Below are 57,671 nucleotides of genomic sequence, written 5' to 3'. Positions count from 1 at the left end.
AGTCATCCACCGCGCAACCGGTTGCATCGACCGTGCATTCGGTTGGGCCGTAGGTGTTGAAGAAGCGGCTGCCGGCAATCGACGGCAAGCGTTGCCATAGCTGTGCATCCACCGCATCGCCACCGAACAGCACGAAGCGCGGCAGGTACACCTCGCCACGGCGAACACCGTCGCTTTCAAGCAGGGCCTTGAGCTGTGCCGGGGTGCACTCGAAGGCTTCCAGACGGGTGTCGCGGAAGAACCCGGCCAGGGCCTCGGGGTCGTAGCGCACGTCTTCCGGGGTCAGGTACAGGCTGTGGCCGTCGAGCAGCAGGATCAGCTCGGCCACCGAGCTGTCGAAGGCGAACGAGTAGTTGAAGCTGGTGCGCATCGGCTGGTCGGTGTAGCGGCGATACAAGCCATGGATGCGCGCCCAGGCCAGGTTGACCACCGAGCCGTTGGTTACCAGGGTGCCCTTGGGCTTACCGGTCGAGCCGGAGGTGTACATGATGTAGGCCAGGTCTTGCGGGCCGGCGAGCGGGGCAGGGTTGCTGTCCGGCTGGTTGGCGAACAGCGCTGCGTCGCTGTCCAGGCGCAAGCGTGGCAGTTCGGCGCCCAGCTGTTCCAGCAGGCCTTGCTGGCCGAGGAACAGTGCCGGCTGCGCGTCTTCAAGCATGTACGCCAGGCGATCCACCGGGTAGGTCGGGTCCAGCGGTACATAAGCGCCGCCGGACTTGAGAATGCCCAGCAGGCCGACCAGCAGTTCCAGCGAACGCTCGACACACAGCGCCACCGGGCGGTTGGCACCGACACCACAGCTGCGCAGGTAATGCGCCACCTGGTTGGCGCGCCGATTCAGTTCGCCGTAGCTCAGGCTGCGGCCTTCGAAACACAGGGCGTCGCGTTCCGGGGTGCGCTCGGCCTGTTGTTCAAACAACTGGGCAAAGGTCAGGTGCGTCGGCACCTGCATCTCGGTGCGGTTCCACTCGACCACGGTGCGTTGCCACTCCGCGTCCATTAGCAGCGGCAAGGCGGCGACCGGGCGCTGTGGCTCGGCGAGCATGTGTTCGAGCAGATGCTCCAGGCGCGCGAGAGTCTGGCGGGCGCTGTCGGCGACGAACAGGTCGAGGGCGAACATCAGCTCTAGCTGGATCGGCGCATTGGCCGGGCACAGCACGTGCAAGTCCAAGTCGCATTCGGAGTGCCGCAGCGGCGTGTCCAGGGCTTCGAATTCCAGCCCGGGGAAGCGCAACCGCGACTCCATGGCCAGTTGCTGGGCGACCATCACCTGGTACAGCGGCGCATGGCTGAGGCTGCGCGGCAGTTGCAGGCTGTCGACCAATTGTTCGAACGGCAGGTCCTGATGCAGCAAGCCACTGCGCAGACGCTCGGCCACTTGTTTGACCAGGGCGGTGAAGTCGGCTTGCGGCTCGAAGTCGGCGCGGATCGCCAGGTTGTTCAGCAAGATACCCAGCAGACCTTCGGTGCCCGGTTGTTCCCGGTGGGTGACCGGGGTGCCGACCAGTACCGTGGCGTCGCCGCTCAAACGGTGCATCAGCACGGCAAAACCGGCGAACAGGACGGTGAACGGCGTGGTGCCGAGGCGACTGGCAAAGGCTTGCACTCGACCACTGAGGTCGGCGCTGAGTTCACGCTGCACGATCCCGGCGCGGTAACTTTGCACCGATGGCCGTGGATGATCGGTGGGCAAGGCCAGCAGCGGGCTGGAGTCGTTGTCGCGACGGTCCAGGGTGGTGGTCCAGTAATCGAGTTGGCGCTTGAGTTCGGCGCCTTGCAGGTGTTCGCGCTGCCAGAGGGCGAAGTCAGCGTATTGCAGTGGCAGGGCCGGCAGGGCGGCGGGCGCGCCGTTGCAACGGGCTTCATAACCCAGGGCCAGCTCGCGCAGGGCGATGGTGGCCGACCAGGCGTCCGAGACCAGGTGATGCAGGGCGATGCCGAGCACATGATCGTCCGGCGCCAGGCGCAGCAAGCGCGCCCGCAGCAACGGAGGGCAGGTCAGGTCGAACGGTTGCTCGAAGGTGTCTTGCAAGGCATTGAACTGCGCGCCGGCGCGGGCGGTGGCGGTCAGGCTCGACAAGTCTTCGAAGGGCAGCGCGATATCCAGGGTTGGGCTGATGCGCTGGCACGGCACACCGTCGATGCTGTGGATGCCGGTGCGCAGGATTTCGTGGCGCACCAGCAGGTCGTTCAGGCTGGCGTGCAGCGCCTGGACGTTGAGTTCACCCTTGAGGTGCAGGGCGAACGGGATGTTGAACAGGGTGGTGCCCGGCGTCAGTTGTTCGATGAACCACAGACGCTGTTGCGAGAACGACAGCGGTAGCAGCGGCGGACGAGGCTGGGCCTTGGGCACGCTGAGCGCGTTGGCGTGTGGTGCGGCGGCCTCGGCCTGGCGGGCGGCGATGGCTTCGGCCAGCAAGGCCACGGTCGGCTGTTCGAACAACACCCGCAACGGCAGGTCGAGCTTGAATTGGGTGCGCAGGCGGGCCACGATCTGGGTCGCCAGTAGTGAATGCCCACCGAGGGTGAAGAAGTTGTCTTCCACGCCTACTGTGTCGCGCCCCAGGACCTCGGCCCAGACAGACGCCACGCTGGTTTCCAGCGCGTTGCGCGGGGCGATGCTATGCTGGGTGTCGGCCTGCCAGTCCAGCTCACGGGCGGCGAGGGCCTTGCGATCGACCTTGCCGTTGTTGTTCAGGGGCAGCTTGTCCAGGCAGACGAAGGCCGCCGGCACCATGTACGGCGGCAGTTGCGCGCGCAGGTGCTCGCTCAGGCCGTCGCTGCCCAGGGCCTGGTCATGGGCCGCCCAGTACGCCACCAGCCAGGCTTCGCCGACGGTGTTTTCCCGCAGCAGGACTGCGGCTTCCCGCACGTTCGGGTGCTGCGCGAGACGGTGTTCGATTTCCGTCAGCTCGATCCGGTGCCCGCGCAGTTTGACCTGCTGGTCGCGGCGGCCGAGGTATTCGATCACCCCGTCTGCACGCCAGCGTCCCAGGTCACCGGTGCGGTACAGGCGACCTTCGAGTTGAGGATGGTCGATAAAGGCGTCAGCGGTGCGTTGCGGGTCGTGCAGATAGCCGCGGCCGACGCCGACGCCCCCGACACAAATTTCCCCGGCCACGCCAACCGGCACCGGGCGCAGGGCTTCGTCCAGCACATACAGGCGGTTGTTGGCGGTCGGCTGGCCGATGGGCATGTGACTGACTTCGGCCCCCGGTGCTTCGAAGATCGGCTGGAAGGCCACGTCGTCGGCGCATTCGGCCGGCCCGTAGGCGTTCATCAAGGCAATGTCGGGGAACCGGGCGAACCAGTCGCGGGCCACGGTCGGCGGCAGGGCTTCACCGGTGGGCAATACCCAGCGCAGGTCCGGCAGTTGCAAATCGCATGGGCACAGTGCGAGCAAGGTGCGCATCAGGCTCGGGACGATTTCCAGCACGTTCAGGCGCTCGCTGGCGAGCACTTGCAGCAGGCGTTGCGGGTCGTGGGCGACCTCATCCGGAAGAATGTGCACGGTGGCACCGAGCACCGGTGCGGCGAGGAACTGCCACACCGAAATGTCGAACGCCACCGAGGCGGTCTGGGGAATCCGGTCGGCGGCGCTGAGGCCCAGGGCCGGTACTTTGCCGAAGATGTTGTTGAGCATGCCGCGCTGTTCGATCATCACACCCTTCGGAGTGCCGGTCGAACCGGAGGTGAACAGCACGTAGGCCAGGCTGTCCGGACCGGCGAGCACCGGCAGAGGCGCGTCGTTGCCCGACGTCCAGCAGGCCTCGGCGAACAGCGCCTCAGGCCCCCGGTCGAGGTCGCTGAGCAGTTGATCGAGCAGGCCGCTGCAGGCTTCGCTCGCCACCAGCAGAGGCGCGCGGGACAGCCCGAGGATTTCCCGCAGGCGCTCGGGCGGGTGATTGACCTCAAGGGGCAGCATCGCTGCGCCCGCCTTGAACACGGCCAGCATCATGGTCAACAGCGCCAGGCCACGAGGGGCCACCAGCGCGACCAGTTGATCTGCACCGGCGCCGGCCTCGCGCAGGGCATGAGCCAGGCGCGTGGAACGCAGGTCCAGCTCGGCGTAGGTCAGTGACTCACCGGCGCAGATCGCGGCGACATGATCACCGCGCTGGGCGACCTGGGCGGCAAACAGCTCGGCGTAGCTTTGATCCAGCGGGAAATCGTGGCGGTTGAGTGCCCACTCGCCCAGCAACTGTTGGCGCTCCTCGGCGGCCAGCAGTTCGAAGCTGGCCAACGGCGCGTCGGGGGCGGCGAGCATGCTGCGCACCAGGCTGGCGATGTGGCCCAGCAGGCGCTGCACGGTGGCGGCCTCGAAACGTTCGCGGTCATACGACACGCGGATGCCCAGCTGTTCCCCCGGCAGGATCACCACGGTCAAGCCGTAGTGGGTGTGCACGCTGTGGTCCATGCCTTCGAGGCTGAACTGGAAGCCGCCTTCGAGGATCTGTTCGTCGATGGGGGCGTTTTCGAATACCAGGATGCTGTCGAACAGGGTCTCGCCCCGGGGGAAATCGCTCCAGCCCTGGATGTCGGTCAACGGCGTGTGCTCGAAGTCACGCATGTCGACGTTGAGCTTTTGCAGGTCGCCCAGCCAATTGCCGAGCGTGGCATTCGGGTCCACCGACACCCGCAGTGGCAGGGTGTTGATGAACAGGCCGATCATTTGCGCGACGCCGGTCAGGTCGGCCGGACGCCCGGCCACGGTGACGCCGAAGACCACGTCCTGTTGCCCGCTGTAGCGCGACAGCAGCAGTGACCAGACGCCCTGGAAAAACGTGTTCGGGGTGATCCGCCGATTGCGGCAGAACGCCGCCAGCGCCTGGGTTTCCTGCTCGTTCAGGTGAATCAGTTGATCGTCCACCAGCACCGCATCGGTGTAGCGGTCGCGGGTCACGCCGTTGTCCACGGTCAGTGGCGTGGGCGCGTTTAGACCTTGCAACTGGCTGCGCCAGAACTCCTCGGCCTTGCCCGCATCCTGGCGTTGCAGCCACTGGATGTAATCGCGAAACGGCCGAGGGCTTTTCAGCTCCGGCGTGCGGTCGTTGCACAGTGCTTCGTAGACTTTGAGGAAGTCCACAGTCACCAGGGAAATGCACCAGGCGTCCATCAGGATGTGGTGGAAGCTGCGAATGAATTCGTAGGACTCATCAGCCAGGCGCACCAGCCGGAAGCGAATCAGCGGTGGCTTGGACAGGTTGAAGCCGACTTTCTGCTCGTCTTCCAGCAGGGTGCGAATCCGCGCTTCCTGCTCATGGGGGGCGAGCCCGCGCAAATCGAGGGTGTCCAGCGGTACCTTGACCTGACGATGGATCACCTGCACCGGTTGCTTCTGGCTTTTCCACTGGAAACTGGCGCGCAGGGAAGGGTGCAGCGCTACCACCTGGCGCCACGATTCGAGGAACGCGCCTTCATCGATGGCCCCGCCGATGCGGTAGCGATCCTGCATCAGGTACACACCGGAGTCTTCGTGCAGCAGGGAGTGGAACAGCATCCCTTGTTGCAGCGGCGACAGCGGGTAAATGTCTTCGATCGGGTTACCGGTGGTTTTTTCGCTGGTCATTGAAAGGATCCTGCGTAAATAGGGGCGACGGTGATGGCGTGGTGACGAGAAGAACCGCTCACAGGTCGGCCTCGTCCAGTTCGGCCATCAGCGCTTGCATTTCGTCATCGGACAGGCCCGAGGCGCTGAATTCGGTGCTGTCGGCTTGCGGCTCGGCGGCGCTGGGATCCAGCGGTTGCGCGACCTCGGCCATGGCTGCGACGGTCTGGCGTTCGAACACTTGCTTGGCCGACAGTGCGATGCCTTGCTCATGGGCCTGGGCCACCACTTGCAGGCTCAGGATCGAGTCGCCGCCGATGGCGAAGAAGTTGTCGGTGACGCTCACTGTCGAGAGTTTCAAGACCTTGGCGACGATGGCTTGCAGGGTGGTTTCCATGGCGTTGCGCGGCGCCACGTGGGCGCTTTCGTCGAGCTGCTCCGGGTCGGGCAACTGGCGGGTGTCGAGTTTGCCGTTGGGCGTGCGCGGAAAGCTCGTCAGGGTCAGCACCAGGGCCGGCACCATGTACGACGGCAGACGCTCGCCGAGGAAACGCTTGATCGCCTCCGAGTCCGGTGCGTAGCCGTGGGCGGCCAGGACATAGGCGAGCAAGCGCTTGCCGGCGGCGTGTTCCTGGACAATCACGGCCGCTTCGCGCACGTCGCTGTGGCTGCACAACTGGCGTTCGATTTCGCCCAGTTCGATGCGGTAGCCGCGCACCTTGACCTGATGGTCCTTGCGCCCCAGGAATGCCAGGCGCCCGTCGGCCAGCCAGCACGCCAGGTCGCCGGTGCGGTAGGCGCGAGTGCCGTCGGCCAGGGTGACGAAGGCCTTGGCGGTTTCTTCGGGTTTGTGGCGATAGCCGCGGGCCAGGGTGGGGCCGGCGAGGACGATTTCACCCGGTTCGCCAATGCCGCAAGCCGTGTCGAATTCATTCAGCAGGCGCAGGTCCATGCCGGCGATCGGACGGCCGATGCTGACGTTCCGGCTTGGGTCCAGCACCTCATAGGTGGCCCAGACGGTGGCCTCAGTGGGGCCGTATTCGTTCACCAGATGTGCGTGTGGCAGGGTCTTGCTGTGTTGCGCGATCAGCGACGGCGGGCAAGCCTCACCCGCGACGATCCAGCAGGCGAGGCTGTCGGTTCCCCCGCTGCGCTGCAATTGATCGAGCAGGGCTTGGTACAGCGACGGCAGCGACAGTCCGTGGCTGACCTGGTGCTGGGCAATCAACTGCGCCAGGCGGGCCATCTCCAACTCTTCGCCTGGGGCGGGCAATACCAGGCGTCCGCCTTGGGCCAGGGTCCAGAAAATCCCGGCGACCGAACTGTCGAAGGCAAACGACGACAACAACAGGTAGGCGCGCACCGGAGTCTCATAGGCCGCCATGCGCACTTGGGTCGAGAAACTCAAGGCGCCGTGGCTGATTTCCACGGCTTTCGGCGCACCGGTAGAGCCGGAGGTGTAGATCAGGTAGGCGAGGTCGTTGGCGTCCGGCAAGGGCAGTGCCGGACAGTCGCCGAGGTCCTGTGTTGTCAGCTCATCCAGCACGAAGCGTTGCAGGTTGGCCGGCACGCTGTCGGCCAGTTCGGCGCTGACCACGATGTGGGCGATGGCACTGTCGGCGAGCATGTAGGCGCGGCGGTCGGCGGGGTAGGTCGGATCGACGGGCACGTAGGCGCCACCGGCTTTCAAGACGGCGAGCATGGCGACAATGGCTGCGTTGCTGCGGGCGAACAGGATGCCGACGGGCACCCCTGGACCGATGCCGGCGGCGACCAGTTGATGGGCCAGTTGCGTGGCGCATGCGTCGAGGCGGCTGTAGCTCAGGTCACCGTCCTGGTCGCTGAGGGCGATGGCGTTCGGTTGTTGGCGAACCTGACGGGCAATCAATTCCACCAGCGTCACCGGTTCGATGGAGGGTGCGCTCGCGCCGGCACCGATCAACTGCGATTGCAGCGCGCCACCCAGGGGCAATTGGGCCCAGCCCCGTTGCGGTTCGGCCAGGGCGCCGTGCAGCAGGTGCAGCCATTGTTCGGCGAGGCAGCCCACAGCGTCGGCGCTGAGGACATGGCGGTCGTAGACCACCTGCGCGTGCAGGCTGTCGGGCAACTGGCGGACGTTCAGGCAAGCCTTCAACGGGTTCATGACCGCACTGGCGTGGCGCTCCCGGGCATCGCCGGAGCGCCAGGCAAAAGCGTATCCGGCGTGGTGGTCGCCGGTGTAATAGTCTTGCCAGCCAATCAGCCGTTCCAGGGTGGCGGCCACTTGCGTGCTTTGCTCCAGCAGAGTCGCCTGGGCATCCAGTTCGATGCTCACGGGCAGGCACTGTTCGAACAGGCCCAGGGTGTTCTCCAGTTCCGCGCCGCGACTTTCATGGATCAGAGTGAGTGGCACCTGTTGCTGGCCGGCCAGTCGTCCCAGGACCGCTGCCCATGCCGCCAGCAGCAGTTCCGGGGTCAGGGCCGGGTGACGGGCGAGGTCGGCCGGCAGCGTCAGCTCCAGTCGGGTCGGCGCAAATCCACCATCGAGGGGCGATTCCAGCGGCAGCTGCAAGGTGGCCTGTTCGGTGTCGCCCGCAGGTTTCCAGAAGCTCACGCCCGGATGATCCGGTGCGTCTTCCACCAGGCTCCAGCGCCATTCGGCGTAATCGGCGTACTGCAGGGTTTCGGACAGGTCCGTGGCAGTGTCTTGCAGCAATGCAGCGGCCAGCCATTTCAGGCTGGCGAGGTCGAAGTGGCTGCTGGCCGCCGCGAGGTCCAGCACGCCTTGCTCATCGGACAGGCGCACCAGGGTCACCCACAGCGGGGTTGTCCAGTCACGGGGCTGGGTGGCGAGCTGAGCGAGCGCGGCGTCCTGATCGGCGCGGCTGTGCTGGCGCAGGTCCTGGAGGTTCACCGCCAGTGAGCCGGCTTCGTCAATCACCTGCACCGGGTGGCGCAGGCCTGGCACGGGCATCAGGTGTGTGCGCAGGATTTCGCTGCCGGCCACCAGTGCCTGCAGGCGGTTGTTCAGTGCATCGACGTCCAGCGGTTGTGACAGCGACCATTGCAAATGACAGCTGAACGGGTGCTGCGCTGCGCCGTGGGTGTGGGGGTAAACCGATGCCTGTTGCGGGGAAATACGAAAACCTTGAAGTCCGCTCATGTTCATCTCGACTGGAAAAGGGCTTGAGCCTGGATCACCGCACAGACGTCGGGGCTTGCTGGACTCGTGTCAGGCAAGCCGCCTGCGAACGGCGGGTGGACCCGTTGAATGTCAGACGGCAACGTCGCTCGACAGCAGGGCTTCAGCCATGCCGGTCATGATGGCGCGCTTGCCGGTAAAGGGTTCGCGACCGTGCACGGCGAGCATGTTGTCGATGAACAACACGTCCCCCTGCTGCCAACTGAAGCGCACCAGCGAGTCGAGGTAGGCCGCGCGTAGCGATTCCAGGACCTGCGGCTCGATCGGTTGGCCATCGCCGTAAAAGGTGTTGGTGGGCAGGTCGAGGTCGTTGAAGTTGCTTTGCAGCGAATCGCGGATTCGCTCGGGCAGGGTGCTGATGTGGAAGAACGTGGCGTGGTTGAACCAGACCTCTTCGCCGGTGCGCGGGTGGCGCACCACGGCCGGCCCGCGTTGGCGGGTGCGCAGGCGATTGTTGTCTTTCCATTCCACTTCGATGCCGACGCTGGCGCAGTAGGCTTCCACTTCGCGGCGGTCTTCGGACTGGAACACGCTCTGCCACGGCAGGCCGAAACCGTCGCCGTAGTTGCGAACGTACAGCACGCCTTTTTCCCGGAACCGCGCTTCGATCTGCGGGCTGATCCTGGCCTTTACGGCGCGGGTCGAGCCGATCGGTGTTTCACCGCCGGTCTCGGACGGCAGTTGGCAGTAGAAGAACAACCGCAGCGGGAAGCGCGGCGAGTAGGAGTGCTCGTTGTGGGGAAAAATCATCTGGTCGGCCGGGTAGTCGGTCGAGGTGTAGATGTTGCCGCCGACCCGTGTCCGGGGGGACGCGCGGAACATGTATTCCAGCGCTCCGGGGGAGAGGGCGGCGATCACCTGGTCGAACTGCTCGACAGACGCGACGTTGAAGCCGCGAAACAGCAGGGCGCCGTACTGCAGCAGTTTCTTTTCCAGCGACTCGCGTTCCCGGGCGGCCCAGGCGATCAGGTCAACGCCGCTGACCGCTGGTTCGATCACCAGGGGCAGCGCGTGGTCCGGACTGAGCAGGCGCTCGGTGACCAACTGTTGTTCCGAGACGTTCATGGCTTTGCGACGCACGGCGCCAAGGGCGCGTGGCGATGGGGGCACGATAGACATAACGGCATCCGACTCGGTTAAAGGGACAAGGAGCGACGTTTGGCTTGCATCATCTGGCTGCGACCGGCCAGCGCCTGGGACTGCTGTCGCTCCCGGGTAAAGGCCTGATCCCAGCTGTCGATGCGCTCGGCCAGTGCCGGCAACGGCTCGTCCAGCAGGCTGTGCATCTGCTCCAGCAGGCGCGTCCACAGGTGTTGCAGGCGCAAGGCACGGTCCCGGTCGAAGTATTCGCCGCGATACTTGAGGGTCGCGGCGAGGCCTTCGTCGCCGTGCACCAGGTCGAGCACCAGGTGGAAGTCCCCCGGTGCCTGGGCCACCTCCAGCGCGGACAACTGCGCGCCAGCGATGGCAGTCGGGGTCACCCGTGACGGTTGATAGTTGAGCTTGACCTGGAACAGCGGCGAGTGACCGGGGCGGCGCTGCGGCGCGAGTGCCGAGACCACCAGATCAAAAGGCAGGCCTTGATGGGCATAGGCCAGGCGCGACTCATCGCGAACCTGCTCAAGGAAACCGGCCAGGGTCGCTTCGCCGCGCAAGTCACAACGCAGGGTCAACTGGTTGACGAAGAAACCGATGACGTCGTTGTGCTCTGCCAGCGGTCGGCCGCTGACGTCGGTGCCCAACAGGAACTGCGGCTGGCCGCCCAGTTGCTTGAGGACCAGTTGGTAGCTGGCCAGCAACAACATGAACAACGTCATGCCTTGTTCGCGGGCCAGCGCTGCCAAGCGCTCACAGCCGGTCTGCGGCACGTTGAAGTCCAGGCTGTATTCGCCCGGGGCCTGGCCGCTGCCACCCAGTTCCAACGTTTGCGGCATGCCGGCCAGGTGTTCGCGCCAGAAGCCTTGCTCGGTGGCGATTCGCTGTTCGCTCCAGTGCAGGGCTTCCCATTGGGCGAAAGCCAGGTATTGCCCCGGCAGCGCGGCCTCCGCCGAACCCGCCAGTTCTGCCAACAATAGTTGCGCCGAGCGTCCGTCGAAGGCGATGTGGTGCAGCGTCAACAGCAGGTCATGCTGTTGGTCATGGCGGCTGAGTAACTGCGCTCGCAGCACTGGGCCGGCTTGCAGATCGACAGGGGTGGTGTGTTCTTGGGCCAGGCTTTCGTTCAACGTCTGCTGTTGCTGCGCTTGGTTCTGCTCACGCACATCATGATGGACCAGCGCTACAGCCGTGGCCGGCAACACCTGTTGTTGCGGGCCATCGACACTGTCGCGGTACACCGTGCGCAACACGCCGTGACGCTCGACCAGCGTGTTCAGGCGCAGGGCCAACGTCTCGATGTCCAGCGGACCTTGCAGGCGCAGGTGCAGTACCAGGTTGTGGCGGGTGTCGTCCGGGTTCAGTTGGCGCAGGAACCACAAGCGACGCTGGGCGAACGACTGATGCCCCTGACTGGGGTTGGTCTGCTCGGTGGGAGCATCGGCCGTTGGCGTTGGATCATTGAGGAAAGCGTGCAGGGCCAGCGCCCATTGCCCCAGGGTGGTTTCCCCGAACAGGCTTTGGGTATCGAGGTTCCAGCTCAGGTCCCTGTGCAGGCGCGCGGCAAAGTCGGCCACGCCGATGGAATCCAGGCCCTGGCCGATCAGGCTGAGGTCGAAGTCGGCGGAAAAATACGGGTTGACCGCGTGCAGCGTCTGTTCCAGCCATTGGCGGCAGGCGGCTTGGGCCTGTTGCGACGTTTCGGTCGCCAGGTTTTTGAGCTGGGCAAGGTCAAGGGGCTCGTCGTTCGAGGCCAGCGTTCCACCGCTCTGGGCGATGATGCTCAACGTGCCGGCGGCCAGTTGTTTGCGCGCACCTTGGCGGGCGATCTTGCCGCTGGTGGTCATCGGGATGGTGCCGGCTTGCACCAGCACAATCTGGTCAATGCCACAGTCGGCGGCTTCGCGCACAGCGCTTTGCATCGACGCGAACAGCGCCGGATGATGCGCCGGGTCGACGAACTTGCGCTGCGGCTCGGCGACAATCACCAGTTTCTCGCGGCCCAGTGCCGGGTCCATTTGCGCGAAGGCGGCGATGCGTCCGGTACGGATGCCCGGCTCGGCGTCGGTAATGGCGAATTCGATGTCGTGGGGGTAAAGGTTGCGCCCATTGAGAATCAACAGGTCCTTGAGCCGCCCGCAGATCACCACCTGGCCTTCGTGCATGAAGCCCAGGTCGCCGGAGCGCAGGTAATGCTCCGATGAGCCGACAATCCGTGCCTCAAAGGCCTCACGAGTGGCTTCGGGATTCTTCCAGTAGGATTCGGCGTTGCTCGGGCCCTTGAGCCAGACTTCGCCGATGCGATTGGCGGCGCAGCGCTCGAAGGTGTGCGGGTCGACGATGGCGATGCTGTGCAAGGCTTGCGGATAACCGCAGGCGACGAACTCCACCGCGGCGGCATCGGCAGCGGCCAGGGCCACGCGACCGCTCTCCAGCACGGCTTTGTCCAGGCGCAGCACCACCGGCAGCGCATCGGCCGGCGTGGCGCTGACGCACAGCGTTGCTTCGGCCTGGCCATAACCGGGGCTGATGGCCAACGGGTTCAGGCCGCAGGCGGCAAAACGCTGGGCGAAGGCTTCCAGGGTGCCGGGATGGATCGGCTCTGCGCCGTTGATGGCGTGTTTCCAGTTGCTCAGGTCCAGCTGTGCGATCAGGTTGTCGCTGACCACGCGGTTGCACAGGGCATAGGCGAAGTTGGGGGCGAAGCTGGCGGTGGCCCGGTAGCGACTCAATGCCTGCAGCCAGGTCGACGGCGCATTGACGAAGGTCTGGGAAGCCATCAGGTAGCACGGCATGCCGCTGTAGAGCGGAGCCAGCATGCCGCCGATCAGGCCCATGTCGTGATACAGCGGCAGCCAGTTGACCATGGCGCCGTGCTCGTCGAAATCGTACGCCTGGCGCATCAGTTCGACGTTGGCGATCAGGTTGCGCTGACGCACTTCGACGCCTTTTGGCGAGCCGGTCGAGCCCGAGGTGTATTGCAGGAAGGCTACGGTCGAACCGTCGATAGCCGGGCGTTGCCACTGGCTGGCCGGTGGTGTGCCCAGGTGCTGGACGGTCAGCACCTCGACGCGGCCCTCCACCAGTTCCTGCAGGCTTTCGCAATGATCCGCCGGTGCCAGAATCAGCGCCGGCTCGGCATCCACTACCACGTTGCGAACGCGGTCGAGGTGGCGCGGTTTGCGCGACGGTGGCGGAAACAACGGCACGGCAATCAGGCCCGCATATAGGCAGGCACAGAAGGCGCGGGCGTAGTCGAGGCTGCTGGGCAGCATCAACAGCACGCGATCACCCGGCGCATAACGCGCTTGCAGCGCGGCCGCCAGGGACTGGGACTGCTCGTGCAGTTGGGCAAAGGTCAGGGTTTCGCCGATGTTTACACCGTCCGGCAAGAAATGCAGGGCAGCACGCTGAGGGAAGTGCTGGGCGTTGGCTTCCAGCACCTCGATCCAATGTTTGAATGAAAACATGTGCAATTCACGCCATGGCCACGATGACTTTGCGGTCACCGGTGAAAGGATTGCGACCGTGTGCCACCAGTCGGTTGTCGAGCATCAGGATATCGCCCGGTTGCCAGGGGAAGCTGATGGCAGTCTCGCGGTAAACCTCGCGCACGGTGTCGAGCATGTCGTCGGCAATGGCCGAGCCGTCGCCGAAATAGACATGGCGCGGCAGGTTCTCTTCACCCACCGCTGCCAGCAGGCTGGCGCGTACGCTCGGTTCGATGGCCGAGACATGGAACAGGTGCGCCTGGTTGAACCAGACCCATTCACCGGTATCGGGATGCTGCTGCACGGCGGCGCAACGTTGGCGAGTGCGCAGGTCGCCATCGGCTTTCCATTCCCACTCGATGTCGTTGTCCCGACAGTAGCGTTCGACCTGGGCACGGTCCTGGGTGTTGAAGACTTTTTCCCAAGGCAGGTCCAGGGCGCCGCTGTAGTTGCGTACGTAGAGCAACTCGCGGCTGGCGAACAGCTCGCGGATCTCGGCGGGCATGCGCTGGTAGATCAGGCGGCTGTCAGCAATCGGGGTCTCGCCGCCGGTTTCACTGGCCTTGATGCAGTGAAACCAGATGCGCGAAGGCCAAGGGCGGGTGTAGGCCTGCTCGTTGTGCAAGGGTATGAATTGATGGGCCGGGTATTCCGTAGAGCTATAAACCCCGGCGAAGACCTTGCTGCGTGGCGTGGAGCCGAATTCGTAACTGGCCAGCGGCGTACCGAAGCTGGCGGCGAAGCGCTTGAAGTCGATGGGCGTGGCGACCGTGAAACCGCGAAACAACACGCCGCCAACCGTGGTCAGGGCATGAGCCAGGCTGTCGCGAATCGAGGCGTCCAGATCGTGGATCGACTGTCCCGATGCCCCCTGCACCAGCAGGGGTAGCGACTGGGCGCTTGCATCCGTGGGCGCCATGGAAAAAAGCTCGGAACGCCCGTTCAGGTGTTCGATTGAGGTCATCCTTGTACATCCTCTTTTGTCTTCTTCGACCAGTCACAAGACCTTGAAAGCAGGGCAGCGGTCGGTTGTGTAGGACTCGTCTGTAATGTATTCAAATCAATACAAGACGTCATACTAGGTACAAATGAGATGGATTATCAATACTATTTATTTAATTTTTTTTTTGGATTAGACTCCGCTCCGCTGGCGCCACACAGCCTTCGGCCAGCTCAAAAAACCTAAAAATATCTGTCGCAGGGGAGCGGGGCGTGAATTTCAAAAAGAACACAATTGCGTTGGCTGTAGGGTCGGCCATAGGCCTGAGCAACGCTGCATGGGCGGCCGAAGAAGCCGGCACGATGGAGATTGCTCCGATCACCGTGACAGGTGAAAAAATCGACCGCACGCTTGAGCAGACCCAGTCCAGCGTCGTGGTCGTCACCGACAAGAATCTGCGTGAGCACGGCGACAAGGACCTGGTGGATGTGTTTGCCCGCACACCTGGCGTCTATAGCCAGGCCGGCAATGAGAACTGGGGTATCCGTGGTGTTCCGGTGTCCGGTTTTGACGATCAGGGCCCGGCGGCCCTCAATGGTGCGGTATCGGTGTATGTCGACGGTGCCGTGCAGCCCAACCGTGCGCTGACCCTCAGCCCGGTCCCGCTCTGGGATGCCGAGCAGGTCGAAGTATTCCTTGGCCCGCAATCCACCACCCAGGGCCGTAACTCCCTGGCCGGCGCGGTGGTTATCCGGACCAAGAACCCAACTTTCGAACCGAGCTTCTCGGCACAAACCAATGTGGGCAATTACGGCGAGCGCGGGGCGGCGGTGGCCGGTGGTGGTTCCATCGTCGACGACAAGATCGCCGGGCGTATCGCCGTGGACTATGGCGAAGGTGACGGCTACATCCGCAACACCACGCTCAATGACGACGCCAACCCGCGTCGCACCAGCAACACCCGCGGCAAATTGCTGATCCTGCCCAACGACGACACCGATGTCCTGCTGACCTACGCCCACAGCGAGCACCGCCAGGGCGACCGTTCAACCATGCGCGTCAACGGCAAGCCGAGCTATTACGATATCGCGTCCAACACCAAGGCTTTCGACAACCTCAAGCAGGACACCCTCAGCGCCAAGGTGGATTATCGTCTGAACGATGCCTGGTCGCTGACGAGCATGACCGCCAATACCAGCACCGATTACAGCAACCGTCTGGACTTTGACCAGACGGCGTTGGCTGACGAGGTCGTGCTGCGTAAGCAAGACGGTAACCTGTTCAGTCAGGAGCTGCGCCTGAATTACGCCTCAGACACAGTGAAGAGTTTTGTGGGTGCGTACTATGGCCACAACACCAACGCTTTCCACGACCGGTTGTTTTTCGATGACGTGCTGGTTCGTACGGTCAAAGGTGATACCAAGATTGAAAACAAGGCGGTGTTCGGTGAAGTCAACTGGACGTTCGCACCGCGCTGGACGTTGATCACCGGTCTGCGTTACGACCATGAGACGAACGATACCGATATCGAAGAGGACGGCCGCTTCGTTCCCGAGAAAATCAAGAAGTCGTTTGATGCCGTGCTGCCGAAACTCGGCATCGACTATGAACTGGCAACGGACCAGTACCTCGGTTTCATGGTGCAGAAGGGCTATCGCGGTGGCGGCGTCAACCTGCGCTCCGGTAGTGGTCACCAGGCCTACGACCCGGAATACACCACCAACTACGAGCTGTCTTATCGTGGTTCGTTCTTCGACAAGACCCTGCGCACCCGCGCCAACCTGTACTACACCGACTGGAAAGACCAGCAGGTCAGCGTTCGGCAGAACGGTAGCGCGGTCATTGATATCTACAACGCCGGTCGCAGTGACATCAAGGGCCTGGAAGTCTTCGTCGAAAAAGACATCACCGAGCAACTGACCCTGAACGTCGGCGCGGCCGTGACCGATAGCAAATACAAGGACTTCGTCTCTGACAGCGGTCAGGACAGGAGCGGTGAGTCGTTCCTCTTCTCGCCTAAATACAAGGCCTCTGTGGGGGGTGTCTATCGCTTCGACGACCGTCTGATATTCGGCACGGACGTTGTCTATCAGGGCACCGCGCCTTCGGAGTATGAGTTCGATTCAAACGGCAAAGTCACTGGTGAGCGTAAGAGCGACGCCTATGTGCTGGTGAACTTCAACACCGAGTACAAAGTCACCAAGAACGTCGCTGTGTCCGCTTACGTCAAAAACGCCTTCGACAAGGAATACGTCACCAACAATCGTAACGACGACATCATCGACGTCGGCGCACCGCGCACGGTGGGCATGAGCCTTCGTTACGATATGTAAGCGACGACATGTAAACCCAAAGGCGCGGGGAGGCAATCTCCTCGCGCCTGTCCTGCAACGTATCGGATGTTTGTTTCCAGGCTGTTCGTTCCCTTCCAAACCCAGCCTCCATGGAGGAAATCATGAGTGCTTTTTCGAATGTCACAGCGGGTGGCGCGCAACAGCTGCGCCTGTTGCACACCGGCCTGTCGAGTCCTTACTGCCTCGATTCGACCCCACTGCTGGAACGTCAGCAACAGCAGGAATCCAACGCCCGCAGTTACCCGCGACGCATTCCGCTGGTGCTTGAGAGGGCCCATGGCATTTATGTGCAGGACAGCCGGGGGCAAGTGTTTGTCGATTGCCTGGCCGGTGCCGGCACCCTGGCGCTAGGCCACAACCATCCGGTGATTATCGAAGCCATCACTCAGGTCATGGCAGCCGGTGTGCCGATGCACACCCTGGACCTCATGACCCCCGTGAAGGACGCATTCGTCCAAGAGATTTTCGCTTGCCTGCCTAGCGAGTTCGCTCGCCATGCACGCATCCAGTTCTGCGGCCCGAGTGGGGCCGATGCGGTCGAGGCCGCGCTCAAGCTGACCCGCACCGCCACGGGGCGGCATTCAGTCCTGGCGTTCGAAGGGGCCTATCACGGGATGACCCTGGGTACGCTGGCCATCAGCGGCAACCTGTCACCGAAAAATGCCCTCGGCGCATTGATGCCAGGTGTGCAGCGCCTGCCGTTCCCGCACGATTATCGTTGCCCGTTCGGGGTGGCCGGCGATCAGGCAGTCACGTTGAACGTGCGTTACCTGGAGCACTTGCTCAACGACCCGGAAAGCGGGGTGACCGCACCGGCGGCGCTGATCCTGGAGCCGATTCAAGGGGAGGGTGGGGTCATTGCCGCGCCGGACCGCTGGCTGCAGGAACTGCGCCGATTGACCCAGGCCCACGGCATCCCGCTGATCGTCGACGAGATCCAGTGCGGCATTGCCCGCAGTGGCCGGATGTTTGGCTTCGAGCAATCGGGGATCACGCCGGATGTCATCACCCTCTCCAAAGCCATCGGTGGCGGGTTGCCGCTGTCGGTCATGGTCTACCACGAGTCGCTGGACGTCTGGCAGCCGGGTGCCCACGCCGGCACGTTCCGCGGCAATCAGTTGGCGATGGCGGCCGGTACCGCGACCTTGCGTTTCATCCGCGATGAAGGCCTGGTCCAGCACGCTGAAAAGGTCGGCGCTTATCTGCAAAAACAACTGCAGGCGCTGCAAAACGAGTTCGCCTGGATTGGCGATGTACGTGGTCGCGGCCTGATGCTCGGGATGGAAATCGTCGACCCGCAGGGCACCCTTGATGTACAGGGCCATCCGCCGGTGGACACAGCCCGGGCCAAGGCCTTCCAGCAGGCTTGCCTGAAGCACGGCTTGATCGTCGAGCTTGGTGGGCGCCATGGGGCGACGGTGCGCTTCTTGCCGCCGCTGATCATCACTGAGCAGGAGATCGATTTTGTGGGGCAGATCCTGTTTCAGGCAGCAAGCACGCTCAGCGAAGGCTCCGCACAATAATCATTTGATCCGCCGATGCGCGCCCGCCGTAACGGATTGTGCTTTGCCGGCGTTGAGATTGAGCGACGGCTACCGCCTAATCTGGCGGTGGCCGCGCGATTCAGCAGTTCGATAGTCAGGCTGTCATTGCACGATTCGTGGCAACAATTTGCTCATGTGTAAACTGACCACCGGGAGCCATGAATCTGGCCAGAAGTGCGTCCCGGTTTTGAGGCGCCCTGATTTTATCAGCCGCACACAAGGCCGATTTTAGCTCCGGCAGGGTTAGTTCGGTGCAGTATGCAGGCGTGCCTGGTTGCTGATGCCATGAACTCTCAAGGCTGCCAGCGGCAAGCGCGGTGAACCCGGTATCCTCGACAAGATCCTGCGCGATTGCCTCGGCATAGGGGTCATCCCCAGCCACGGGTAAGGCGATGCGTGTTGAAGACCCGGCTGGTTGGCCTTTGTCGGCAAGAGTCGCTGCGAGAACGGCGTTCCATGCCTTGACGACCGGGCGACCAATCTGCTCGCTTACCCAGATGCTCTCGGGCTTGCCGTCGTCTACCTCCTTGATCGCCCCGTCTCGTCCCGGATAGTAATTGGACGTGTCAATGACGACGACCTTCTCGGGAACATGACTTAACGTTTGGCGCAGATCGGGGTACTTCGCGAAGGGGATCGAGAGGATAACCGCATCCACATCCGACACAGCGTCTTCCTTGGTCACCGCCCGTACACCGATTTCGTTGGCGAGGTCCTGAATACTCTGAGGGCTCTTCGAGTTGGCCAGTTTCACTTCATGGCCGCATGCAGCGAGCTTACGGGCAAGAGTAGCCCCAATGTTGCCCGCGCCGATAATTCCGATTTTCATGTCAATAACCTCCTCGCATACAAACAATATTCAATTACCGTTGCCTGGGTGTGCGAACGAATTAAGTGTGTGGCGAAGATCCAGCAATACTTCAGGTGTCATCCGCACGGTTGAGATCATTCTGTCGGTGGTTTGTATCCCGCAAGCATTTCGAGTACCTCAGCATGTGAACCGTTCGCTTCAGCAAACCGTAGTGGCTTGGCGCGCTCGACGACCAGTTCTTGTGGGGTCGGAGCGATCTCGAGCAGTGCGAAGATTTCATTCAGGAACTCGTCCAAGGGCATGGCGTGTTCGTCATTTTCCTGTCCAAGCAAAGTGGTACGCACTCCCGGTGGCGCAAGCTCGATGACCTCGACTGATGAGTTCTCCAGCTGCACTCGAAGACTTTGAGTGAATGAATGAACTGCCGCTTTGGTTGCGCAGTAGGTCGGTGTCGCAGGCAGCGGGACGAATGCCAACGCCGAGCTGACATTGATGATCGTTGCACTGGGCTGCTTGATCAGTTGGGGAGTCAAGGCGTACACCATGCGAATCGTGCCAAGCAAGTTCGTTGTCACGATATCTTCGGCTGTGCTCAGGTATTGGGAATCAGTCAGATCCTCCCAGTGCATGATGCCCGCGTTGTTTATGAGCACGTTCAGATTGGGGTGACTGATCGCAAGCGCTTCGCTGGTGCGCTGGATGGATTGCGGATCGCAGACGTCCAGCACTACCGATTCAATGCCTGGATGTTCCGACACGATCTTGTCGAGCAGAGCCTTGCGCCGTCCCGCGATGATTACGTTGTTTCCCGCCTGGTGAAGCCTTAGCGCCAGACCAAGGCCTATGCCTGAGGTGCTGCCGGTAACCAGAATCGTGTTGCCCGTGCTGTTCATAGTAAACTCCAGTAAGAGAACAAAAGCGGACAGCTGTCCACTTGTGTTAAAAATTACCGGACAACTGTCCGCTTTGCAATGCAGCGAAGGAAATAACTTTGCCCAGGAATGACGAAGTGGCGATGCGTTCTGACGCCAAGAAAAATCGAGAACGAATTCTGAAGGTCGCTGTGGCAGAGCTGACGCTCGATCCTGCGGTCCCGCTGAGTGCGATTGCGAAGAAGGCTGGAGTGGGACAGGGCACGTTCTATCGCCATTTCGCCAACAGAGAGGCGCTGGTATTCGAGGTCTACCAATTCGAAATGCAGCAAGTGGCCTCGTTGGCCGAACAGCTACTCGCCACAAAACCCCCTAAGGAGGCCCTCCGAGAGTGGATGGACTGCCTCGTTGAATATGCAATGACCAAGGCGGGACTTGCGACCGCGATACGGCAAGCAGCCTCTACTTACGAATTTCCTGGGAAGTCGGGATACGCGCCGGTCCAGGCAGCCGCCGAGTTGCTTTTGAGGGCTAATGAAAAGGCCGGAACGATTCGTAGCGGGGTTACCCACGACGACTTTTTTCTAGCCACTGCTGGAATATGGCAAATAGATTCCCAGAGCGAATGGCGCCCACGTCTCGCCAGATTGATGGACTTGGTGATGGATGGTCTATGCGCAGGTAGCCCTGAAAGCCTGAAGAATAACGTGTAGCTTTCGTCCAAACGCAAACCACTACCGGTCATGCCGTGGTTTAAACGGAATGACCGGAGCGCCTTACGGATTATTTTTGCGCCAGCAATGCCTTTCTTGTCGCCTTTTGGTGTTTCATGGCGGCGATCTCACGCTCGCAGGCCTCGACATCGAACGAGTTGTCCCACTTGGCAATGGCGATGGTGCCGATACCGTTACCGATCAGGTTGGTCACGGCTCGCGCTTCGTTGAGGAACCGGTCAATGCCCAGGAGCAAAACGAGGCCGACCAGAGGAATGGAGTGAATGGTTGTGAGCGTTGCAGCCAGTGTCACAAACCCCGCACCCGCCACCCCAGCCGAGCCTTTTGAAGTCAGCAGGAACACGCCTAGCAGAATCATCTGATCCACAAAGGTCAGTGGCGTATTGGTCGCCTGTGCGATGAAGATGGCGGCCATGGTGAGATAGATACAGGTGCCGTCCGCATTGAAGGTGTACCCCGTAGGCAACACCATGCCCACTACCGATTTTTTGCAGCCAAGCTTTTCAAGTTTCACCATCATTCGTGGCAGCACGGCTTCGGTTGAGCAGGTGCCAAGGGTGATGAGGATTTCATCTTTGAAATAACGAAGAAATTGCAGAAGCGGCATGCCCGACCATCGAGCAACCGTACCCAGCACGACCACGATGAAAAACAAGGTCGTGATGTAGAGCGCGACCAGCAACTGGCCGAGTGACAGCAAGGTGCCAATCCCGTATTTGCCGATCGTGAAAGCCATGCCGGCACCCGCGCCAATCGGCGCCAAGCGCATGACCATTGCAACGATCTTGAACAGGCCTTGCAGGAACAGGTCAAGGGTGTTGATCAGTGGCTTGCTGGTTTCACCCATTTGAACCAGGGCGACACCCATCAATACCGAAAGCAGGATGACCTGAAGCATGACGCCATTGGAGAATGCGCCGATGAAGGTTTGCGGGATGATATTGAGAAAGAAATCAATGGTGCCGCCTTGCTCACTGGCAGCTTGGCTGTATTTGCTAATGGCACCTCCATCAAGCGCGCTGGCGTTGATGTTCATACCGACGCCAGGCTTCACGATGTTGACCACAATGAGGCCGACGACCAGGGCGATGGTTGAAAGAATCTCGAAGTAGATCAGCGCTTTCACGCCAATCCGGCCGACTTCTTTGATATTGCCCATCTTTGCGATACCCACAACGACCGTACCGAAAATAATGGGCGCCAACAGCATTTTGATCAGTTTGATGAAGCCATCGGCAAAGGGTTGCAGCTTGGCTCCGATATCAGGCACGAAGTAACCGATTGCTGCACCGATCACGATGCCGATCAGCACTTGCACATACAGCTGGCCATACCAGCGGGACTTGGAGATTTCCACGGAAGCACCTCATTTTATTGTTGTGATGGGCATGTGGCTCGGCGTCAGTGGGTGACGCCGGGGGCTGCGGCCTCTTTCAAAGAGACCGCAGATCGAGGTTGATCAGCCTTCGCCCAACTCACGCATCACTGCGTACAAAGCGGACTTGGCCTCGAAGCCAACACCTGGAATATCCGGCAGACCGACATAGCCGTTTTCCACGCGGATGCCGTCAGCGAAGCCGCCGAACGGCTGGAACACATCCGGGTAAGATTCGTTGCCGCCCAGGTGCAGACCCGCTGCGATGTTCAGGGACATCTGGTGACCGCCATGGGGCACTACGCGGCGGGAAGACCAACCCATTTCTTCCATCACCTTCAGGGTGCGCATGTACTCCACGAGCCCGTAGGACAGAGCACAGTCGAACTGGAGGTAGTCGCGATCGGGGCGCATGCCACCGTGGCGCAGCAGGTTACGGGCATCCTGGTGAGAGAACAGGTTTTCACCGGTAGCCATGGGCAGTTCATAGTGATTGGCAAGCTCGGCCTGGAGTGCGTAGTCCAGCGGATCGCCAACCTCTTCGTACCAGAAGAGGTTGTACTTCTTGATGGCTTCAGCGTACGCGATACCGGTCTGAAGATCGAAACGACCATTGGCGTCGACCGCCAACCGACGGCCGTCGCCAACCACTTCAAGTACCGCTTCGATGCGACGGATATCTTCGTCCAGCGGTACCGCACCAATCTTCATCTTGACGACGTCGTAGCCACGATCCAGATAGCTCTGCATTTCTGCCTTGAGCTTGGTCTGGTCTTTGCCAGGGTAGTAGTAGCCGCCCGCTGCATAGACCCAAACCTTGTCATCGGCCACGCCGTTACGGTAACGGTCGGCCAGCAGGCGATACAGCGGTTTGCCTTCAATCTTGGCGACGGCATCCCATACCGCCATGTCGATGGTGCCAACGGCGACAGAGCGCTCGCCATGGCCGCCTGGCTTTTCGTTGGTCATCAAGGTTTTCCAGATGGCGAACGGATCCAGGTTGTTGTTTTCATGGTCGACGAGCGTGTCTGGATCCGCTTGCGTGATACGCGCCAGGAAACGATCACGCATCAGTGCGCCCTGGCCATAGCGACCATTGGAGTTGAAACCGTAGCCAATGACAGGCTTCCCATCACGAATTACATCAGTGATGACCGCGACAACCGAGCAGGTCATTTTCGAAAAATCGATGTAGGCGTTAGCGATGGGGGAGGCAATGGAAACAGTTTTTTCACGAATGTCTACGATGCGCATGACGGGGTCCTCTTGTTGTTTGTAGGCCCACGTTAGGCTTTGCGATGGCACCCGCCCAATGCTATTAATGCCGCACCCTATGCACAGGAGGCATGGCCCTTGGAACTCGTCTGGCTTGAAGATTTTTCAGCGCTTGCGGAGTACGGCAGCTTTGTTCGGGCGGCTGAAGCGCGGCACGTTACCCAGCCGGCATTCAGCCGCAGAGTGCGCTCGTTAGAGAGTTGGATGGGGGTGCAGTTGTTCGTTCGAACGCCTCAAGGAGCGACGCTTACTGAAGCTGGCAGGCAAATTTTGCCAAGTGCCCAAGAGGCTGCCAGGCGCTTGTACAGAATGCGCAACGAGGCTCAAGAGGTTGCTGGAATGGCCGCCAAGTCGCTTCAATTCGCGGCAACTCACTCCCTGTCGTTTACATTTTTTCCCAAGTGGCTGCGAAGCTCAGAGAACGGTGCCCCCATTGAGGCTGTGCAACTGCACTCAGACAGCATGGCTGCCTGTGAGCAGATGCTGATACATGGCCAGGTTCAGTTTCTGCTCTGCCACCGCCATCCCGATGTTCCACCGCTACTGGCCCCTGATCAGTTCATCGGCAAGAAGGTGGGTGAAGACGTTCTCGTTCCTCTTGCGAGTGCCTGCGCTAACTTCGGCACCTCGCCTGCGGCATTGCCGTACCTCGCTTACACCCATGAATCCGGTTTGGGGCGTATCGTCGCGCACAGACTGCGTGGCAAAGAAGATTACCTTCACCTCAAACCACTTTTTAGCAGCCACCTTGCAGCGGTGCTAATGTCCATGGCCCTGGAAAGCAAAGGCGTGGCCTGGTTGCCCAGGAGCCTCACCGAGCAAGAAATACTGGATGGGCGCCTGGTCAGAGCGCTCGACGAAAGCTGGGATATACCGCTGGAAATTCATCTGACCCGTCCAGTAGCGCCACTCAGTCCATCTGCCGAAGAATTCTGGGCCAGGGTGGGGCAGTGACTCGGCGGGTTTTATATGACGCGCTGTGTTGCTCAATAGGGTTTGGGGTTGTGAATCGCCGCTGATCCCTTACCGGGATCGCGGCGAAGCGTTGAGCGTATCCGCTACTTGTAATGTTGCTCAAACACCGCCAGTTGCTCGGGCCTGATCAGCTGGAAGGGCACCCAGACGTCCGGTTCTACCGCTTCTCCCTTGATCATCTTGAGTGCTGCTTGTACCGCGCTGCTCGCCTGGGCCTTGGGGTCCTGGAATACCGAGGCGACCAGCATCCCGCGCTTGATTGCCGCCAGGCCGTCAGGCAAGCCGTCGATACCGACAATCGCAATCTCGCCCTTGGCTTTGCCGGCCTGTTGCAGCGCCATGGCCGCACCGATGGCCATCTCGTCGTTGTTGGCGACGATGGCATCGAAACGGCTACCCGCCAGCAACCAGTTACTGGTCAGGTCCATCCCTTTGCTGCGCTGCCACTCGGCACTTTGCTGCTCGACAACCTTGATCCCGGGATAATCCTTGAGCACCTGTTTGACGCCTTCGGTGCGGTCGTGGGTAGCGTTTTGCGCCAGGTCGCCCATGATGATCGCGAGGCTGCCCTTGCCGCCGAGCTTTTCGGCCAGATAGCGCATTTGCAACTGTCCGGCCTCAATGTCATTGGACGCCACGGTGACGACGCCTTTGGGCAAGGTACGCTCGTCGGGGTGACGGTTGACGTAGACCAATGGTGTCTTCGCTTCGACCGCGGCGCGGGTGATGTTGGCCGTGGCGGAGGTGTCCACCGGCAGGACAATGACCGCATCCACTTTCTGATTGATAAAACCCTGGACCTGGTTGAGTTGGCGCACCACATCGCCTTGGGCGTCCTCGAATTGAATCTGCACGTTTTCCTTTTTCGCGGCCTCGTCCAGGCCGTTACGCACGTAGGTCATGAAGTTGTCGTCGACCCTGGCGATGCTGACGCCGATGCGATAGTCGGCGACGGCCCATTGGCTCAAGAGCAATAGCAGGGTGGCGAAAAGCAGTGTGCAACGACGCATGATGGTTTTCCTTTTGTTGTTATGAGTTGAACGTCACCAAGAAATTTGCCGCGGGCTTTAAATGAATCCAGTGCCGGCCTCATCCATCAAGCGTGAAGGCCTGTCTGAAACGCTCAAGCGCGACTTCGCTGTCACCGCTGGCCCAGCCTTCGAGGCCGACGACACCGCTGTATCCCATGCCGAACAACGCCCTGGCAATGGCGCGATAGTGGATTTCGCCGGTGCCGGGCTCCATGCGGCCAGGAACGTCGGCGACCTGGATTTCGCCGATGGCGTTGCCGGCGCGCTGGATCAGTTCGATCAGGTTTCCTTCACCGATCTGTGCGTGATAGAGGTCCAGGTTCATCTTCAGGTGCGGGCTGCCCACGGCCTCGATCAGTGCCAGGGTATCGTCAGCGCGGGCGAAAGGCGTGCCCGGGTGGTCGACTTCAGTGTTGAGGTTTTCCAGCAGGAATACCCGGCCCGCGTCTTCGCCCAGGCGGGCTATTTTTTCCAGTGTCTTGCAGGCGCTCAACCACATGCGGCCGGTGGTCTGGGCAACGGGTTTGACTGGCAATCCTTGATCACCCAGGCCGGTGCCGTGCAGGTTCAGGCACGGGCAACCCAATTGGGCTGCGACGGCTAGAGATTCCTGGGCGCTGTCGAGCAGTTGCTGGATACCCTCGGGATCGGTCAGGTTGCCCGAGATGTAGCCGGTCATGGAGGTGAAATCCGCGCCAGTCGCGACGAGAGCCTGGATGTCTTTGGTCGTCCAGTTCCATATCTCGACGCTGAAGCCCAGCGCGTGGATGCGTTTGACCCGCTCGGTAAAGGGCAGGTCGAGAAAGACCATCTCGGCGCTGATCGCCAGTTTGAACGGTATGAAACTCATGAATGAGCTCCTTGTACGCGCACCGGTTTGCCCAGTTGGAAGGACTCGATACAAGCGCGAGCAATGGCCAGTGCCGCCCGGGCGTCTTCACCGCTGGCCAGAGGTTTTTCGCCACTGCGCACGCAACTGACAAAGTGGTTGAGCTCAGCCACATAGGCATCACGCAGCAAGTCAGTGTCCATGCGCTGGGTGTCGGCCTGAACCCCATTGGCCAGGTAGCGCAGCAGGTCGGAGTCGTTGACGTTGCCCATGGTCAGCATGCCGGCGCTGCCGAACACTTCGCCGCGGACATCGTAGCCATATACGGCCTGGAAATTGGCCTCGGCCGTGGCGATGGCGCCATTGTCGAAACGGATCGTGACCACCGCCGTGTCGAGAAATCCTTTGGCCTTGTAGTCCGGTGCGATCAGGGCATCGGCCATCACAAAAACTTCAACCGCCTCGGCGCCCGGATTCAGGTAGCGCAGGGTATCGAAGTCATGGATCAAAGTTTCGAGGAAGATCACCCATTGCGGTGACGCGGCGGGGTTGTTCAGCGCCGGGTCGCGGGTCAGCGAGCGCAGCAGTTGTGGCGTACCGATCCGGCCGGCAACCACGTCCAGATGAGCGGTGCGGAAACTTCTGGCAAAGCGCCGGTTGAAGCCGACCTGGAGTGTCACCCGTGCATCGGCAGCCGCAGCTATGGCGCGATCGGCTTCGTCCAGGGTGATCGCCATCGGTTTTTCACAGAACACACTTTTGCCGGCCCGGGCCGCACTGATCACCAGTTCGGCATGGCTGCGCGCCGGGGCGGCAATCAACACGGCGTCGATGTCCGGGTCATCAAGCAGTTGCTGTGGATCGGCATAGACCTTCTGCACGTCCAGTTCTGCCGCCAGGCGCGCGGCCTGGCCGGGAGTAGGGTCGGCGATGGCAGCGAGGCACGCGCCGGGGATGTGACGGGCGGCGGTGAGGCCGTGAAAACTGCCCATGCGGCCGGCGCCGATAAGGCCAAGGCGGATGATCCTGGATGTACTCATGAACATGACTCCCTTTATTGTTTTTACGACTCGGCGCTAAGAATGTCCTCGTCTGGATAAGCAGGGAGCAAGCGCTGTGCCAATAATCAACTCATTGATATTAAACAGATTTTATTCATTGTCGTTTGTATTCATGTTCATTTTGATTACATGTCTATACTGACATGTCGAAAATATGAACATATGGCCGAATAATGAATCAGCAACCTGCCGCCTTGAGCGCCGAAGACCGCGATTACCTCACCGCGCTTGGCCCAGCGTCGTTGAACGAAGGGCCCGGCACTGCGCTGGATGAGGCCTGGCGAGCGTGCTTGCAGGGGGTAATCGATCGCCCTGCCGGAATCAGGCGGGTGATTTGGGAGTCCTGGTTGCGCAGCGTCCATGCCGGCCTTGATCCAGAAGACGGTGAGTACCGTTTTGTCGCGCCCGACGACCTCGCCGCGACACTGGCAGCCAACCGGGTGCTGATCGCCGCAGCGGCGCAGGTCATGCGCGGTTTGCTCGCCTACAACCCCAAGGGCCATATCAATCTGACCGATACCCAAGGCACGACTTTGTACTTTTGTGGCCTGGACCTTACCCCCATAGGCAGTCGCCTGCTGGAGTCGGTACAGGGCACCAATTGCACCGGGCTGGCGATCGTCGAAGACCGTTTGGTCTATGTGCTGGCCGAGGAGAACTTCGGGCTTGGCCTGCGCCAGCGCCGCATGCATTGCGCCGCCGCGCCTATCCGGGATGCCCAGGGCCGAACCTTGGGTATGTTGACCTTGACGGCAGAACCAGGCTGGTTTCATTTCCATACGCTGGGCACTGTCCAGGCCGCGGCCGAGGCGGTCTCGAGGCAGATGGCGCTGCAAACCTTGCTGGAAGAGCAACAAACCGTGCTTGAAGTGCTCAACGAGGGCTTGGTGGTATTGGATGAGCAGGGCTGCATCAAGGCGCTCAACCATTACGCCCGGCAGTTGTTCCGCGTGGGTCATGACCTGCTCGGCAGTCCGTTCAAGAGCCTGGGACAAAGTGAGCTGACCGATGCCGTCCTGCTTGCCAGCGGGGAGGGCGTACGGGACCTGGACTGCACCTTTGAACTGCACGACCACAGCCATCTGGCATGCCTGGTGTCGGTCTGCCCGCTGGAACAAGGCGGGCGGATTGTTTCGTTGCGCGAAAACCGACGCATTCGGGAAATCACCCGGCGGATCATGGGCACCCAGGCCAGCTACACCTTCGAAACCATCCTCGGCCATTCACGGGCGATTCAGGATGCAGTGCACCTGGCACGGATCGCCAGTCGCAGTGATTCGACCACGCTGATCCTCGGCGAGAGCGGCACAGGCAAGGAGCTGTTCGCCCAGGCGATCCATAATGCCAGCGACCGTTGTGGCGGTCCTTTCGTGGCGGTCAATTGCGGCGCCATTCCCCGTGACCTGGTGCAGAGCGAACTGTTCGGTCATGTCGAAGGCGCTTTCACCGGATCGGCTCGCGGTGGCTCGGCAGGCAAGTTCGAATTGGCCGATGGCGGGACGATCTTCCTCGACGAAATCGGTGACATGTCCTTTGATGCGCAGGTCAGCTTGCTGCGCGTCCTGCAGGAAGGCGAGGTGACACGGGTGGGGGCAAAAAAATCGCTGCGGGTCAACGTTCGCATCATTGCCGCCACTCACCGCAACCTGAGCCAGGCGGTGGCCGAGGGCGCCTTTCGTGAGGACCTTTACTACCGGCTCAACGTCCTGAACCTGACCGTGCCGCCACTGCGAATGCGCCGCGAAGACGTGCCGTTGCTGGCGCGGCATTTTCTCGCGCGTTGTGCCCGGTCGCTCCGCAAATCGACGCAGGACCTTTCTCCCGTGGCACTGGATATGCTTGGCGCCTACGATTGGCCGGGCAATGTTCGCGAGCTGGAAAACGTCATTGAACGGGCGACCAACCTGGCGATGAGCGAACTGATCCAGCCGAGCGATCTTGCGCTGGAGATCAGGCAGCGAGGGCGACTATCGACGTGGGGGAGTGCCCCTGAACCTCGGACGGCGCCGGACCTTGGCACCCATGAAATGAATGCAATCATTGCCGCCCTCACAGACACGCGCGGAAACATCCGCCTGGCGGCTCAACGGCTGAATGTGTCGCGTGGGGGGTTGTACAACAAGATGAGTCGGTATGGGCTCAAGGTTGATGCGTTCCGTTCTTAGCCGGTGGCGCAACGCTGGCGATGAAACGGACGACCAGTCTCCGCTCGAGGGTGGTTTTATGCATCCTTCATGCTGGCGAGACGAGAAACGCCCGGTCAAAAGGAGCCGGGCGTCTCTGTCACTTGCGATAGAGCACCATCCCGGCGTGGTAGAGGACGCCGTCCCGAAACGTTCCATCGGCAGTGAAGCCCGTGTCGTCCCAGTAGCGGATGTAATCGCCTTCCACCTCGTAACGCCCCTGATAAGCGCTTTCGCGATTTCCGCGAGCCTCGTCGTAGCGCCCATTTGGCAACAGCTCATGGCGAATATTCCCATCAGCGGTGATCCACATGCCGGCGTAGGGGTGACTGGCGGTAGTAGGTTGAATACGTTGCATGTTCCATTCTCCTTCTGCGGTTAGATCAGCCGAGACGACAACGGCGCTCAAAGCGGTACCGATCAACAATTGGCTGATACTTTTCATGTTCTGCCCTCACATTTGAACAGCGAGTTCGGATGGCCCTGTCCGGGCCGTCCGGTGTCATCCGTTTCGTGAGTCCAGAGTAGGGAGTGGATCCGCTTGGCCGTTATGTCAAAAATGTCGCGGGTTTGCCTGATCCTGTATGGCGTAACCGACACCGAACCGGCTTATCGATCCAGACCAAAGTCAACAGACACCGGCCGAGGGCATCCTTGCCCGGGGTGTGCAGCGACAACGCCGTATTAGCCCGCGGTGACGGTCATGCCACCATCGGCCATAACCACCGAGCCGACCATGAAACTCGCGCGGTCCGAGGCGAGGAAGGCGACGATTTCGGCAATTTCCTCCGGCTGCGCAGCGCGGCCGATGGGTGCCGCTTCGCCGTGCTTGGCCAGAAAGCCCGGGCCGTCGTCGACCACGTCATTAAGGATGTTGGTCACCACATCGCCGACGCCGATGGCATTGACGCGGATGCCATGCTCGATCACTTCGAGCGCCAGCGTGCGGGTCAACTGGGCCAGCGCGCCCTTGGACGCGGTGTAGGCTGCGATCGTCGGAAAGGCGAAGTAGGATGCGTAAGAGGCGATGTTGACGATTGCCCCGGATCTGTTGGGAATCATCGCTTTCACCGCCTCGCGGCAATGCATGAAGGCCGCGGTGGCGTTGACTGCCTGAATGCGCTCCCAGTCTTCACGGGTCATGTCGATGACAAGCTTGTTGATGATGATCCCGGCGTTGTTGACCAGGATATCCAGCCGGCCGAACTGCTCGACGGCCAGGCCGACCGCGCGCTCGGCGGCTCCGTCTTCGCTGATGTCCGCCACCAGCGGCACCAGCCCGGGACGGGCGAGCTCTTCGACGGCGGGGTTCAGGTCTTCAGCAACGACCTTGGCGCCACGAGCGTGCAGCAACAGTGCGATGGCTTTGCCGATGCCACTGGCCGCGCCGGTGACCAGCGCGACTTTGCCTGCGACTTCGTGGGGGATGCTGTAGGTGATATCAGTCATGATGCTCTCCTGCGTTGCGAGCCGAGGAGACATTCGCCGGCTCCGCGCCCGTGAGGCGCTGTCGTTATCGACGGCTTCACTGTCTCTCAATGTGCATGTTCGGGCTTTCGCAGGCTTGCCTGGACTGTTGGGGTTTTGCTCCAGCATGCGAGGCTCCGGCGCACACGGTCTGTCGCGCAACCTTGCTCATGGCCGCCGCCGCGTTATCCTGTTGGCACCAGTCCTCGTCAGAGGGCTTTGTCGATGGAGCATCCTGTGCACCAACCCGATCCGCAAAACCTCGCCAGCGATGCTCAACGCATTACGGGCGAATCGATGCTGCACTATTTGCCGGGAACGCCGCAGACGTTACCGCCGCGCCCGCAGATGCAGGACGTGGTGATGTTGCGGTTCAGCCATCACAGCATCGTCGAGCCCATCCTGGTGCCCGCGGTGGTCGAGCCTCTGCTGGTGTGGGTGCTGGCGGGCGCGGCTCGGGTCGAGGAGCGCGTTCTGGGTGGGGAATGGGTCGCGTCCGACGTCAAGACCGGCGACTTCTTTCTCACCAACACTGGCGAGCCCTACGAGATGCGCTGGCAGACCCAAGGCTGCGACGCTTTTGAGGTGATGCACCTGTATCTCGGCCTGCCATTGATTGATCAAGCCGCGCGCGAGGTACTGGGCGAACACGCCGACCCGGTCAGCTTCCTCGATGTTTCCGGTGACCGGGATGAACGAATCAGTTTCCTGTTGGAGCAACTGCGCCAGGAACTCATCGACGAGCGCCAGCCCAGCCCCTTGTTTGCCCACAGCCTGGCTCAGGCGCTGGCCGTGCATTTGGTGCGGCGCTACCTTGACCCAAACCGCAGTGCCCGGCGCAACAACGCGTTGCAGGCCTACAAACTGCGCCGCGTTATCGAGGCAATGACCGAGGGGCTTGCCGCCGATTTCAGCCTCGCGAACCTTGCGCGGGTTGCGCAACTGAGCGAGTACCACTTCAGCCGCATGTTCAAGCGCGCCACCGGGCTTTCACCCTCTCAGTACTTCATTCGCTTGCGCATGAGCCGCGCCCGGCATCTGCTGCTGGAGACGAACCGAAGCATCATCGATGTCGGGTTGGAGGTCGGCTATTCGAGCCCCAGCCATTTTTCCCAGGTGTTTCGCCGCGAAGTGGGCGTCACGCCCAGCGTCTATCGTCGGGCATGACGGCTGTTTAAGCGTTTCTGCGGTTTGCAGTGTTCATTCGGATGGTGTGAAAGGCTGCGCCGTTGCTCCGAGTGATCCATGGCTGAAGCCGCAACGGCCTGCCAAAAAAATAATTGCGTCAGGCTGTCGATTTCGACCCTTGCCATTCGATTAGTCCGTAGAGCCACCACAAGGGCGGCTTAATCCATCCACTCTCAGGAGACAAGCGCATGCGATTTATGGTGATCGTCAAAGCCAGTCCGGAATCGGAAGCCGGACAAATGCCCAGCGAAGAATTGCTCGCCGCCATGGGCGCCTACAATGAAGAATTGCTCAAGGCCGGGGTGATGCTCGCCGGAGAAGGGCTGCATCCCAGTGCCAAGGGTGTGCGCGTGCAGTTTTCCGGCAAGAACCGGACCGTCGTCGAGGGGCCTTTTGCGCAAACCAGGGAATTGATTGCCGGCTTCTGGATCTTCCAGGTCCAGTCGCTGCAGGAAGCCATCGACTGGGTCAAACGCTGCCCGAACCCGATGATCAGTGACAGTGAAATCGAGCTCCGCCAGATCTTCGAAGCCGAGGATTTTGGCGAGAGCTTTACCCCCGAGTTGCGCGAGCAGGAAGAGCGTCTGCGGGCGCAGTTGTCCAATCAATCGTGAGCCGACTACAGGAGTTGCGAGCATGAAAATCATCCCTTACCTGACCTTCAACGGCCGCTGCAAGGAAGCCTTTGCGTTGTACAAGGACGTACTTGGCGGCGAGCTGTTTTCCATGTCCTTTGCCGAGGCGCCGGAGGACGTCGGCATGCCCAAGGACGCCGACCTGATCATGCACACCTGCCTGACCGTGGGCAATTTCAGCCTGATGGCTTCCGACTGCCCGCCAGGCCAGCCGTATCGCCAGCCGCAAGGCGTGTCGGTTTCCCTCAACGTCGACAGCGTGGAAGAGGCCGAACGGCTGTTCAATGGCTTGAGTGCAGGTGGCACCGTGCAGATGCCCCTGGCGAAGACCTTTTGGGCGGAACGTTTTGCGATGTTCGAAGACCGTTTCGGGATTGCCTGGATGGTCAACTACGAGGGGGAATAAGCTGCATTGACGTGCGTGAGCCGTGACAGGCAGAGCGCGTTATGCGCCGAAATTCTCGCAGAATTCGGCTACGGGAGCGAAGAACTTGAAGCGTTGCGAATAGCGGGGAGGCGTCAACGGTGATCAACGGTTTCGGGATTGGCATAACCAAGGCGCGTTCGACCTGGAAACAAGGATGATCGACTCCAAGGCTTTACGCGCAACGGTTGGGTTTGTGTCATTTCATGTCTCTGGCCTGCACCCACAGCACTGCGTCTTGCGACAGGGCTTTGCCTTTGTGGGTTTTCGTTGTCCCGATGTCGAGTGCTGCGATACCCCACCACCCGGCGCGGGGCAGGCCAATGGTCACGATGCCTTGGGAATCCGAGTAGGTGCTAAGGGCTCTGAAGGAAGCCTGAGGAGCCGTTATGTAGTCCTGCTCGCCGAAGGCGTTTTTCTCGACATCAACGGAATGGTTGAGGTATTCGATTTCGATCTCGGCGAACGGGACGGGCTTGCCGTCGGCCAGCACCAAGGCGCGGAATACTCCGCCGGTCCAGTTGGCATAAGGTTTGTTCAGGGGCTGGATCTCAACCGGCAACCCTTGTGGTTCTGCCCAGTGACCGGGTACTCCACCCACGTTCACGATCAGCTTGGTGAATTGCTGGATGTAGACACCTTCTTCGGTTTCCAGATAAGGCTCGGGCTCGAGTACGAAGATATGGTCACCCAGTGAGCGCACCAGCTCACGTGGGATCGATGCTCGATAGGCCGTCGACCGGTTATCGCGACTCTGCCACTCGACTGGACGTAAGTATTCGAGCAGATTGATTTTTTCCCCGCCGTGCGCGCTGGTGTGGTTAAAGGCCCGGGGTTCATCCATGGCCATGGTGGGGCCGCCGGAGAAGGGATGAGTGAACACTAGCGCGAACTCCAGTTTTTCCGCACGCTGCAGCGCTGTTTCCTCGAGGTAGAGCATCTGGAAGTGCGCCTGTGCAGCGCCGGTCAAGCCACTGAATGTAGTCGCGGCAATGGCTTGGAGCAGTTTTCGTTTGAACGTCATGGTCATTTTCACCTTGATATGTCGGAGGACTGAATGGTTACGTCATGGCCGGCTCCACCGAGGAACACCACGGAATAGTTTCCGGTGGGGGGCTGGAAGGTGTAGGTGTTGTCCTTGCCGACCTCGCCTTCGAGCAACACCTTGTCGCTTGGGTTTTGGATATGGATTTTTCTGCCGGCGGCCGAGCTGCCATCGGTGAACCCGGCCTCGCACTTCACCTGGTCATCGCGCTCGATGTAGCAGTCGAGCACGGGCCCATGGGCCAACGCTGTCTGGCAGAGCAAGAGGGTGCCTGCCATCGATATTCGAATGGTTGAAGTTATGTGGCTCATAGGATCTTTGGTCTCAGCGCACGAGGTTGATCATGGGATGGCGATTGATCATCGCCGCTTGTAGTGTCGTTGCCAGCCGGGGAGAAGGCCGCCAGCAACGCCTCCAGATTCGAGCGCAGAAGTGCGATGTAGTCGCCGGCTGCGTCGGCGAGTTCTCCCGGGTTGCCGGTGTCCAGTAGCAGCAACCGTGCGCCGCCGTCCTGGATGGCCCTGGCGATCTTTTCATCCGGTATCCACTTGTGGACCACTACGCGGATGTCACGCTCGCGCAGGTATCGGGTCAGTGCGGTGCGATCGGCGTCGCTCCAGTCAAGGTCCTGGCGCACGAACCAGCCGTCGACAAAGATGCCGAACTCGCCAAACAGGTAGGTGAACTCGTTCGCCAGCGACAGCACGCGCACATCCGGCAGCGCTACCATCCGCGCGCCGTAGTCGGCCTTGAGCCGGCGCAGGCGGCTTTCAAGTGCGGCGAGGTTGCTCTCGATTCGAGGCGCATCGGCGGGGGACAGGCGTGTCAGGTCGGCAGCGATCAGCGCCGACATGCGCATGCCGTTGACGGGACCGAGCCAGGCGTAGGCCGACGGGCCGCTATCGATGTTGCTCGCGACGGCCCAGGGCACGTCGTTCGGTGGCACGCGCATCACGGCCACGCCGGGCTTGATCGTGTCCCATGAACGCGAGGCATCGATCTCGATGATGCGCAGGTTGTGGCGCCGGGCCGTTGCATACAATGGGTCCGCACGCCAGAGATGACTCAGGGTCACCACGGCGTCGGCTTGCTGGAACACGGCCGGATCGAGACGCGACAGCGCATTGGCCAGGCTCTCCATGGGTACGGGGCTGTCCGGCGGTAGCCGCATGACCTGGATGAGCGTGCCTTCGCTGAGCGCCGACGTAAGTGCGTACACCGCCGGCAGCGCAACGAGCACCCGCTGGCGGCCGGTATCGGCAAAGACCGGGAACTGGGTGCCCAGCAGCAGGGCCAACACCGCCAGCCAGGATCCACGTGACAGGCAAAGCCATTTCATACGCTGGTCCCTCTGAATCGCGACGAGGTCGCACGGATGATGGTGGTCAAGACAAACACCAGAGCGGCGACCAGCACGATCGCACCGCCGGTCGGCACCGGGATGTGGAATTGCATAGGCGCCAGGATGCCGACCACGCAGGAAAACGTCGCAATCAGGATGGCCAGCGTGACCAGTGCCGCAAGTGAGCGGGTGACGTTGCGGGCCGCCGCGGCGGGTATCAGCAGAAGGGCCTCGACCAATACCGCACCGATGATTTTCAGGCAGGCCACCGTCACCAGAGTGACCAACACCACAAACAGGTACTCGACGCTGCGCACCGGCACGCCGCGCGCATGTGCCAGGCTCGGATTGAGGCTGGACAGCAACATGCCGTTGTACAGGGGCAGCCCGATGAGGGCGCAAATGACCGTTACGCCGAGCAGCACATTCATGTCGGTGTGGTCCACGGCCAAGATGGAGCCGAACAGCACGCTTTCCATCACGTGGGTGTTGATCTTCGCCGACACGAACAGCAGCAACGAGGCGCCGACTGCCAGCGAAATGGACAGGAACACCCCGATCAGTGTGTCGTTGGCCAGCGTCGTGCGGTGCTGGGTGTATTTCAGCGTCAGCGCAAACAGCAGGCAGAAGCCGAACATCGACAGGTAAGGAGAGGTATAGGACTCGCCAATCAGCACGCCAATGGCAACGCCAGTCATCGCAGCATTGCCAACGGACTGGCTGAAGAAAGCCATGCGCTTGATCATCACCATTGAGCCCAGCACACCCAACAAGGGTCCGATCAGAACGGCGCACATCAGCGCATTGATCACGAACTCGTATTCGAACGGTTGCGGCAGCATCTGGCGCGCGGCGAGCGTCTGGAGGTGATCGCGGATGAAGTCGTACAAGGCACTCATCGAATATCCTCCAGTCGGCAGTCGATCTGATCGGCCGGGCCATGAAACAGCACCCTTTGATTGATAACGGTCACGGACTGGGCGATACGCCTGACCTGTTCGAGATCGTGGTTGATCCACAGGACGGTGACGCCGCAGTCGTGCAACTCGGCCACCAGTGCTTCCACCAGGCGCACACCGGCTTCGTCGATACCGGCGGTGGGTTCATCGAGGACCAGCAGCCACGGCGCGGGGCTGATCGCCTGGGCCAGCAGCACGCGCTGGCGCTGCCCACCGGACAGGCTGCCAAATGGTTTTGTGCCTATTCCGGCCACACCGGTACGCGCCAGGGCCTCGGCCTGCGCCGCCCTCGCGGAGCGACTTGAGCCCAGGAAAGCCGGCCGGCGTTGAGTGAGCAGTGCCATCACATCGTTGACCGTCATCGGCACGTTGCGGTCGAAATCCAGCAGTTGCGGCACGTAGCCCACCGGCTTGGCGACACCCTCAAAGCGGATAACCCCGGAATGCGGCATCTGGCCCAGCAGCGCGCGCACAAGTGAGGTCTTGCCCCCTCCGTTCGGGCCGACCAGGCAGTGCAGCGCACCGGCTTCCACCCGAAAGCTCACCGCATCGAGCACCTGTGTACCGCCCAGTTGCAGCGAGACGTTATCGAACATCACGGCAGGTCCGCGCATCGCTTGATCCTTCTTCATCGTTGCGTGAACTCGACGGCTTCGGCCAACGTTTCAAGGTTTTCGCCTATGGCTACCTCGAATTCGTCCGCGCTGTAGGTGCTGCCGGTGATGTGGGACAGGGTGAAGACTTTTACTCCGGTGGCTGCTTCAATCGGTTTGGCCAGATCCATGGAAAAGTTCTTTTCGGCGAAAAGCACCCTTACATTGGCCTTCCTGATGGTGTCGATCGTGGTGGCCAACTGGCGCGCAGTCGGCGCCACACCGTGACGCGGCTCAATCACGGCGCTCACAAACAGGCCGAACTCTTGCATCATGTAGTCGTAACCGCCGTGCAACGTCGCGCAACGAAACGGCGAAAGATCCAGCGCGGCAAAGCGACTCATGAAGCGCGCGCGCAGGGCGCGGATCCGTCCGGCATACGCCAGGGCGTTCTGCCTATAGGCCGCCGCGTTGTCCGGATCGCGCTCGCCCAGGCGGCGGGCGATCTCGAACACCTGTTGTATCGCCGCCGTGGTGGAGACGAAGGTATGTGGGTTCACCACCTTGACGCCGCCCTGGTCGCCGCCGATGGGAATGAGTGCCACCGAGGCATTGGCCTGAATGATCGGCAGCGTCTCGCGACGGCCGGCGGCCTTGATGATCTCGAAGGCCCATTCATCGTGGCCAATGCCGTTGACTACCAGCACATCGATGTTCATCGCGCGGGTAATGTCGTCGGGTTGCGGCTGGTAATTATGCGGATTGGCCTGCGCCGGGATCAGCGCAACGACGTCCGCCCGATCACCAACAATGTTGGCCACGAAGCTGTAGTAGGGATGCAATGTGACGCCGACTTTGAGCCGCTTGCCGGCGGGGTGTTCCGGGCTGGCGCAGGCGATGGCGGGGATCAGCAGCAGCAACGCCAGGCAACGGCGCAACAGTGTGCGGTGTTTTATAAAGGCATTCATGGCTGGGTTCCTTTTACGCGTTCGATTTCACTGGTGCCGTCGTAAGGAATGACTTGTCGCCAGCCGTCGCCGACCAGCGACTCGGCCTTGACGATGGAGGGGTAGGGCGCGTTCGGATTGGGATGGATCCAGATCGTCGCCTGGTTGGCCCACATCACCCCGGCATGGGCATGACCGATGACGAGCAGGTAGGCGCTCTGGCCCGGCACACTGCCGCCGGAGCCGTAATAGACCGTGGCGCCCTGGCCCTGAGTGGCTTGCGACACCTCGCTGGAGGGGAGAGGCGCGGGAACCGCGGCGGCGTCGGCATGGGCGTCGTTGTCGGTGTGTTTGTCGGCAGACTGCCTGTGGGACAGGTGGGTGCCGGGCAGGATCAGTTGCCAGTGCACCTGACCATTGGCCTTCCAGAAGGCGTCCCGATAGAAGGGCGGCAGCACAAGCTCTTGGGCACGATCCAGGGTGATCCAGCCGCCGGTGTCGTTGTTGTTCCAGATGATTTCTTCACCGGCAGGCAACAGCGCACTATGGATGGCCTGATCGACCGAACTCAGGCCATCGAAGGAACGCACCTGCCAGCTCAGCGCGGTGGGTGGGCCGACTTTCTGTGGCCGCAACAACATATAACCGGCCACGCTGGCGATGATGATCAGTGCAGCAAGCAGCATGCCCGCGGTTTCCCATCGGCCGGAGCGCGGGTGCACAAGCGTGAATGCACTGCTGGCGGCATCGCCGGGTGTGCCGTTGGGGTGGTGCCTGCGTGGCGATAGCCGGGCCATCAGATAAACGCAATCCAGCGGCCAAGGCAGATCACGCCGATCCACAACGCCATCGAACTGAACCCGGCGATACGCGCCTGGCCGGGGGGTGGCAGCACGGCGTCCCATTCGTCGATGCGGCGAAAGGCGCCCAGATGGAATATCACCATGTTCAGGCCCGCCAGCATCAACACGCCCATCTTCCACAGGAACACGGAGTTCTGCGCATAGGTGATGGCATTGGCGGCAAACATGAGCGAACCGGTGATCACGCACGCCACGAAGGCAGCCCAGGTGTACGGCAGCAGCTCCCGGATCAGCCTTCGCGCGCTGCTGCGGTGGGAGGCAATGCCGAGCAGGCGCAAGTCCACCACTGCGATACTCCCGAACACCAGGGCGATGCCGATCACATGCACCGATTCCAGGGCCGGAAAAGCCGTGTCCGATTCACGGACAAAGGTGGCGAGCGAACTGGCCTCGATGGCTTGCAGTATTGATTGAATGTCCATGACGGATACCTGAGAACTGGGTTGAAAACGTTTAGATCGAGTAGGCGATCCAGCGACCGCAGATGATCACGACGCACCACAAGGCGATCGACAGCCAGACCAGCGCCTTGACCGGCGGCTTGTCGTCGTCACTGTGTGCAGGGACGGCAGGGCGCAGAAAGGGTCGCCGCAGCCGCCAGGCCAGGGTGAACGCGCCGATGACCAGGGCCATCTTCAGCCAGAACGTGTTGTTGAGGAGAACGCGGTCCGGTTCGCCGATGGCCATGATCAACCCCGTGGCAAGCAGGACGACAAGCGCATTGCGCATCCACGGGTAGTAGCGTTGAACCACGCCGCGCAAAGGCTCGTCCGTGGCGAGTACGCCGGCCAGGCGCAGGTCGGAAATGACGGCGGAGCCGAAGATCACCGCGATGGCAATGATATGAATGCTCTGCACAGTGGGCACCACCCAGAGCAAGTCCCTGATGGCGGTGCTCACCGGTGTCGCATAGAGCCAGGCAATGACAGGTATGGAGGACATTTGTTGCTCTCCCGCAGGGTCAGAGGGTTAGAAATCTTCAGGTGTTGCGATCGTGTGCAGGCCTGCCGCATCTTCCGGCAGCAGATACCCTTGCTTGATCGACACGCCCTTGGCGTCTTCGAATGCCTGTTGGTAGTGGCTGAAACTTCCATAGCGCCGGCGCAGCGCATCCTGCGAATAAGCCACCTTCGTGTCGTAGATCAGGCCGCAGCCGGTTTCTTGATCGGTGAGGTAGGTCGCACTCGGCACCTGGACCCACGGCGGGCGTACGCCCCCTTGCAGATTGCCGGTAGCAGGGTCGCGCGCTGCCACCTTGCCGTCGCGCACGACCCTGGGTGCCTTTGGCATCGGCTTGCCCTCGCGTACCCATTTGTCCATGCCATCGAGTAACGCCGACACCACCATTTCCACCGGCTCGTCGTACAGCGTCCGGCACTGTGTGTCATCGCCTTTGCCGATGTCGGCAGCGAGGTGCTCGGTGTGCTCGGTGCCGAGGTCGGCCAGGCGCAAATGCGGCATGCCGGTCACTTCGTAATAACGCAACTGCGGGCTGTCGGTGTCCGGCGGCAGGTCGATGCCTTCGATCACGTCGTGCATCAGTTCCGACTGGCTGTAAACGGTCACGAACGGCACGCCGTCGGGCATCTGGCGCGGCACTCGAATGACGTCGCCGCCCACTTCGCCGTAGGCCATGCGACCGGTCATGTAGCCATCGATCAGCGCGCTTGCGTCGGGCATTCGCCATTGCTGGTGCCGGCCCTGGTCGAGGTAGTCCATCCAGACTTGGGCGGTGACGGCCCAGCTGTCGACATACACGCGTTGCACGTCCAGACCTGCCAACGGGCCTTGTGGCCCATTGCTCTTGAGTAATAGCGCCAGCTGCGCACCGATGCCCTGGGATTGCGGCGCGAACGGGTCCGGCGCGTCACCGCGGATGAAACGTTGCGGATCGTAGTAGGCGCCCAGCGGCGCATAGCGGGCGTAGTCGAAGCGGCGCATGAACTCGAAGTTCACGATCCGCCCGTACTGGGCGATCTGCTCGGCCTCGGCGGCCGGGGTGTCTGAAAGGAACTTGGGATCGACTGGCGGTTGGTTGATATTCAGCGTGTACCCGACATACGCGTAGCCGCGTCGCAGCAAGTAATCGCGGGTCAGGATCCAGCCGGCAGCACGCTCGCCGAACCAACTGAACGGCTCGATCACGACGGTGCCGTTGAAGCGTGCCGGGTCCGTCGGCTTGCGAATCAGGATACGGGTGGTATAAGGCGCCTCGAGCAAAGGCTTGCCCGCGGCAGTGATTGCCGGGGCAATGCCTTGCAGGTAGAACTCCTCCTCGACGTAACCGTAGCGGTCGAGGTCGCTGTGTTCGGTGCCCGCGCGCTCTGCCGATGACAGAGGCAGTTGGCCGGACGGCGGCACCGCAATGGCCGTGGGCATCCGGGGCACCTCGGCGGACGCGCTGGAGATCAACACGAGTGACAGAAAGGCGCTTTGCATCGACGGCCGCAGGATGCTGATTGTGATCAGTCGTTCCATTAGGTCACCTCCAAGTGGTTATCGATGAGGGCATCGGTTCAGTCGCGTTTGAGGCTCGTCTTGCCCTCGCTGTCGATCACGATCTGGTTGTTCTCGCAGACATATTCGTGAATGCGGTAGTCGGAGCGCTTGTAGTCGAACGTGAAACGGTAAGGGCTGTTGAGTACCTGCGGGTCCTCGATCACTACCTGGTTCTCCAGGCGATCCGGCGCCTTCAGTCTGATGCGCTCGGTGATTTTCATTTCCTTGCTGTGCGGAACGTCGTAGAAGGCCACATCTGTGCGCACGCCTTGTGTTTGCACCACCAGCGTGTCGCCCTCCCAGCGGCCGCGCGAGTAGCCCTGGTAGCTGGGGTCCAGCGTATCCAGCGCAGGCATGGCTTCGTTGAGGATGATGCGGCGCACTTGCTGGAGATATTCGCCGAGCACCACCACTTGCTTATCGTCATGAATGAGTTGGATGGGGAAGAGCGCCGCCATCAATACCGGCATGCCTTCGGGCAGGCACATGGAGCTGGTGGTGGCCAGTGGCGTGCCGGCCTCGTTCGCGGCGGCCTGGCGCTTTTTCAACGCGACGTATTCGCTGGCATAGGGCTCCTTCAGGTCCATCGGGCCACCGGGGTGCACCGGATTGTCCGGGTCCTCTCCGAACCAGTCGTCCGGAGTCCGCTCCCACGTGCCGCTGATGTCGGGGCGTGTGCCCGCGCCGTGTTTGGCGTCCTGGGTTTTAGAGGCAGCGCTGCTCACCCCGGCGACAGTCATGAGTAGCACGCCCAGGAAGAAGCTTGTCAGGTTCAAGGTTCGTGTCGGTTTCATTGAAAGCGTCTCCATCCCGTTGGTCTGTTCATTCAGGTCTCATGGCGTAGGAATGCGGTTTCTCAGCCTCCACCGGACAGCACCACGTCACCGATCTTGATCTCCACGAGCAGCCCGCCCGGATCACCGTTTTTCAGCGGCTTGAAGGTGATCTCGGCGGCATCGCCGGCCTTGATCAAGTCGGACTTCCAGCCGGTGCGGCTTAAGGCGTTGACACTGCCGGTCTCGATCTTGAATTGCTGAGGCGGGGGGCCTGGCGAATCGAAATAAATCGAGACGTGGGGGTTGCTCCAGACGAAGCGTCCGACCACGCCCTTGAGCGTGATCGTTTTGGTCTGGTCGAAAATCGCGAACGAATGGTGGGCAGAGACCACGGAGGGTAGGGCGATGCAGGCGGCAATGGTCAGCAGACCAAGCCCCTTGCGTAATAGCGGGGACGACAAAGGTGTCATGGCGAGTGCCTCGGTTTTTATACGTTCTTATGGGCCCAGCATAGGGGGGTGGGAGCAGGGGCCGTAGCCCAAAACGGCAACTGCTGCCCGTCGTGGAAATGTTTATTGCGGAGAAGGGATAACGCGCACGAAGAAACGGGCATCGAGCCCCTGCAAGTGCTGATTTGGGTTACCGCTTGCGCAACCCAGGCGGAACACTCGCGCCTCGCCTCATAAATATAAAAACAGGAGAGACGTCATGCGCACCCCCCCTTACGCCCCATTGCTTTCGCTGGTCGCACTCTGTGCGTTTGAGCCCCAGGCTCATGGCTACGAGCTCTACAATGAAAATGACGGTGCCACCGTGCTGAACGCCGAGCTATGGGCGGGATTTGGCTGGTTCGGCAGCGAAAAGAACTACATCGGCGACCCCGAAGCAGAGCCCGGCAGGATGCGATGGCAGGAAGGCTTCGCCAAGTATGGTGTAAACGGCACGACGGATAAGATCGGTGCAGGTTCGATCTACGGCGGGTTCAGTCTGATCAGTACGGGATCATGGGGTGATGGGGACGCAGGATCACTCACCGCCGGGAATGAAAGGGAAACAGCCGTGGAAGACGCCTACCTGGGCTGGAAGTCGGGTGATCTGATTCCGGCGCTGGGCATGGACGGCGTTGATTTCTCCTTTGGCCGACAGGTCGTTACGGTGGACGGCTTTCTGATCACCGATGATGGGTTCGCCCCCGGAAATGCCTTCAACCCTATCGAGGGCGTAGCGGATGGCCGGTTCAATCGCGGCGGAGCCTTTTACCTGGGCCCGCGATTGGCGTTCGGGAACACCGCTGTCCTCAAGGTGGGTGGTACGCAGGGCCTTCACGGTAGCCTGATATGGTTGAAATCGGATAATCCCGGGCAGTCGAAGACCGAAGTGGCGGCCGCCACCATCGACTACACGACGCCCATTGGCTCGATCGGTTCGACGTACGTGCGTGGCCTGGATGTCGAAGAGCGATACGTTTTTGCCGATCGGGGTGAGCGCAAGGGCATGGATATCTACAGCATCCGTGGCCAGGGCAATGCTGGCATCGAGAATGCCGACTTCGCGTTCGAGGTGGCGCGCCAGGAAAAACGTTCGGGCTCACAGCGGGCGATGTTCTTTGATGCGGGCTACACCTTCGCCGATGTCAAATGGCAACCGACGGTGAGCTATCGCTACGCGCGTTACTCCGAAGGGTGGGACTTCCTGTTTCAGGGCGGCTACCGCAAACGTTACCAGGGTGAGATCGGTGTGAACTACGCCGGCTCAGTCACCTCGAACATGCGTATCAGCGACGTGCTGCTCTCAGTCAACCCGACCGATAAGTTGACCCTTAACGCAATGTACTTCGACTACCATCAGCTCTCTGATCGGCAAGATCAGGATTACAGTGCGCGCGAGGTCAATCTGTTTCTGGATTGGATGGTGACGGATAACATCACGCTCTCGCCGCTCGTTGGTTTCTACAAGCCTGACAAGTGGCTCGGCAACGGAGGCAACCAGAGTGGTAGCGCATCGCTCAACACCTACTTCCAATTCATTGTTTGGGTCGCATTCTGAGCTGCTGTTTGCGACGTAAGAATAGTTAGACCAGGGGGCGTCACCAGCGGTGGCGCATCCCTGCATTCACCGAGTCGTGATTCAGTCACAGCATGCGGCGCAGGACGTCGTTGCGAGGGTCGCTATCGAAGAACCGATGCTTGAGTGCACCTGCGACGTGCAACACGATCAGCGCCAGCAGGGTATAAGCCAGCACTTTGTGCAGCCATTGGAACACGACGAACAAATCGTCATTCTTCGCCAGCAGCTCCGGGAGGTTCACGCCAAAAAAGAACACGCCGTCGCTCATGGTGTAACTGCTCGACATCGAATAGCCCATCAGCGGTACGGCCACAATCAGTACGTACATGGAACGTTGCACAAAGCGCGACAGGAATCGCTCATGCCCGGCCAGTGTTTGCGGTGGTTGCGGAAGCGTGGGGGTGCGCCAACGCAGGGCGATCTGGACCAATACCAACAGGAATGCCAGCACCCCGAAGGATTTGTGCCATGGGTAATAGAGCTCATACTTGCTCGCCACTTCATCATCGAGCCCGGTCATATACCAGCCGGCCCAGAGCAGGCCCGCTATGACGATGGCACGCACCCAGTGCAGCATGCGCAGGGAGGTCGGATACCGATCAATTGTCGCTTGTTTTAAGGTGTTCATCGCAGTCTCTTCATTGATCATCAAGGCATCGAAAATGCACGATTCATACCCCCTCGGGACCCAAGGCCCTGAGAGGGCAGGTGCAGTGAGTTTTCTCAGGTGGGCAGTAGCACGGTGATGACTTTCTCCTCGGTGTAGGCCAGCGCACCGGCAAGCCCACCTTCACGACCAATGCCGCTGGCCTTGACGCCGCCCCATGGCAGGTTGGCGTCCAGCGGGCTCCAGCAGTTGACGCCGATGGCGCCGGCCTTTACCGCAGCGGCCACGCGGTGCGCACGTACCAGATCGGTCGTCCAGACCGTGGCCGCCAGGCCGTAGGCGCTATCGTTGGCCAGTGCCACAGCCTCTTCTTCGCTGTCGAACGTGATGACCGTGCCGACGGGGCCGAAAATTTCGTCCTGGGCAATCGTCATGTCATTGCGGGCGTTGGCGAAGATCGTCGGTCGCACGAACCAGCCTTGCTCCGGGGTGGATACACCGCCGGCCAACAAAGAGGCGCCTTGGTCGATACCCATCTGGATGTAACGGTTGACGCGATCGAACTGCGCTTTCTTGGCTACCGGCCCCATCTGTACGCCAGGCTCGCGAGGGTCGCCTACCTTGACCGCGCGCGCGGCCTCGGCAAGCGCCGCGGCGAAGCGCTCAGCGAGGCTGCGGTGTACCAGGATGCGCGAGCCGGCGGCACAGATCTGCCCCTGGTTGACGAACAGGCCCAGTGAGCAGCCAAACAGCGCGTCATCGAAGGGCGCATCGTCGAACACAATCTGTGGGCTTTTGCCGCCCAGTTCCAGCGCCACGCGCTTGAACAGCACCCCGGCGGTGCGCTGGATCTCGCGTCCGGCCTCGGGGCTGCCGGTGAAACTGATCTTGGCCACGTGCGGGTGTTCGCACAAGGCACGACCCACCTGCGCACCGTAGCCGGTGACCACGTTGATCACGCCGTCAGGAAAGCCCGCTTCTTGAGCCAGCGCTGCCAGGTGCAGGGCCGATTGTGGGGTTTCTTCCGAGGGTTTGATGACCACGGTGCAGCCTGCCGCCAGCAAGGCGGCGAGCTTCCACACGGTGATCATCAGCGGTGAGTTCCACGGCACGATGGCACCGACCACACCTACCGGCTCACGTACGGTGTACGAGAGGGTTTTGCTGCCGAAGTAGCCGCCGGTGGGAATGGTGCGCCCTTCAAGCTGGTTGGCCCAGCCGGCGGCGGCGCGCAGGTTGGCGATTGCGTTGGGCAGGTCCATCCGGCGTGGTTCGAGCGGTGAGCGACCGATGGCGTTGGCGTCCATATCGGCCAGCAATTCGCTGTCGCGCTCCACCAGGTCAGCCAGTTTCGACAACAGGCGACCGCGCTGGGCGCCGTCCAGGCGGCTCCAGGCGCCCCCCTCAAGTTGGGCGTGCGCCGCTGCCACAGCGCGGTCCACATCCTCGGCGGTACCGCTTGCGCAGCTACCGTTGACCTGTTCCGTCACGGGGTTGATAAGAGGAATGCGCCCTCCGTCGCTGGCTTCGAAGGGCGCGCCCTGGATGAAGTGTTTCAGGTACTGAGTCATGTAGGTGTCCATGCGTGATGGGGAATGGTCGGAGGTGCCACACCTCATGCCTTGAGGGAGGCCAGGGCGTCGCCGAAGATGTCCAGGGCCTTGAAGAACAGCGAGCGCGGGATCGTCAGCGAGGGCATCACGCGCATCACGTTGCTGTAGCGTCCGCACGGGATCATCAGCACACCGTGGTTCATCAGGTAGCCCATGAGCTGACCGATCTTGGCGCCTTCCAGCGGTGTCTTGGTGATGGGGTCTTCGACGAGTTCGATACCGATCATCAGGCCGCGGCCGCGGACTTCGCCAACGAACGGGCTGTTGAAGCCACGGATACGTTCCTGCGCCTCCAGTCCCAGGGTGTGGGCGCGCTCGAGCAGACCAAGTTCCGGGTCCTGCAGGATGCTGATATTGGTCAGCGCCACGGCCGCGGACAATGAGTTGGCGGCGAAGGTATTGGGCATTGACCCGTCGGGAATCAAGGCCGCGAGGTCCGAGCGCATGATCAGCCCTGCCATTGGCAGGTCGCTGCCGATGCCTTTACCGAAGGTCAGCATGTCGGGTTTCACGCCGGAATGTTCGACTGCCCACATCTTGCCGGTACGCCCGGCGCCGGACTGTACTTCATCCACGATCAGCAGCGCGCCGGCGCGATCGCAGGCCTTGCGCAACAGTTGCAGGAACTCTGGCGAGGGCGGCACGTAGCCGCCTTCGCCCTGTACCGGTTCCACGATCACGGCCGCCACGTCATCGGCGGCGGTGTAGGGGCTGTTCAGCAGATAGTCCACGTAGTCGCCGGCGATCTGCTCGGCGCTTTTGTGCGTGGTGTCGAAGGGAAAGCGGTAGGCATAGGGGTAGGGCGCGTGAATCACGCCGCCCATCATCGGACCGTAGCCCTTGCGGTAGGCCGTGCCGGTGGTCAGGGCGCCGGAGGCGTTCCACACGCCGTGGTAGCCGCCGTGGAAGGCAAGGATCTGGTGGCGCCCGGTGATGCGCTTGGCGAACTTGATCGCGGCCTCCAGCGCATCGCTGCCGCTTTGCGTGAAGAAGGTGATGCAGTCGCCGCGCAGGCCGTCGGGAGCGATTTCCGAGAGCTTGGCGGCCAGTTCGGTGCGCCGGGTGCTGTTGATTTCCAGGGCATGCATCAGCACCTCGGACTGTTCGCGGATCGCTTGTACCACCTTGGGGTGGCAGCGGCCTACGCTGCTGACGCCCACGCCTGCGGACAGATCGATATAGGTGTTGCCATCCGGGTCCTTGAAAGTCGCGCCGAACGCGCGGTCCATGGCGATGGGCATACGGCCGCCGCCACGCGCCATCGACTCGGTACGCGCCGATAACGCCAGGGCCTCGCGGGTCAGGGGGCCGGGCAGTGTGCTGGAAATAATCCGCGGGGCATCCGCGAAGTGTAAGGATTCTAGTTTGGATTCACTCATGACGAACTCTCTGGATGGCGTTTTCAGTGTGCCGATCATTCTCATGGAGCGTCCCTGGCCGTTATCCCGAATCGGCAAATAGACGAGCCGACCCCACCCGCCGGTTTCGACGAGTGGCAGATACGAGAATTAGCTATGCGATATTTTATCTATGTGCGAATATCGCAAAGAAATGCGAGCAAAAAACAATAATATCGGCCGAGGTTTTCGCGCATCATGAAAAACCACCAGATCAGCCATTTTCGCGATATCCATGTCCATGCGGCCACCATTCAGGAGTGGAACCAGGACTACAGCCAGTTAACCGCCGGCCTTGCCGATAGTTCTTTGATGCAGCTGAGCACCGCGCGTTGCCACGTGTTCAGCGAGCAGATCAACCAGCGTGTGGTGCAGCACGGCGTGGCTCCGCGCGGCAAGATGTGCTTTGCCGTGCCGATCAACGTGCCGGGTTCGACGCGGATGCAAGGTCGCGAGGTGGACGACAGCAGCCTGTTCTTTCTGCACGGCGGCGAGGAGTTCATGTTCCATATGCCGATGGGCATGGAACTGTTGTCCATCACATTCGAACGCGAATGGTTCGAGCAGGCGCTGGAGCAAACAGCGTCGGCCAGGGAAATCAGCCGGTTGCTGCGCCAGCCGGTGATCCGGGTGTCCGCGCAGCGCTTCGCCCAGGCCCGGCGTCGATTGCTGGCGGTGCTCTCTCTGGCCATAGGCGACGAGGCGCTCGACAGCGCGGGCGAGCAGGGGCTGGAGCAGGCAATGCTCGGTGAGTTGCTGCAGCTGCTCACCGACCCGGCCTGCGACAAGCAGCAGCGCAGCCCCAGCTCCACGCGCAGCTTTATTGTCGAGAAATGCCACCGTCTGACGACTGTCGAGATGCTCAATGTGCCCAGCGTGATCGAGTTGTGCCAACGCCTCCAGGTGAGTCGGCGCACCGTGCAGAACAGCTTCCGCTCGGTGGCCGAGACCACACCGCTGAACTATTTGCGTTCGGTTCGGCTCAACGGAGTGCGCCGCGCCTTGATGTCTACCCCGGCCTCCCATCTCTCGATCGGCGATGCCGCCGCCCAATGGGGGTTCTACCACCTCAGCCATTTTGCCGAGGAGTACCAGGCGTTGTTCGCAGAGTTGCCCTCCCAAACCGCCCGTGCTGCCATCCCTGTCTGCGCGCGCGCCTGAACCAAAACCCCGCTGTACCCGGCGGGGCAGCTGTCACTTCATCAGGATCTCAAGAAAACATGAATAGTCTTCGCCGCCTGCTTCAGGTCTTCGACCTCTTTCGCCCGGAGCAGCCGCTCATCGACGTGGAGATCATTTGCCGGGAGCTTGGCTACACGCCCGCCACTGCCTACCGCTATCTGCGTGAACTGGGCGATGCCGGCTTGTTGAAGCGCTTGCCGCGTGGTTACGCGCTGGGCCCGCGAATCATCACGCTGGAGCATCAGATGGCGAACTACGATCCGCTGCTGGCGTGCAGTCGGGACCTGGTCGACAAACTGGTCGCCGACACCGGCCTGGATGCGTTGGTCAGCGAGTGGCATGGCGACTCGGTGGTCAACGTGCTGATCCAGCGTGGCTCCGATGCTGGTCCGGTCGGAGGTGGCAAGGGACGACCGATCGACCTTTTCCACAGCGCGACCTCCCGGGTCGTATTGGCTTATCTGCTGCCACGCCAGATACGACGCCTCTATGATGCCCACGCGAACCAGGACCAATTGCTGCATCTGGGGCTGGAATGGAAGCCGTTTACCAAGAGCTTGCTTGCCATTCGCAAACAAGGTTATTGCATCAGCGAAAGTGAGCTGTACCCGGGACGCAGTGGCGTCGCGGCGCCGATCTTCGACGAAAAGCGACGAATACTCGGGAGCATGACCCTGGTTGGGCGCAGTGAGCGGTTCCACGCGTTTCAGCGCAGCTACCTGTGTGACCTGGTGATGGGCGCGGCGGCGCAGCTGACGACACGTATCGCTTTGCAATGAGGTGATAAAGGCCGGGTGGATGGCTGGCTTTTTTGAGGCGAGTTCTGCGAGTTACCGATTTGGGATAGTGGGGTGCTCATGGGCGGGCATAGGATCGAACCCAGCGTGCGATAACGCGACAAGCTATTGGGTGACGGTAGCGGTTGACCTCACCGATCTCACAGCGGCTGCCTCATACAAGAAGGTCAATAACATGAGTGTATTTACCCCGGTCAATAGCTCCACGGAGCTCAAGCGTGGCGCCCTGGGTGTCGGCTTCATCATCTTCTTCGTGGTTTCGGCGGCGAGCCCGTTGAGTGTCATCGCCGGGGGCTTCCCCATAGGCATCATGCTAGGCAATGGTGCCGGGACACCGGCCTTGTTGCTTCTGGCTCTGCTGGTGTTACTGGCGTTTTCAGTGGGCTACACCACCATGTCCCGACATCTCACCAACGCCGGTGGTTTCTATGCGTTCACCTCCCGAGGTCTGGGGGGCATGGCCGGAGGAGCGGCCGGGGTGCTGGCGATGTTTGCCTACAACATTCTCCAGGTCGGTCTGTACGGCATGTTCGGCGGCGTGGTCAGCGGCACGATGGCCAGCGTCTTCGGCCTGGAGTTGCCCTGGTGGTCCTACTCATTGATGGCGATGGCCAGCATTGCGATTCTGGGTTATCGCAAGATCGACCTGTCGGCGCGGGTGCTGTCGGTGGTGGTCATTGCCGAGTACCTGGCAATCCTGACCCTGGATTTCGCCATTCTGAAAACCGGTGGCGACAGCGGCATCAATCTGGACTCGTTTGATCGCAGCCATGTGTTCAGCGGCACGCCGTCCATCGGCTTGCTGTTCTGCTTCGCAGCGTTCATCGGCTTTGAGGCCACGACTATTTATGGCGAAGAGGCCAAGAACCCGCAACGTACCATTCCGATTGCCACTTACTGCTCGGTATTGCTGATTGGTGGTTTCTACGCGCTGTCGGTCTGGGCGATGGTAGTGGGCGTAGGGGCGGACAAGATTGTGCCCACGCTGCAGGCCTTGCAAGACCCGACGACGTTCATTTATGGCATGTCCGACCATTTCGTCGGCCCGTACCTGACTCAGATTATCCGGGTGCTGTTCATGGTCAGTATCTACGCCGGCCTGCTGGCTTTTCATAATGCAGCGGCGCGTTATTTCTACGCCATCGGGCGTGACGGCCTGTTGCCGCGTCAGTTGGGGACTACCCATCGCGTCCACCAAAGCCCCCATATGGGGTCGGCATTGCAGAGCCTGATCTCTGCCGTGGTCGTGCTGATTTTCGCCGCCATGGATGCCGATCCGATTCTGCAACTTTTTGCCTGGTTTTCCAGCCTGGCGACGCTTTGCGTGATTTTACTGATGGCGATCACTTCGGCAGCGGTATTGGTCTTCTTCCGACGCCACCCTGAGCTCAAGCTGGGCGTTTGGCGTGGGCGGATCTTCCCCGGTTTTTCTTGTCTTGCCCTATTGTCGGTGCTGGTCATCGCGGTCATGCACTTCGATGTGTTGACGGGCGCCAGCAAGGCCTTGTCATACGGTCTCTGCGCGATTATTCCCATGGCCCTGTTGGCGGGTGTGTTTTTGGCGGCCCGACTTCGTAAGGCGTCACCGCAGCGGTACCTGGCATTGGGTAGTCACAAGCTCTGAGTCCCCACGCAGTCCGTTCAACTGAATCTCTGGGCGCCTTGCCATGGATGGCCTGCGACCTTGCAACCAAGCTTGCCGAATAGGCACAAATCACCGGTGCTGGATCATCTACACTGCCTCTTCATCCTCCTGTCCGGGACTGGCAGCCTATGCGGATTTGTTTTTTTGACGGGGCCGATCGCATTGAGCTGGGTACTCGATCCAACCTTGCTGATGGCCAGTCCGCGCTGCGAGAGGGAAGCCCGGCGACCAGGATCGATGTGCGTGAACCGTGGCAGGCAGAGCGCTTTATTCGCCGACATTTTGCCGGGAGCGGTGAAGTAGCCCGTCTGCGCGCGCTATTGTCCGCCCAGGGGATTCTGGTCCATCTGCTGGACGATGACGAGATTCGCCGTCAGGTCGCGGGCAAGCTGTCGAGTGGCGAGTTGTGTGCTTACGTGTCTCCACATCAACGACCGATGCCCGTTCGCCTACCGGCCTCGGGCGCTGTGGAAGCGGTTGTTGCACCGGTGTCCGCCGCGGCTCACAAGCGTGCGCGGGTAAAAGCCTCGTCCGAGTCCGTCAATCCACTTGAGCCGGTTGCGCTGACCTTTGTGGAGATCGAGTTACTGGATATGCAGGGGCAGCCCGTCAGCGGGGAGCCCTACGTCATTGTGCTGCCCAATGGGACCCAGCGCAGCGGTGTGCTTGACGAACTCGGCCGGGCGAGAGCGGAAGGGGTTGATCCCGGCAACTGTCAGGTGACGTTTCCCAAACTCGATCAGCGTGCCGTCGAGCGATGCCGCGGCTCATGAATTGGATCGCAAACGAATGTGCTTCCACGCGGCGTCCAGGTCTTGGGGCATGCCGGCGCGCTTGCGCAGCCCGGTGGCCTTTGGCGTGATCCAGGGCTTCGGCGGGGCTGGCAATTCAAGTGGCGTCACTTCTCGGGGAATGTCGCCCGCTTTCAGCTTGGCGACGGCGTTGGCGATTTTCGTCAGCGTGGTGCGCATTTCAGTGGTGCTGTTGCTGGCATCTTCGTTCCCACAGGCTTGGCAACGGCGGTCGAGCTCAGCGGTAAGCTGTTCAGCATCCTGTCCTATCTTGACCACTTCGTTGCACCAGGGCGCTGTCTGAGTCAGGTTTCGATCCTGGTCGAACGCTTGCGTCACCACCTTGAGTCGGGCGACGACCTGATTGCAATGGGGCGTGAGGTCTTCTGCGAGATCCGGCCCGTATCTATTGAGGTTTCGCCTCATCGCGTCTATCGCATTGCTCCACGTACTCTTGTCGCACTCATAGGTTTCCAGGGCGTTGTAGACATCCAGGAAGTTGCGTTCGTGGGTCAGATAGCCGGCGACGAAAGCCGGGTCGTAACGGGTATAGTTCTTTTGCCACAGGAAAAATTGGGCGTGTTCAGCCATGACTTTTTCCAGGCGATCCCGGCAGACGTATTCGATGTGCGTTTGCTCAAAGCCGGCATTCCATAGCGGAGCATACACCTCAAGGGTGTCGCGCAATGCTTGCAGCGCCTTCATGTCCGCCTTGTAGGTAGCGAGGATGGTCGCATGCAGACTGAGCCGGGGGAGTTCGTGGACGCTGCGGGTGGCCGGGGCTATCCCGCTTTGTGCGGCCTGCAGTTGAGTGATGTGCTCGCGCAACTGCATCACGTGCCGGGCCAGTTCCAGGCTCCAGCAGGCAAAGGCGTCCATTGCCAATCCAGAGAACGGTGCCTGGGGCGTTGTCGAATAGAACAAAAACTCGATAGCGCAGCGCGTTGGATTGTCCGATACCTGATAAGCGTCGGGGTATTTCACCAGGTGGCGCAATGTCGGTTCCTGCAAGGTCTTGAACCACTCTTCTCCACGTTGCCATTTCAGGAATTCGATCGTCAGGTCGAGGCTGTGGGTCATCTCCAGAAAAACCCCTCGCAACATTGTCAGATGCCGCATGCGGGCGAACACAAGCTCCTTGCGGTTCAGACCGAGCACAAGGATATTCTTGCCACCCCTGTCGCTGGTGGGCTGCATTTGTTGGTTGAGGTCATTCAGAGGGGCGGGGATGGCCAGTCCTGTCGCGCAATTGAAGTTGATGTGCTCGCGGGGATTCTCGGTGACAGGATTGATCAACACCGGTTTCTCGGCGTTGTGCGGGTCGTCCCACGCGTCGTGGCGCGGTGGCCTGAACCGGCCCCATTCGCCAATGGCGTCCCAGAACTCATCCTCGGTGTTGAAGTCTTCCAGTCTCGGCGGCGGTTGCGCCAGATTGTCCGGTATCACGTCAAAGTAGTTCTTCTTGTAGGTCTCGTTGCACTCCTTGCATGACCACAAGTGGTTGCTCCAGTCGTACACGTACTGAAAATAACCGAGGTTATCCATTGCCTTGTCGTTCACTGGAACGAAACCGTCGTGGCGTTTTTTCGGCCGGAAATGTTCAACATCCCCGCCTGCGGTGTCCATGAAGCGTGCCTCGCAAAAGGCGCACTTGCCATATTGGTCGACCTTGAGCAGCGCTTTGGCGTGGGGCGGTTTGTATTGGTCGTCATCGATGACGACCTTCACCGAGCCTTTGGGAACACTTTTTGTTTTGGCGGTGTTGGTGCCTTTGGTGCAGAGGACCACCGAAGCGCCAGCCTGGACAGCCTGCAGGACGTTGTTTTTCATGGCATCGTGCGAGCGCTGTAGCGCGGGAGGGGCCGTAGGCGTTTTGCGAACCCTGATCATACGGGGGCCTCGCCGTGGTAGCCGTGGAGCGCGGTGCGTACGGCATCGCTGAGTAAGTCATTGTCGTCGGGCAATCCGGCCTGCATCTTGAACGCACCGATGGCCACACGGGTCGCGTCATCCATCTGACCATCGCAGTCGCCGTTGAAGTAGCCAAGGCCACGCAGGCGCTGCTGCACGCCTTTGAGGGTACTGATCGGGTCGAGCGCGCGCAGCCTTAGATGATAATCGCGGGAGAAGCCGTCAAAGGTTACGCGCACGGTGATGTCGTCGGCGGTGGGCTCCAGAGGCCAGACGATATCGCCGTTGGCTTCGGCTTCGCCACTGCCCAGCAGCGTGTCACCGCGCAATACCTGAAAGTGCCGGGCCAGGCCCTGTCCGGCGAGGGCATAAGGGCGAAACCTGAGCATGGCAGGGGTGTTCAGTACGCGGAAGGTGTGTCTTTGCCCGGTGGCGTTCTGTTCGAAGGTCGCTTTCACACGCGGCGGGACGAACAACGAATCACCCGCCGCGAGCGCCGTCCCGTCCGGGTGTTGACGGCGCAGATCGGCATTGCGCGGGTGATCCCAGAGTGTCTCGCGCGCATGCCCGTAGGCGTAGGCCACACTGTCGACGCTTTCGGTGGCCCCCAGTGTAATGACGATGCCGTCACCGCCCGGGTCCGATCTGGCATTCATACGGTTTCTCCTTCCCTGGAAGTCGCACTGTGGTCATCTGAAGGCAATCGCGCCGATTCAGCAGGCGATTAAAACCTTAGTAGGTTATGGGCGTTTTGGAAGGAGTTCTGACTTGATGAGGTGCCGGTTGTCATTTTGTAAGCGTTTGGTCGCGGTAGGGCTTCTGGCCGATGGCCAGGCTAGCCGACGCTTAACGTCGGATAGCCAGCTGCTCACATCCTGGCGGCACGGTAGTGGGGCAACGAACAGGCGGCCCTCGTCAGTGAGAGTGGCGCGGCTCACCACTGCGGGCAATCACTCTGAGATGCAACGTGGCAGGCTCAAGGCAGCCCCCCGTGGATAGCTGGCCCACCAACTGCCGATACAGCTCCTGCCAGGGCGTTTGCGAAGGCGGGATATTCGGTGTCCATTCGAGTCGGCGCCGGGTCATCTCGGCTTCGTCGATCAGCAGGTTCACGGTTCGTGTGTTCAGATCCACTTTCAGGCGGTCGTTGGTTTTCAGCAAGGCCAGGCCACCTCCCACCGCTGCCTCAGGGGACATGTTGAGGATCGACGGGCTCGCCGATGTGCCGCTCTGGCGCCCATCACCGAGGCAGGGCAGGGAGTCGATGCCTTGTTTGATCAGCGCGGCCGGCGGGGCCATGTTCACCACTTCGGCACTGCCGGGGTAACCCACGGTGCCAACACCGCGGATGACCAGGATGCAGCGTTCGTCGATGTCCAGCGCCGGGTCGTCGATCCGGGCGTGGTAGTCCTCCGGTCCTTCGAACACGATGGCGCGGGCTTCGAAGCTATCCTCGGCACCAGGTTCGGACAGGTAGGTCTTGCGGAACGCTTCGCCCACCACCGACATCTTCATGATCGCGCTGTCGAAGAAATTGCCGCTGAGCACGATGAATCCGGCACGGTGCTTGAGCGGGGTGTCGAATGGGTAGATTACATCGGTGTTGCTGGTCAGGCTGCTGCGCACGATTTCGCCGATGGCCTTGCCGCTGACCGTGGCGCAGTCTTCGTGCAGCCGCCCGGCTTTTTGCAGTTCATGCATGACCGCTGGGACGCCGCCGGCCCGGTGGAAACCTTCACCCAGGTACTTGCCCGCCGGCATGCAATTGACCAGCAGCGGCACGTCCTCGCCGATCCGTTGCCAGTCATCCAGGCTCAGTTCGACGCCCATGTGCCGCGCGATGGCGATCAGGTGTGGCGGACAGTTGCTCGAAGCGCCCAGTGCCGAGGCGACGGCAATAGCGTTCTCGAAGGCCTCGCGGGTCATGATCTGCGAAGGGCGGACGTCTTGCAGCACCAGTTCGCAGATACGCTTGCCGGTGGCATAAGCCATTTGCCCACGTTCGCGGTAGGGCGCTGGAATGCTCGCACAACCGGGCAGCGACATACCCAGGGCTTCGGCCAAGGCGTTCATCGACAAGGCAGTGCCCATGGTGTTGCAGTGCCCCACCGACGGCGATGCCGCAGTGGTCATTTCCATGAAGCCTTCGTAGTCGATCTCGCCGGCGGCCATCAGATTGCGCGCATGCCAGAGCACGGTGCCGGAGCCGATCAACTCGCCTTTGTGGTGACCGTCGAGCATCGGCCCGCCGGACAGGACAATCGCCGGCAGGTCGGTTGTTGCCGCGGCCATCAGGCAGGCCGGGGTGGTCTTGTCGCAACCTGTGGTGAGCACCACGCCGTCCAATGGATAACCATGGAGGATCTCCACCAGCCCCAGGTAGGCCAGGTTCCGGTCCAGCGCCGCAGTGGGGCGGCGCGACTGCTCGGCGATCGGATGCACCGGGAACTCCATGGGAATGCCGCCGGCATCACGAATACCGGCTTTGACCCGTTGCGCCAGCTCCAGGTGATGACGGTTGCAGGGCGTCAGGTCGCTGCCGGTCTGGGCGATGCCTATGATCGGGCGTCCCGATTGCAGCTCTTGGCGGGTCATCCCGTAGTTCATGTAGCGTTCGACATACAGGGCGGTCATGTCGGCGTGGGCAGGATCATTGAACCACTGCTCGCTGCGCAGTCGGCGTTTTGGCGTGTCGGTCATGATTCATTTCTCTCTTGTAATTAGGCGAATCGGCAAACGGTTCTGCGTCAGCGGGCGAGCAACCCCCGGGAGGCGAGATTGCGCAGCAGAGCGCTGACGCCAAAGGTCCAGGGTGCGGCGTCAGAGCTGTGGGTCACCTGGTTATGCAGGCTGCCAAGCAATGGGCTGCTGATACTGACCCGGTCACCCAGTTTGTGGGTAAACCCGCCACCGGCATGATCACGGTCTTCTGTGGGGGCGAACAGGGTACCGAGAAACAGCAGAAAACCGTCCGGGTATTGGTGATTGGCGTTGAGCGTCTGGCCCGCCAGGTCCTGCGGGTCGCGGCTGATCTGGCTCATGGAGCTCGATCCATGCATCCGGTAACCGTCTTCGCCTTGTACCTGCAGATCGACCACGCAGGCCCGCACATCATCCAGGCTGAAGTGCTCGTCGAACAGGCGAATGAACGGCCCGATGGCGCAGGAGGCATTGTTGTCCTTGGCCTTGCTCAGCAGCAGCGCGCTACGGCCTTCGAAGTCCCGCAGATTGACATCGTTGCCCAAAGTGGCGCCGTGGATCTGGCCACGGCTGTTCACCGCCAGCACCACTTCCGGCTCCGGATTGTTCCATTGGGAGCCGGGATGAATGCCGATGCGGCTGCCGCTGCCGACGGCGGCGAGAACCGGTGCCTTGGTGAAGATTTCCGCATCCGGGCCGATGCCGACTTCCAGATACTGCGACCACATGCCCTGTTCGATGAGCAAGGCCTTCAGGCGCATGGCCTGCTCCGAGCCTGGCACGATCGAACGCAAGTTGTCGCCGATCACGCTTTGCACGGTGGCGCGTATGGCTAGGGCTTTCGTTGAGTCGCCGCCGGCCTGTTCCTCGATCACTCGCTCGATCATGCTGGCGGCGAAGGTCACGCCGGCGGCCTTGATGACTTGC

The 57,671-nt window shown here is 61.3% G+C and carries 46 protein-coding genes (2 of these 46 cut by a window edge); 13 read left to right on the top strand and 33 right to left on the bottom strand.

Annotation, left to right across the window (positions count from 1 at the left end; all coding sequences use genetic code 11):
• The 5 genes from PSH91_RS16005 to PSH91_RS15985 form a co-directional block, all read right to left on the bottom strand.
• Positions 1-5,566, bottom strand: the 5' end (the start) of a protein-coding gene (locus PSH91_RS16005; RefSeq protein WP_305466158.1) for a non-ribosomal peptide synthase/polyketide synthase. The gene continues 8,381 nt to the left of window position 1, outside the view; 5,566 of the gene's 13,947 nt are visible here — the first part of the coding sequence; the start codon lies at positions 5,564-5,566; its stop codon lies off the left edge, out of view.
• Between the two features lie 58 nt (positions 5,567-5,624).
• The gene (locus tag PSH91_RS16000; RefSeq protein ID WP_305466157.1) at positions 5,625-8,687 is read right to left on the bottom strand and encodes an amino acid adenylation domain-containing protein; all 3,063 of its coding nucleotides are present in this window, start codon (positions 8,685-8,687) and stop codon (positions 5,625-5,627) included.
• 111 nt (positions 8,688-8,798) lie between these two features.
• Positions 8,799-9,845: a TauD/TfdA family dioxygenase gene (locus tag PSH91_RS15995; protein WP_188250727.1), complete on the bottom strand. Its 1,047-nt coding sequence runs from the start codon at positions 9,843-9,845 to the stop codon at positions 8,799-8,801.
• A gap of 17 nt (positions 9,846-9,862) precedes the next feature.
• Positions 9,863-13,291, bottom strand: coding sequence for a condensation domain-containing protein (locus tag PSH91_RS15990; protein ID WP_305466156.1), 3,429 nt, complete (start codon positions 13,289-13,291; stop codon positions 9,863-9,865).
• 7 nt (positions 13,292-13,298) lie between these two features.
• Positions 13,299-14,276, bottom strand: a complete 978-nt coding sequence (locus tag PSH91_RS15985) for a TauD/TfdA family dioxygenase (protein WP_107322861.1) — start codon at positions 14,274-14,276, stop codon at positions 13,299-13,301.
• Positions 14,277-14,524: 248 nt separating this feature from the next.
• Here PSH91_RS15985 and PSH91_RS15980 point away from each other — a divergent pair, with 248 nt between their 5' ends.
• Positions 14,525-16,585 (top strand): TonB-dependent receptor, encoded by a 2,061-nt coding sequence (locus PSH91_RS15980; RefSeq protein ID WP_107322860.1) that lies wholly within the window; start codon positions 14,525-14,527, stop codon positions 16,583-16,585.
• A 122-nt stretch (positions 16,586-16,707) separates the two neighbouring features.
• Positions 16,708-18,129, top strand: a complete 1,422-nt coding sequence (locus tag PSH91_RS15975; RefSeq protein ID WP_305466155.1) for a diaminobutyrate--2-oxoglutarate transaminase — start codon at positions 16,708-16,710, stop codon at positions 18,127-18,129.
• Between the two features lie 115 nt (positions 18,130-18,244).
• Here PSH91_RS15975 and PSH91_RS15970 read toward each other — a convergent pair whose 3' ends face one another.
• Together PSH91_RS15970 and PSH91_RS15965 are read right to left on the bottom strand one after the other, a co-directional pair.
• Positions 18,245-18,979: an NADPH-dependent F420 reductase gene (locus PSH91_RS15970; protein WP_107322858.1), complete on the bottom strand. Its 735-nt coding sequence runs from the start codon at positions 18,977-18,979 to the stop codon at positions 18,245-18,247.
• 116 nt (positions 18,980-19,095) lie between these two features.
• Positions 19,096-19,854: an SDR family oxidoreductase gene (locus PSH91_RS15965; protein WP_281460095.1), complete on the bottom strand. Its 759-nt coding sequence runs from the start codon at positions 19,852-19,854 to the stop codon at positions 19,096-19,098.
• Between the two features lie 122 nt (positions 19,855-19,976).
• Between PSH91_RS15965 and PSH91_RS15960 the strand changes: the two genes are divergently transcribed.
• Positions 19,977-20,546 (top strand): TetR/AcrR family transcriptional regulator, encoded by a 570-nt coding sequence (locus PSH91_RS15960; protein WP_047225855.1) that lies wholly within the window; start codon positions 19,977-19,979, stop codon positions 20,544-20,546.
• 70 nt (positions 20,547-20,616) lie between these two features.
• Here PSH91_RS15960 and dctA read toward each other — a convergent pair whose 3' ends face one another.
• Both dctA and PSH91_RS15950 read right to left on the bottom strand, forming a co-directional pair.
• The gene (dctA, locus tag PSH91_RS15955) at positions 20,617-21,924 is read right to left on the bottom strand and encodes a C4-dicarboxylate transporter DctA (protein WP_076384140.1); all 1,308 of its coding nucleotides are present in this window, start codon (positions 21,922-21,924) and stop codon (positions 20,617-20,619) included.
• A gap of 102 nt (positions 21,925-22,026) precedes the next feature.
• Positions 22,027-23,196 (bottom strand): mandelate racemase/muconate lactonizing enzyme family protein, encoded by a 1,170-nt coding sequence (locus PSH91_RS15950; RefSeq protein WP_047225527.1) that lies wholly within the window; start codon positions 23,194-23,196, stop codon positions 22,027-22,029.
• Between the two features lie 99 nt (positions 23,197-23,295).
• Here PSH91_RS15950 and PSH91_RS15945 point away from each other — a divergent pair, with 99 nt between their 5' ends.
• Complete coding sequence (locus PSH91_RS15945) at positions 23,296-24,171, top strand: LysR family transcriptional regulator (RefSeq protein WP_047225528.1); 876 nt, start codon at positions 23,296-23,298, stop codon at positions 24,169-24,171.
• A gap of 104 nt (positions 24,172-24,275) precedes the next feature.
• Here PSH91_RS15945 and PSH91_RS15940 read toward each other — a convergent pair whose 3' ends face one another.
• The 3 genes from PSH91_RS15940 to PSH91_RS15930 form a co-directional block, all read right to left on the bottom strand.
• Complete coding sequence (locus PSH91_RS15940) at positions 24,276-25,202, bottom strand: sugar ABC transporter substrate-binding protein (protein WP_305466152.1); 927 nt, start codon at positions 25,200-25,202, stop codon at positions 24,276-24,278.
• A 79-nt stretch (positions 25,203-25,281) separates the two neighbouring features.
• Positions 25,282-26,073 carry a TIM barrel protein gene (locus PSH91_RS15935; protein ID WP_305466151.1) on the bottom strand — a complete coding sequence of 264 codons (792 nt, stop codon included), beginning with the start codon at positions 26,071-26,073 and terminating at the stop codon, positions 25,282-25,284.
• The gene (locus tag PSH91_RS15930; RefSeq protein ID WP_305466149.1) at positions 26,070-27,092 is read right to left on the bottom strand and encodes a Gfo/Idh/MocA family oxidoreductase; all 1,023 of its coding nucleotides are present in this window, start codon (positions 27,090-27,092) and stop codon (positions 26,070-26,072) included. The genes PSH91_RS15935 and PSH91_RS15930 overlap by 4 nt, the downstream gene beginning before the upstream one ends.
• A 194-nt stretch (positions 27,093-27,286) precedes the next feature.
• Here PSH91_RS15930 and PSH91_RS15925 point away from each other — a divergent pair, with 194 nt between their 5' ends.
• A complete protein-coding gene (locus PSH91_RS15925; RefSeq protein WP_305466148.1) occupies positions 27,287-29,278 on the top strand; it encodes a sigma-54-dependent Fis family transcriptional regulator in 1,992 nt (663 codons plus the stop codon).
• A gap of 118 nt (positions 29,279-29,396) precedes the next feature.
• Here the strand turns inward: PSH91_RS15925 and PSH91_RS15920 are convergent, their stop codons facing one another.
• Complete coding sequence (locus PSH91_RS15920) at positions 29,397-29,654, bottom strand: Atu4866 domain-containing protein (protein WP_305466147.1); 258 nt, start codon at positions 29,652-29,654, stop codon at positions 29,397-29,399.
• A gap of 326 nt (positions 29,655-29,980) precedes the next feature.
• Complete coding sequence (locus PSH91_RS15915) at positions 29,981-30,745, bottom strand: SDR family NAD(P)-dependent oxidoreductase (RefSeq protein WP_305466146.1); 765 nt, start codon at positions 30,743-30,745, stop codon at positions 29,981-29,983.
• A 243-nt stretch (positions 30,746-30,988) separates the two neighbouring features.
• On the opposite strand from PSH91_RS15915, the gene PSH91_RS15910 reads away from it, so the two are divergent.
• The 3 genes from PSH91_RS15910 (at position 30,989) to PSH91_RS15900 (ending at position 32,992) form a co-directional block, all read left to right on the top strand.
• Positions 30,989-31,930 carry a helix-turn-helix domain-containing protein gene (locus PSH91_RS15910; RefSeq protein WP_370695162.1) on the top strand — a complete coding sequence of 314 codons (942 nt, stop codon included), beginning with the start codon at positions 30,989-30,991 and terminating at the stop codon, positions 31,928-31,930.
• Between the two features lie 209 nt (positions 31,931-32,139).
• Positions 32,140-32,565 (top strand): YciI family protein, encoded by a 426-nt coding sequence (locus PSH91_RS15905; RefSeq protein ID WP_305466145.1) that lies wholly within the window; start codon positions 32,140-32,142, stop codon positions 32,563-32,565.
• A gap of 22 nt (positions 32,566-32,587) precedes the next feature.
• Positions 32,588-32,992, top strand: coding sequence for a VOC family protein (locus PSH91_RS15900; RefSeq protein WP_139049761.1), 405 nt, complete (start codon positions 32,588-32,590; stop codon positions 32,990-32,992).
• A 217-nt stretch (positions 32,993-33,209) separates the two neighbouring features.
• Here PSH91_RS15900 and PSH91_RS15895 read toward each other — a convergent pair whose 3' ends face one another.
• The 12 genes from PSH91_RS15895 to PSH91_RS15840 form a co-directional block, all read right to left on the bottom strand.
• Positions 33,210-34,034 (bottom strand): DUF4198 domain-containing protein, encoded by an 825-nt coding sequence (locus tag PSH91_RS15895; protein ID WP_305466142.1) that lies wholly within the window; start codon positions 34,032-34,034, stop codon positions 33,210-33,212.
• An 8-nt stretch (positions 34,035-34,042) separates the two neighbouring features.
• Positions 34,043-34,333 (bottom strand): hypothetical protein, encoded by a 291-nt coding sequence (locus PSH91_RS15890; protein ID WP_139049763.1) that lies wholly within the window; start codon positions 34,331-34,333, stop codon positions 34,043-34,045.
• A gap of 29 nt (positions 34,334-34,362) precedes the next feature.
• Entirely contained in the window at positions 34,363-35,394 is a 1,032-nt protein-coding gene (locus PSH91_RS15885) for a metal ABC transporter solute-binding protein, Zn/Mn family (RefSeq protein ID WP_305466141.1), read from the bottom strand.
• Positions 35,391-36,296 (bottom strand): metal ABC transporter permease, encoded by a 906-nt coding sequence (locus tag PSH91_RS15880; RefSeq protein ID WP_139049764.1) that lies wholly within the window; start codon positions 36,294-36,296, stop codon positions 35,391-35,393. The genes PSH91_RS15885 and PSH91_RS15880 overlap by 4 nt, the downstream gene beginning before the upstream one ends.
• On the bottom strand, positions 36,293-36,970 hold the full coding sequence (locus tag PSH91_RS15875; protein ID WP_256677107.1) for a metal ABC transporter ATP-binding protein: 678 nt from the start codon (positions 36,968-36,970) through the stop codon (positions 36,293-36,295). The genes PSH91_RS15880 and PSH91_RS15875 overlap by 4 nt, the downstream gene beginning before the upstream one ends.
• A gap of 14 nt (positions 36,971-36,984) precedes the next feature.
• Positions 36,985-37,917 carry a metal ABC transporter solute-binding protein, Zn/Mn family gene (locus PSH91_RS15870; protein WP_139049766.1) on the bottom strand — a complete coding sequence of 311 codons (933 nt, stop codon included), beginning with the start codon at positions 37,915-37,917 and terminating at the stop codon, positions 36,985-36,987.
• The gene (locus PSH91_RS15865; RefSeq protein ID WP_171061353.1) at positions 37,914-38,582 is read right to left on the bottom strand and encodes a hypothetical protein; all 669 of its coding nucleotides are present in this window, start codon (positions 38,580-38,582) and stop codon (positions 37,914-37,916) included. The genes PSH91_RS15870 and PSH91_RS15865 overlap by 4 nt, the downstream gene beginning before the upstream one ends.
• A 110-nt stretch (positions 38,583-38,692) precedes the next feature.
• Positions 38,693-39,181 carry a DUF6644 family protein gene (locus tag PSH91_RS15860; RefSeq protein WP_139049768.1) on the bottom strand — a complete coding sequence of 163 codons (489 nt, stop codon included), beginning with the start codon at positions 39,179-39,181 and terminating at the stop codon, positions 38,693-38,695.
• Positions 39,182-39,212: 31 nt separating this feature from the next.
• On the bottom strand, positions 39,213-39,701 hold the full coding sequence (locus PSH91_RS15855; RefSeq protein ID WP_139049769.1) for a DUF6644 family protein: 489 nt from the start codon (positions 39,699-39,701) through the stop codon (positions 39,213-39,215).
• A gap of 27 nt (positions 39,702-39,728) precedes the next feature.
• Positions 39,729-41,237, bottom strand: a complete 1,509-nt coding sequence (locus PSH91_RS15850) for an alpha/beta hydrolase domain-containing protein (protein WP_305466137.1) — start codon at positions 41,235-41,237, stop codon at positions 39,729-39,731.
• Between the two features lie 38 nt (positions 41,238-41,275).
• Positions 41,276-42,052 carry a hypothetical protein gene (locus PSH91_RS15845; RefSeq protein ID WP_305466136.1) on the bottom strand — a complete coding sequence of 259 codons (777 nt, stop codon included), beginning with the start codon at positions 42,050-42,052 and terminating at the stop codon, positions 41,276-41,278.
• Between the two features lie 62 nt (positions 42,053-42,114).
• A complete protein-coding gene (locus PSH91_RS15840; RefSeq protein ID WP_139049772.1) occupies positions 42,115-42,504 on the bottom strand; it encodes a DUF6152 family protein in 390 nt (129 codons plus the stop codon).
• A 238-nt stretch (positions 42,505-42,742) separates the two neighbouring features.
• Here PSH91_RS15840 and PSH91_RS15835 point away from each other — a divergent pair, with 238 nt between their 5' ends.
• Complete coding sequence (locus tag PSH91_RS15835) at positions 42,743-44,080, top strand: alginate export family protein (RefSeq protein WP_139049773.1); 1,338 nt, start codon at positions 42,743-42,745, stop codon at positions 44,078-44,080.
• A gap of 85 nt (positions 44,081-44,165) precedes the next feature.
• Here PSH91_RS15835 and PSH91_RS15830 read toward each other — a convergent pair whose 3' ends face one another.
• The 3 genes from PSH91_RS15830 to PSH91_RS15820 form a co-directional block, all read right to left on the bottom strand.
• On the bottom strand, positions 44,166-44,729 hold the full coding sequence (locus PSH91_RS15830) for a cytochrome b (protein ID WP_160894340.1): 564 nt from the start codon (positions 44,727-44,729) through the stop codon (positions 44,166-44,168).
• A gap of 95 nt (positions 44,730-44,824) precedes the next feature.
• A complete protein-coding gene (locus PSH91_RS15825) occupies positions 44,825-46,279 on the bottom strand; it encodes an aldehyde dehydrogenase (protein ID WP_139049775.1) in 1,455 nt (484 codons plus the stop codon).
• 44 nt (positions 46,280-46,323) lie between these two features.
• Positions 46,324-47,700, bottom strand: a complete 1,377-nt coding sequence (locus tag PSH91_RS15820; protein ID WP_139049776.1) for an aspartate aminotransferase family protein — start codon at positions 47,698-47,700, stop codon at positions 46,324-46,326.
• Between the two features lie 216 nt (positions 47,701-47,916).
• Here PSH91_RS15820 and PSH91_RS15815 point away from each other — a divergent pair, with 216 nt between their 5' ends.
• From PSH91_RS15815 to PSH91_RS15800, 4 genes are all read left to right on the top strand, one after another.
• On the top strand, positions 47,917-48,879 hold the full coding sequence (locus tag PSH91_RS15815; RefSeq protein ID WP_305466133.1) for a helix-turn-helix domain-containing protein: 963 nt from the start codon (positions 47,917-47,919) through the stop codon (positions 48,877-48,879).
• Between the two features lie 59 nt (positions 48,880-48,938).
• Positions 48,939-49,679 (top strand): IclR family transcriptional regulator, encoded by a 741-nt coding sequence (locus PSH91_RS15810; protein ID WP_139049778.1) that lies wholly within the window; start codon positions 48,939-48,941, stop codon positions 49,677-49,679.
• A gap of 193 nt (positions 49,680-49,872) precedes the next feature.
• On the top strand, positions 49,873-51,321 hold the full coding sequence (locus PSH91_RS15805; RefSeq protein ID WP_305466131.1) for an APC family permease: 1,449 nt from the start codon (positions 49,873-49,875) through the stop codon (positions 51,319-51,321).
• Positions 51,322-51,470: 149 nt separating this feature from the next.
• Positions 51,471-52,115 (top strand): hypothetical protein, encoded by a 645-nt coding sequence (locus PSH91_RS15800; protein WP_139049780.1) that lies wholly within the window; start codon positions 51,471-51,473, stop codon positions 52,113-52,115.
• Here PSH91_RS15800 and PSH91_RS15795 read toward each other — a convergent pair.
• The 4 genes from PSH91_RS15795 to PSH91_RS15780 form a co-directional block, all read right to left on the bottom strand.
• Positions 52,110-53,963, bottom strand: a complete 1,854-nt coding sequence (locus PSH91_RS15795; protein ID WP_240539568.1) for a protein Hnh — start codon at positions 53,961-53,963, stop codon at positions 52,110-52,112. The genes PSH91_RS15800 and PSH91_RS15795 overlap by 6 nt on opposite strands.
• Positions 53,964-54,019: 56 nt before the next feature.
• A complete protein-coding gene (locus PSH91_RS15790; RefSeq protein WP_305466130.1) occupies positions 54,020-54,700 on the bottom strand; it encodes a peptidoglycan-binding protein in 681 nt (226 codons plus the stop codon).
• 259 nt (positions 54,701-54,959) lie between these two features.
• Positions 54,960-56,744: an IlvD/Edd family dehydratase gene (locus PSH91_RS15785; protein ID WP_305466129.1), complete on the bottom strand. Its 1,785-nt coding sequence runs from the start codon at positions 56,742-56,744 to the stop codon at positions 54,960-54,962.
• Positions 56,745-56,791: 47 nt separating this feature from the next.
• A protein-coding gene (locus PSH91_RS15780) for a fumarylacetoacetate hydrolase family protein (RefSeq protein ID WP_139049784.1) crosses the window boundary here: on the bottom strand, positions 56,792-57,671 show its 3' portion. The gene runs 302 nt beyond the window's last position; 880 of the gene's 1,182 nt are visible here — the last part of the coding sequence; its start codon lies beyond the right edge, outside the window; its stop codon occupies positions 56,792-56,794.

Origin of the sequence: Pseudomonas sp. FP1154 (assembly GCF_030687245.1) — a bacterium.
Classification (GTDB): Bacteria; Pseudomonadota; Gammaproteobacteria; order Pseudomonadales; family Pseudomonadaceae; genus Aquipseudomonas; species Aquipseudomonas rhizophila.
Note: the sequence above shows the minus strand (reverse complement) of the source record. Positions and strands in the feature narration are given on the sequence as shown.

What these genes read in the sequence shown, in the direction of transcription:
- PSH91_RS15885 (WP_305466141.1), bottom strand. Translation starts at nt 35,394, where the DNA reads ATGAAATGGCTTTGCCTGTCACGTGGATCCTGGCTGGCGGTGTTGGCC.
- PSH91_RS15965 (WP_281460095.1), bottom strand. Translation starts at nt 19,854, where the DNA reads ATGAACAGCACGGGCAACACGATTCTGGTTACCGGCAGCACCTCAGGC.
- PSH91_RS15985 (WP_107322861.1), bottom strand. Translation starts at nt 14,276, where the DNA reads ATGACCTCAATCGAACACCTGAACGGGCGTTCCGAGCTTTTTTCCATG.
- PSH91_RS15890 (WP_139049763.1), bottom strand. Translation starts at nt 34,333, where the DNA reads ATGGCAGGCACCCTCTTGCTCTGCCAGACAGCGTTGGCCCATGGGCCC.
- PSH91_RS15825 (WP_139049775.1), bottom strand. Translation starts at nt 46,279, where the DNA reads ATGACTCAGTACCTGAAACACTTCATCCAGGGCGCGCCCTTCGAAGCC.
- PSH91_RS15970 (WP_107322858.1), bottom strand. Translation starts at nt 18,979, where the DNA reads ATGAAAATCGGAATTATCGGCGCGGGCAACATTGGGGCTACTCTTGCC.
- PSH91_RS15925 (WP_305466148.1), top strand. Translation starts at nt 27,287, where the DNA reads ATGAATCAGCAACCTGCCGCCTTGAGCGCCGAAGACCGCGATTACCTC.
- PSH91_RS15840 (WP_139049772.1), bottom strand. Translation starts at nt 42,504, where the DNA reads ATGACACCTTTGTCGTCCCCGCTATTACGCAAGGGGCTTGGTCTGCTG.
- PSH91_RS15820 (WP_139049776.1), bottom strand. Translation starts at nt 47,700, where the DNA reads ATGAGTGAATCCAAACTAGAATCCTTACACTTCGCGGATGCCCCGCGG.
- PSH91_RS15905 (WP_305466145.1), top strand. Translation starts at nt 32,140, where the DNA reads ATGCGATTTATGGTGATCGTCAAAGCCAGTCCGGAATCGGAAGCCGGA.
- PSH91_RS15920 (WP_305466147.1), bottom strand. Translation starts at nt 29,654, where the DNA reads ATGCAACGTATTCAACCTACTACCGCCAGTCACCCCTACGCCGGCATG.
- PSH91_RS15910 (WP_370695162.1), top strand. Translation starts at nt 30,989, where the DNA reads ATGGAGCATCCTGTGCACCAACCCGATCCGCAAAACCTCGCCAGCGAT.
- PSH91_RS15975 (WP_305466155.1), top strand. Translation starts at nt 16,708, where the DNA reads ATGAGTGCTTTTTCGAATGTCACAGCGGGTGGCGCGCAACAGCTGCGC.
- PSH91_RS15795 (WP_240539568.1), bottom strand. Translation starts at nt 53,963, where the DNA reads ATGAAAAACAACGTCCTGCAGGCTGTCCAGGCTGGCGCTTCGGTGGTC.
- PSH91_RS15940 (WP_305466152.1), bottom strand. Translation starts at nt 25,202, where the DNA reads ATGCGTCGTTGCACACTGCTTTTCGCCACCCTGCTATTGCTCTTGAGC.
- PSH91_RS15930 (WP_305466149.1), bottom strand. Translation starts at nt 27,092, where the DNA reads ATGAGTACATCCAGGATCATCCGCCTTGGCCTTATCGGCGCCGGCCGC.
- PSH91_RS16000 (WP_305466157.1), bottom strand. Translation starts at nt 8,687, where the DNA reads ATGAGCGGACTTCAAGGTTTTCGTATTTCCCCGCAACAGGCATCGGTT.
- PSH91_RS15875 (WP_256677107.1), bottom strand. Translation starts at nt 36,970, where the DNA reads ATGCGCGGACCTGCCGTGATGTTCGATAACGTCTCGCTGCAACTGGGC.
- PSH91_RS15805 (WP_305466131.1), top strand. Translation starts at nt 49,873, where the DNA reads ATGAGTGTATTTACCCCGGTCAATAGCTCCACGGAGCTCAAGCGTGGC.
- PSH91_RS15895 (WP_305466142.1), bottom strand. Translation starts at nt 34,034, where the DNA reads ATGACGTTCAAACGAAAACTGCTCCAAGCCATTGCCGCGACTACATTC.
- PSH91_RS15960 (WP_047225855.1), top strand. Translation starts at nt 19,977, where the DNA reads ATGCGTTCTGACGCCAAGAAAAATCGAGAACGAATTCTGAAGGTCGCT.
- PSH91_RS15815 (WP_305466133.1), top strand. Translation starts at nt 47,917, where the DNA reads ATGAAAAACCACCAGATCAGCCATTTTCGCGATATCCATGTCCATGCG.
- PSH91_RS15860 (WP_139049768.1), bottom strand. Translation starts at nt 39,181, where the DNA reads ATGGACATTCAATCAATACTGCAAGCCATCGAGGCCAGTTCGCTCGCC.
- PSH91_RS15850 (WP_305466137.1), bottom strand. Translation starts at nt 41,237, where the DNA reads ATGGAACGACTGATCACAATCAGCATCCTGCGGCCGTCGATGCAAAGC.
- PSH91_RS15865 (WP_171061353.1), bottom strand. Translation starts at nt 38,582, where the DNA reads ATGCTGCTTGCTGCACTGATCATCATCGCCAGCGTGGCCGGTTATATG.
- PSH91_RS15915 (WP_305466146.1), bottom strand. Translation starts at nt 30,745, where the DNA reads ATGACTGATATCACCTACAGCATCCCCCACGAAGTCGCAGGCAAAGTC.
- PSH91_RS15845 (WP_305466136.1), bottom strand. Translation starts at nt 42,052, where the DNA reads ATGAAACCGACACGAACCTTGAACCTGACAAGCTTCTTCCTGGGCGTG.
- PSH91_RS15855 (WP_139049769.1), bottom strand. Translation starts at nt 39,701, where the DNA reads ATGTCCTCCATACCTGTCATTGCCTGGCTCTATGCGACACCGGTGAGC.
- PSH91_RS15810 (WP_139049778.1), top strand. Translation starts at nt 48,939, where the DNA reads ATGAATAGTCTTCGCCGCCTGCTTCAGGTCTTCGACCTCTTTCGCCCG.
- PSH91_RS15785 (WP_305466129.1), bottom strand. Translation starts at nt 56,744, where the DNA reads ATGACCGACACGCCAAAACGCCGACTGCGCAGCGAGCAGTGGTTCAAT.
- PSH91_RS15900 (WP_139049761.1), top strand. Translation starts at nt 32,588, where the DNA reads ATGAAAATCATCCCTTACCTGACCTTCAACGGCCGCTGCAAGGAAGCC.
- PSH91_RS15870 (WP_139049766.1), bottom strand. Translation starts at nt 37,917, where the DNA reads ATGAATGCCTTTATAAAACACCGCACACTGTTGCGCCGTTGCCTGGCG.
- PSH91_RS15935 (WP_305466151.1), bottom strand. Translation starts at nt 26,073, where the DNA reads ATGAGTTTCATACCGTTCAAACTGGCGATCAGCGCCGAGATGGTCTTT.
- PSH91_RS15835 (WP_139049773.1), top strand. Translation starts at nt 42,743, where the DNA reads ATGCGCACCCCCCCTTACGCCCCATTGCTTTCGCTGGTCGCACTCTGT.
- PSH91_RS15790 (WP_305466130.1), bottom strand. Translation starts at nt 54,700, where the DNA reads ATGAATGCCAGATCGGACCCGGGCGGTGACGGCATCGTCATTACACTG.
- PSH91_RS15950 (WP_047225527.1), bottom strand. Translation starts at nt 23,196, where the DNA reads ATGCGCATCGTAGACATTCGTGAAAAAACTGTTTCCATTGCCTCCCCC.
- PSH91_RS15990 (WP_305466156.1), bottom strand. Translation starts at nt 13,291, where the DNA reads ATGTTTTCATTCAAACATTGGATCGAGGTGCTGGAAGCCAACGCCCAG.
- PSH91_RS15880 (WP_139049764.1), bottom strand. Translation starts at nt 36,296, where the DNA reads ATGAGTGCCTTGTACGACTTCATCCGCGATCACCTCCAGACGCTCGCC.
- PSH91_RS15800 (WP_139049780.1), top strand. Translation starts at nt 51,471, where the DNA reads ATGCGGATTTGTTTTTTTGACGGGGCCGATCGCATTGAGCTGGGTACT.
- PSH91_RS15995 (WP_188250727.1), bottom strand. Translation starts at nt 9,845, where the DNA reads ATGTCTATCGTGCCCCCATCGCCACGCGCCCTTGGCGCCGTGCGTCGC.
- PSH91_RS15830 (WP_160894340.1), bottom strand. Translation starts at nt 44,729, where the DNA reads ATGAACACCTTAAAACAAGCGACAATTGATCGGTATCCGACCTCCCTG.